Source organism: Ochrobactrum sp. BTU1, from assembly GCA_018798825.1.
GTDB lineage: Bacteria > Pseudomonadota > Alphaproteobacteria > Rhizobiales > Rhizobiaceae > Brucella.
The window spans coordinates 1452843-1510513 of the sequence record CP076355.1; the positions used below are offsets into that span (position 1 = coordinate 1452843).

Consider the following 57671-nt stretch of genomic DNA (forward strand, 5'->3'; position numbering starts at 1 on the left):
ATGGTCGACACTCGTAGTTGCCGCGCCACTAATGGGCCTCGTCGTTGCCGGTATTGACCGGCAAAACCGATTCACGGCTTTTGCATTGCTGATCCCGTTTCTGATTTTCGCTATCTCTCCGGCAAATGCTCAGTTTGAAACGTCTTATCCCGGTCTCGATGGCTTCGGCATTTATAATCGCCAGGCGAACCTGCTGCTTTATGTGCTGCTCGCGGGGCTCGTTTTCATACCAAACGGCAGAAAGCTTGCACTGTTTTGTGCCGCGACGATGCTTTGCTTGTTTCTGACAAAAATCACTGGTTTCCTTGTTGGCGGGCTCTTCGGATTTACAGCCCTTCTTGCCGGGCGGATCTCGATGAGCAATGTGCTAATGGCCATTGTTGCAGCCCTCGTGGTGCTCGCCGGACTGGAACTTAACGGCCACATGATATCAGCCTATCTTGCAGATATCGTCCAATTGCTCGTGCTAAACCAAGCAGTATTGCTGCCACGTTTTCTCACCGTCATATCCGGTAAGCTCGATGTTATTCTGCCAGCAGGCATTCTGGTTCTTGTGTTGTTCTGGCTCGAAACACGCGGCAAAATCACCCCAGCCCGCTTTTTCGATCGCGGCTCAGTTTGGCTCGCAATCACGCTTGCCGGTGGGATCTTTGTCGAAACACAAAACACCGGCAGCCAGGAATTCATTTTTCTGTGGCCAGTTTTGCTCATCATCTGGCAACGCATCAAGCCGTTGAGCGACAATAAAATCAAAATGACTGTGGTGATCCTGACGGGATTCATCGCAGTCCCCACGCTCAGCAACATTGGACATAAAGTATTGCGCGCAATTGCTGTCGCCCCGACATATGTTCAGCCGCCCGTTACCGAGGTGAAAAACATGGCTCAGGTTTCCGCCAGAGCCGACATGATGGAGCGGGCTAAACTCTTGCCGCAGCATTATGAGGATTATTCCGCGCCCTATGAAGCACTGGCGCAGCAAGGGCAGCTGCCGAGCTGGCGGCTTTATTCCGAGCTCGACTTTCAGATTTACTGGCTTATCTCGGTCGACAAAGCAGTCAAGGCGCTCAAAAAATTCGAAGCAGAAAACAGCATCCGGTTAAAAACGCTGATGACCCTCGACTTCACCGATCCCTTTCCGTGGCTCCTCAACCGAGAAGCCACCAGGAAAATCCAGATCGGTGCCGACCCTTTCCGCACTGTCGGAGCAATGACACCAGAGACAAAAGCGGCAGTTGAAGCAACCGATGGCATATTGCGACCTAAGTGTCCGATGACGACATCCCGCCTGGCCTTGCAGCAAATCTATGCCAACGCACTCAAAGATCGCGATGTTATCGCAATCGACCCTTGCTGGGATTTACTGCTACGCCCCGGCATTCTCAAATAATATAAAAGCCGGGTTCGCCCGGCTTTTTTTTCTTACTTGATCTGCGCCTTTACGAAATCCTTGACGATGCCAACAATGCCTCGTCCAAGAATTTCATCAAGCGCTGCTATGAATTCATCAACATGCACGCGGCCACAAATCAGTGGCGGCTCAAGGCGGATAACGTTGCGATTATACTCGGTGAAAGCCACCAGTACGCCGTGATCACGCAGCAGATGACTACCGATAAAGCCTGGCAACGAACCCTTCAGCTTTTCATCAAGCATAGCCAGTACAGGGCGCAACACCATTGGCATTGCGTTGGAGAAGTCATGGAACTCCAGCCCAACCATCATGCCCTTGCCGCGCACTTCTTTGATGAGTTTAGGATAACGCGTGTGCAGGTCGTTCAGACGCTCCAGCAGATAATCGCCAATCTCTGCCGAGTTATCGATCAGATGCTCGTCGTAAAGCACGTTAATCGTTTCAATGGAGGTTATGCAAGCTTCGCCGATGCCGCCGAAAGTCGCCATGGCGTGGATCATCGCCGTCTTGGGCGTGCCATAGGCTTTCATATAGACGTCGCGCTTGGCAATCATCGCAGCCATAGCCGTTTTGCCACCACCCAGCGACTTGGCCAAGGCAGTAACATCCGGAATAACACCGTAATGTTCAAAGGCATAGAACTTTCCGGTACGGCCAAAGCCGCATTGCACTTCGTCCGCGACCCAAATAACACCATACTGATCACAGAGCTGTCGCAGCTTCTGCCAAAATGCGGTATCGGCCTGAATGATACCTCCGCCACCCTGAACGGTTTCAAGCACAATAACGCCAATTTCAGGGTCCGCGCGAAACGCGTTTTCAATGGCATCAATATCGCCGAACGGTACGCGTACCGTATTGTCGATGAGCCTGAACTCGCCACGATAAAGTCCACCATCGGTGATCGACAGCACCCCCTTGGTTTTGCCGTGGAAAGAATTTTCGGCATAGACGATCTTCGGCTTCTTCGGTCCTGCGGCACGTTCTGCAACCTTGATTGCAGCCTCCATCGCTTCCGAGCCGGACGAGCCTAAGAATACCATATCAAGATCGCCCGGCGAGCAGGCTGCAATGTCATAGGCCAGTGCCGCCGCATATTGCGACATGAAAGCGATGGCGATTTCGTGCCGCATTTCATCCTGAAACTTGCGGCGTGCTTCGAGAATACGCGGGTGATTGTGCCCCAGCGCCAGCGAACCAAAACCACCAAAGAAATCGAGAATCCTGCGGCCATTCTGGTCATAATAATACATGCCTTCGGCACGCTCGATTTTCACCTTTTGAAACCCGAGCAACTTCATAAAATGCAGCTGTCCCGGATTAAGGTGTCCTGTGAAAAGCTCTGTCATGCGTGGCAGGTCAAGCGCCTTGGCGTCTTCAACCGTCAGAAGCTTCGGCTTAGGCGTGGTATTCGTTATAACTTGATTGGTCATGATCAGTCCTCACGCTGCCTTCGATGCAAGCTTTTTGTGATATTCGCTATAGGCTGCGATCAGCATCTCTTCATCGCGATATTGCGGCACCCAGCCGAGCTCCCGCTCGCCTTTCGAGACATCGAGAATGCACATTTCATCGGCAATCAGATATTGCTCCGGATCCATCAAAGGCTTGTTGACCCAGTCGAGGAAATCCAGCGTGCGCTTGACCGCCCAGGCTGGTGTCGGAACCAGAATGGACTTGGAGCCCGCGTGCTTGACCAGATCGCCGAGCAGTTTGCGCACCGGCGGCGGATTGAGCGAGCCGAGATTATAAACCTCGTTCGGCACCCCTGCCTTGAAGGCCGCATAGCAGGCAGACGCACAGTCGAACACGGAAATGAACTGATAAGGATTTTTGCCAGAGCCGATCATCGGCACCGGCAGATTGTTATCAATCAGCTTGAACAGCTTTTCCAGAATGCCAAGGCGTCCCGGCCCTATTATTAGCCGTGGACGAAACAGCGAAATATTCATGCCGCGCTTACGCCATTCTGCGGCCAGCTCCTCGGTCTTTAGCTTCGACAACCCATATTCGCCAAGCGGATTGCATGGGTGATCTTCCTTCTGCGGCCAGACATAAGTATGGCCATAAACCATGTCAGTGGTGAAATGCACGAGGCGATTTGCACCTGCTTCGTGCATCGCCTTGATGATGTTTTCCGTGCCGTAATAGTTAACCGGAAAAAAGAAATCGTGACGTTTGGCCCGCACCTGAAGCGGTGACAGCATTTTGGCCGAGAGATTATAAACCATATCGTCGGCGCGAAGCCCAAGCTTGCGGATTGCGTCCAGGTCGGTCACATCCGTGTGCACGAAAGTTACCTGTGCATAATGCGCAAGATCGCTTTTCACGATGTCTGCGACAATCACTTCATGGCCGTCGGCGAGAAGCAAGGGAGCCAAATAACGCCCTACAAAGCCATCCCCACCAAAAATAATATGTCTCATAACTCTGCCCCAACCTTAAATTTATGATGCTGAACTGTCGTGAACCGCCGCGTTCTGTTCGGCATTCGGCGTCTTGCCGCTCTGCGCAATCAGCACTGTTCCAATGCAGATGAAAGCGATGCCCGCAATCTTGTAGGCGCCGAGTTCTTCCTTAAACAAAAGCCACGCGAAAACCGCCACGGCGACATAGGCAAGGCTCAGGAAAGGATAGGCAAAAGACAAATCGACTTTTGAGAGCACATACATATGCGATGCCATGGAAATCACGAACATAGTCAATCCAGCGAAAACCCACGGATTAAAGACAATCTGAAAGATCCGGTAAATCAGCGTATCCGCTGTATAGCTGGCACTACTGAACGTCATCATGCCGTATTTGAGCAGCAGCTGTGCTGCCGCATTGGTCATGACCGTGAAGAGAATGAATGGAATATATTTCATCGTCTGTCCCGTGGTTTAATTCTTTAATGCGGTACGCCGCCAGAAATCGGAGCAGAACCGCGCGTCGCGCATGTCTTCAAGCTGCTGCCATTCTGGAAATCCCGCTTTGAATGTTTCAGCGCTCATGCGCTGATCCTTGTATGGATTAACGCGCCCGCCTGCCTCGACGGTCATTTTGTCAAGCTGGTCCAGCAGATCAAGCGTTTTGCGCCCGCGATTGGGGAAATCCATCGTAAGCGTATATCCGGGCCTTGGAAATGACAGCAACGCGGGAGAATGAAGATCGCCGAAGCGCTTGAGCACTGTCAGGAAGGAGGACTGTCCGGCATCACGACTTGATGTGAGCATTGCGGGGATAGTCTTCTCTGCCGTATCAAAAGGTATGGCGCTCTGATGCTGATATAGCCCGGTTGGACCATAAAAGCGGTTCCAATTGTGCAAGCCATCCAGCGGATAGAAGAAGCCTGCTGAGTCCGTCAGATGCGGCTCCTGCTTGCGGCGCTTTGCATGAAAATAGATACTGTTGAAGGCCGTCAGGCTCAACTTATTGAGAACAGAAAATGGCAAATCGAACGGTACACCCAGCCACGCTTCACGACTGTTCACGCTACGGTTGCCATTGATCGCGTGATGTCCGGTTATCAAGACACCGCGCCCTTCCGAGCTGCCAGTTGCCAGTTGATCCACCCAGGCCACCGCATATTCATTGTGGCGGTCGGCTTCTTCTGCAATCGCGAAATACTCAGACAAGCTTTTAAACGGCGTGATGCGTTCTTCGACGTCCAACGATCCAACCGGCATGAGACGGATACAAGCATTGAGAATAATCCCTGTCAGACCCATACCACCAATCGTTGCAGCGAAGAGCTCAGCATTTTCAGCGCTTGAGCAGATGTAGTGTACGCCGTCAGATCGAAGCAGCTCCAGACTCTCGACGTGGCTGCCGAACGTTCCGCGCAAATGGTGGTTCTTACCGTGCACGTCATTGGCAATTGCTCCGCCAAGCGTCACAAACCGCGTACCGGGCGTGACCGGCAGAAAATAGCCGTATTTTGCAACCGCCTGTATAATTTCGCTCAACAGCACACCGGATTCCGCTTCCAAAATTCCGGTGTGCGGATCAAAACTCACAATGCGATTGTGTGTCCGCATCGGCACAAGCAAACCCGTGTCATTATGGCAGCTGTCGCCATAAGACCGCCCATTGCCAAAAGCCAGCAGAGTTTCTGGGCCTTCCAGCTTGGAGAACACATCGTCAAACGCAATCGCGTTGCGCTTGCCGCGGTCGATGCGCCCAAAGCTGTCGAAAGACTGTTTCATTACCGCATCCCGGCCACAAACAGCAGGACTGTGCCAATTGCGATCACCACCTGACTGCGCCAGTCATTGGCCAGAAACACAACAGGATCGTCGTCCATTTCCTTGCGATGCGCCAGAATCCAAACACGGATAATGATGTAGAGTACGATCGGGACAAGCGGCCAGATAAGCCATGGATAGGTATATAGCTGCTGGACTGCGGCACTGTTGATATAAAGCGCCAATACCACGACGGCTGTAAAGCCGGAGGCCACGCCGCTTTGCCCGACAATATCAATATCCTCAGGGCGATAACCGCGGCCTGCAATGCGGTCTTTTTCCGTAACCGTCGAACTCTGTAGCTCGACGTAACGTTTCACCAGTGCGAGCGACAGAAAGAAGAACATAGCGAACGCCATCAGCCAGAATGACTGCGGAATTTCTGTCGCTGTTGTCCCCCCCAATAGTCGCAGGGTGTAAAGCGCAGCAAGGCAGATTACGTCGACCAGCAACATCCGCTTGAGCGCTAACGAGTAAGCAGTCGTTGCGATCAGATAAAGGCCTATGACCAGCGCAAACGCAGGCGGCAAGAAAATGCACGTCGCAGCTGCTATCAGCAGAAGCGAAGCTGAAACTTTAAGCCCGAAGGGGATGCTAAGCGTCCCGCTCGCAAACGGGCGCAATTTTTTGCGAGAGTGTTGGCGGTCAAGCGGCAGGTCAATAATGTCATTGAGAATATAGATCGCAGATGCCGCTGCAGAAAAAGCAACAAAAGCCAGGACCGAGGACAACAACACATCTGGGTAAAAGATGCTGTGAGCTAGGATTGCAGGCACAAACACCAGCAGGTTCTTCAGCCACTGATGAACACGCAACATTTTCAGATAAGGTTTGATACCCTTGGGACTGTTTTCGAACAGCCGGCTGCGATTGGCTTTCTGAAAGCGTGACGCAGCACGGTCGGGAGCCACGATAACCGCCTCGCGCGCCGCCGCAAAGACTGGGATATCAGCACGGTCATTGCCCGCATAGTCAAAGCCATTCGGACCATACCGCTCAGTCAAAGCTTGCGCCTTGCGGTGCGATGAAAGGTTGGTCTTCCCGCTCGTCGCAAGCACTGCTTCGAAAATACCAAGTTGCGCCGCCACCGCCCGCGCCAGAGGTTCTGCTGCAGCTGTAGCCAGCACGAGCCTGCGGCCAGCCATATGCTCCCGACGGAGAAACTCAAGAAAATCCTGGCGATAAGGCAGCAAACCCGCGTCCATGGAAATGCGACGCGCAATCTGCTGCTTTAAATTGGCTTTGCCGGACCACAACCAGACTGGAAACAAAAACAGGAGCAAAGGGTTTCGCTTCAGAAGAATGAAAGCGCTTTCCCAAAGAAGATCTGTCGCAACAAGCGTTCCGTCGAGGTCTACGGCCAAAGGCACTTCCTGGCTTTTTAGCCGCTCATCCATTTTTAGTCATTACCCTCAAACCCGCCCCGACAACTCTCGTCAACCAAGCCCCCTTGGCAACGAACAAAACGAGAGCACAAATGAACAATAATTGGCCTTCGATACAATCGATAATTGTTATTGATGGGCTTGTCTCTACCAAACTGCCCTTTAAGCAATCGCTACGAGTTTTGGTTAATAAACACGTCATCCTACATAATTGCTGGTCTTACTTGTCATCGCGTAATATAAGGCATCGATTATTCTCCCGTTTGATCTGCGCTCATTGCACGGACGCCTCAGGTTTAGAGTCGACAATGAATATTGAATCTGCCTTTATTGACGGTGCCAGTGTCTTTGAGTTGGCGCCAATTTCCCTGTGGCTTGAGGACTATAGCGGGTTGCGAGCGCAGTTCGAGCAATGGCGTAAACTCGGCGTTACAGATTTCAGAGCTTTTCTTCACGAAGACACGACCCGGTTGCGCATCTGCACAAGTCTCATCCGAGTTCTAAAGGTCAATCGCAAAACCCTGTCGCTTTACGAAGCACGCGACGTTAATCACCTGATCGAAAATCTGGAGCGTGTTTTCCGCGACGATATGCTTGATCCGCACATTGAAGAAATGGTTCAGCTCTGGAACGGCGGCAATGCCTTCAACAGCGATACCGTGAATTATTCACTCAGCGGAAAACGTCTCGACATCCAGCTTAAAGGCGTGGTTCTGCCAGGCCATGAAGATAGCTGGGATCGGGTTCTGCTTTCTATAGAAGATGTGACGGCACGCGAAGAAGCACGACGCGAGCAGTATAAGCATAAGCAACACGCGGAAGGGCTGTTCGAACATTCCCCCGTCTCGCTCTGGGTTGAGGATTTCAGCCGCATAAAGCAATTGATGAACGATATACGCGAGCGTGGCATTGTCGATTTCCGCGTTTTCACTGATGTTCATCCCGAGTTCGTGCGTCAATGCATGAGCGAAATCCGCGTTCTGGATATCAATAGAGAAACGCTCGATTTGTTTCTTGCACCTGACAAACAGACCCTGCTCAAAAACCTTCCAAACGTTTTCAAAGACGATATGGAAACTAATTTCCGCGAGCAGCTGATTGATCTCTGGAATGGCGTATATTTTCAGCGCCGTGAAGTGGTCAATTATGCGCTTGATGGTACCGAACGGCACCTCTTGCTGCAGTTCTCGGTGCTCCCCGGCCACGAAGACGATTGGTCGCTGGTTCAGGTCGCACTTGCCGACATAACTGCGCGCAAGAAGGCCGAAGCATATCTCGAATATCTCGGTAAGCATGATGTGCTGACCAAGCTACATAACCGCGCATTCTATGTTGATGAGTTGAATCGGCTCGAGCGCAAGGGCAACACACCGGTTTCTATCATCATTATCGATCTCAACGGTCTGAAAGCCGCCAATGACCAGCTGGGCCATGCCAGCGGCGATGGCTTGCTGCGGCGCATCGGTGAAGTGCTAAATGAAGCTGTTAAGCTGCCTGGCCATGCGGCCCGTATCGGCGGAGACGAATTTGCGGTCGTGCTGCCCTATGTGGATGAGCGTGGTGCAGACGCCGTCATGGAAGACATCCGCCGTCTAGTTGACATCAACAATCAGTACTACTCGCAGCTCAAAATCGAGCTTTCAATGGGCGCAGCTACCAGTATGCAAGGCGAAAAGCTGGAGACAGTTGCGAAGCGGGCAGACCTGTTGATGTATGAAGACAAGCGCAAGCACTATTCGGCAGAAGCACTCCGGAAGTCACAGCTTTCCTGATCAGTCGTCAAATTTGATGATTGTCTTGCCGCGTGTAAGATCGGTAGCAAGCTGCGCCAGTTCGCCTTGGACTGCGAGCGGCATGGCACCGGTGACTTCCACACCGGTTGCGGTGAAATTTTCATTCGCGATGATCACATGTTCCACAGCTGTGAGGCGGGCTTTCAGCAACGCATGATCGGAAAAGTCACAGGCAAGTGAAAAGCCGATCAACGGGATCACTTCAGTCTTTTCCGCCTGACGCAGACACATTGCGGCGGTGCCGCCATATGCACGCATCAATCCACCACTTCCCAGCAGAATGCCTCCAAACCAGCGCGTGACCACAACCACGATATTATCAAGCTGCTGCCCGTCTATTGCCTGCAGAATTGGCTTGCCTGCTGTGCCGCTCGGTTCGCCGTCGTCGCTGAAGCGATAGTTCTGCCCAATGCGCCATGCCCAGCAATTGTGATTGGCGGACGGATCGGAATACTGAACCAGGAAATCCTTCGCTGCCTGCTCGTTGGCCACGGGAGCGGCGAAACCCACGAAGCGGCTCTTTTTTATTTCTTGCGTGATCGTTTCGATACGACTGATGGTGAACATGGTTACCCTGAAAGCGATATTTTGGGGACCTAGCATTTTACGTTGCGGATGACGACCCCTAATACCCGCGTGAGCATTGCGCCTATGCAAAGTTGCGTATAAGGCAATGAAAATGAGCCGCACGTCTTGCCTGCCGCCCATCCTGCCCAAAAATATGAAAGGTCCGCCGATGTTCGATTTGATTGTGAGAAACGCCAATCTCCCCGACGGACGTGAAAAGCAGGACATTCTGATCAAAGATGGCAAGATTGCCGATATCGTGCCATCCAAGGGTGAACATCAGGCCGCCAAGGAAATCGACGCATCTGAGCGTCTGGTGACACCGCCTTTCGTTGATCCGCATTTCCATATGGATGCGACCCTGTCACTTGGCCTGCCGCGCCTTAACCGCTCCGGTACGCTCTTGGAAGGCATTGCACTTTGGGGCGAATTAAAGCCGATGCTGACTGTTGAAGCGATGGTCGAGCGCGCTTTACGTTATTGCGATCTGGCGGTAAGCCAGGGCCTGCTTGCCATCCGCAGCCATGTCGATGTCAGCGATCCGCGCCTGCTCACGGCTGAGGCCATGATCGAAGTCCGCGAGAAGGTGAAACCTTATCTCCACCTTCAACTCGTAGCATTCCCGCAGGATGGTTACTTTCGTTCGCCGGGCGCTGTTGATCTCGTCAATCGTTCACTCGATATGGGCCTCGATGTTGTGGGTGGCATCCCGCACTTCGAACGCACCATGTCGGATGGGGCAGCCTCCCTTGAAGAACTCTGCCGCATCGCAGCAGAACGCGGACTGCCAGTTGATATCCATTGCGATGAAACCGACGATCCAATGTCGCGCCATGTTGAGACACTAGCGGCGCAGACGATGCGTTTCGGACTTCAGGGCCGTGTATCCGGCTCGCATCTCACTTCCATGCATTCCATGGACAACTACTATGTCTCCAAGCTCATTCCGCTCATCGCAGAAGCTGAGATGAACGCAATTCCAAACCCGCTCATCAACATCACTCTGCAGGGCCGTGCCGACACCTATCCGAAACGTCGCGGTATGACCCGGGTGCCCGAATTGATGGCAGCTGGTGTCAACGTTGCCTTCGGCCATGACTGCGTTATGGACCCTTGGTATTCGATGGGTTCAGGTGACATGCTCGAAGTCGGCCACATGGCTGTTCATGTTGCACAGATGACCTCGATCGAAGGCAAGAAGCAGGTCTTCAACGCTCTCACTATCAATTCTGCAAAAGCACTCGGCCTTGAAGGCTACGGCCTCGAAAAAGGCTGTAATGCGGACTTCGTCGTGCTGCAGGCACGTGACCCGCTGGAAGCTCTGCGTCTTAAAGCCAACCGTCTGACAGTCGTGAAGCGCGGCAAAATCATCGCTGAAACTCCGCAGCGCGTCAGCGCTCTCAATCTTGAAGGTCGACCGTCGTCCGTTGATGGTGCGGATTATGCACCACAGGGATGATATGTCCACAAAGATACCACGAAAAACCAGTGCCTCAATTTCAATCGTCTGATAAAACCGCTTGAATTAACGGCAGATTCGTCTGAAATACGTGACGTTGCTCATAAGCCTCGAGAAAAGAGGCAGAGCAATCAGTCGCGCATAATTGCACGTCTACACACCACCCAAGAGGGGTCCCCATGACCATAACGTCCAAACTCACACGCCGCAGCGTTCTCGCAATGTCTGCGGCATTCGGCGTAACAGCAATTTCAACCCGCGTTTTTGCAGCAGATGAAAAGCTGAAAGTCGCAGGCATTCACGCGTCGCCAGTTGAAAACGCGTGGAATTCGCGCCTTCATGAAGCACTCAAGCAGGCACATGACGAAGGCGTCATCGAATATGTCTTCTCGGAGGGAGTTTCCGCCAGCGATTATCCCCGCGCAATGCGCGAATATGCCGAACAAGGCATCAAATTGATCGTCGGCGAATCCTATGCAGTCGAACGTGAAGCACGCCAGGTTGCAGGAGACTATCCGCAGACGACATTCATCATGGGCTCCTCCGGCAAGCCACAGGGCGACAATTTCGGCGTCTTCGGGACCTGGAATTTTGAAGCTGCCTATCTCGCAGGCATGCTCGCAGGCGGCATGAGTAAATCCGGCACTTTTGGCTCAGTTGGCGCTGTGCCAATTCCGGAAGTCAACATGCTCATCAATGCTTTCCAGGATGGGGTGAAAGAAACCCGCCCGGATGCGAAGTTCAATGCTTCGTTCATCGGCACATTCTTTGATCCACCAAAGGCCCGTGAAGCTGGTCTTGCCCAGATCGACGCCGGTGCAGACATTCTGTTTGGCGAGCGTATCGGAACCGCAGACGCTGCCAAAGAACGCGGTATCAAGGCAATCGGCTCGTTGATCGATTACACGCCACGCTACCCGGAAACCGTCTTCGCCAATGCTATGTGGTATTTCCGCCCGATCCTCAATGCAGCCATTGCTGACGTTAAGGCCGGAACGCCGACCGGCAAAGATTACACGCCATTCAGCTTGATGCAGGAAGGCGGCAACGACATCGTTTACGTCAAGGGCTCAGCACCAGCTGAAGTCGAAGCCAAGATGGAAGCGCGTCGCGCCGAGATCAAGGCTGGCACTTTCAAGATCGAACCGAACCCCGCTGAACCTAAGTAACCCATTTCAGGACGGCAGACGTGGCACTCGATACGAAGCAACAGGACGCAACGGCGCTCGCCAACGCGATTGCGAAAGGCGTTTTGACCGCAAGAGAGGCTATGGATGCCGCGATTGAAGCCGCACAAAAATGGCGCCCTCTGGGCGCCATTGCATATCTCGACGAAGAACTAGGCCGCAGCAATGCAGCTGCTTTTGATCACAAAGCTGCATTTTCCGGCGTACCTTCTTTATTCAAGGATCTCGGAGGACCGTGTGCTGGCCTGCCCATCCGACTTGGCTCACGCGCCTGTGCCGATGCTTCGCGAGACCTTGACTCAGAGCTCGCTGCGCGTTTACGCAAAGCTGGTCTTAACTTCTTCGGGACGACAACTGTTCCCGAATTCGGCATGGCGCTTGCAAGCGAGCCGATAGACGGCCCTCTCGCTCGTCACCCTTTCGATGAAAGCCTGTCGCCTGCCGGCTCGTCTGGGGGTGCTGCCGCAGCTGTGGCAGCAGGCATTGTCTCCATAGCGCATGCAACCGATGCCGGCGGATCCATCCGCGTTCCGGCAGCAACCTGCGGGCTAATCGGCCTCAAGCCAAGCCGTGGCGCTATGCCAGCTGGCCCGCATTTCGGTAACTATCTCGCGGGGATCGCAAGCGAATTTGCCCTTTGCCGTTCGACCCGCGATGCAAAAACTCTATTCCCACTGATCGCTGGAAAAACCGAAAGCTTCCTTCCCGATGTCGCATTCGCACCAGACACGAAACTTACGAGTTTGCGTATTGGGATCGTTTCGGGTGATTTGGCCAAATACCCGGTAACGGAAGAAAGCCAACAAGTGGTTGCTGATGCTGCTCGCTTTCTTGAAACGCAGGGCCACACAATTTGCACGGTCAATGCAGACGCGCTTTCATCACTTATCGATGCCAGTGCAACGGCGTTTGACCGGATCATTTCAGCCAATCTCGCATCAGCGATTGATGCATTCTCTATTGATGAAGCAAAGCTCGAAAGTCTAACGCGTGCCGTCGCATCACGAGGGCGCAAAATGAGCGCAGTCGAACTCTACGCCGCCATGAATGGTGGCGTTGATACCGCCTATCAGCTCTGGCAGATCTTTCACAATTTCGATGTTATGATTACCCCGATGCTCGCGCGTGGTCCCCAGCCAATTGGTTCATACGCAATGGATCATGACGATGTAGACGGCCATTGGCATAAGATGAATGCCTTTGCCCCTTACGCGGCACTGGCCAATATTTCCGGCTTCCCGGCGCTTTCCATGCCTTTTGGTGAGGACGCAAACGGTATGCCGCTGGCAATTCAGTTGATTGGACGGATGGGAGCGGACAATCTCCTCTTGAACCTTGGCGAGCTGATGGAAGAGGATCATCGCTGGCAGCACAAATTTCCCGTTGCGGGGTTGAACATATGACCACCACAGTTCTTGAACTGCAAAACATCACCAAGCGTTTCGGCGCGCTGACCGCCAATGACAATATTTCATTGAAGCTTGAGCGCGGCGAAATCCTCGCTTTCTTGGGCGAAAACGGTGCTGGCAAAACCACGCTGATGAATATCCTCTTCGGCCACTATGTGCCCGATGAAGGCCGCGTCTTCGTCAAGGGTGGAGAAATCCCGCAGGGCAAGCCCCGTGCCGCAATCGATGCAGGCGTTGGAATGGTGCATCAACATTTCACTCTCGCGCCCAATCTCACGGTTCTGGAAAACATCATCACCGGCACCGAAAGCCTCTGGAGGCTGAAGTCAGCGCATAGTGCTGCCCGCAGCAAGATCGCGGAAATCGCCAAGCGCTTTGGCCTGCAGGTCGATCCCGATGCCCGGCTTGGCGATCTGTCGGTCGGCGAACAGCAACGTGTGGAAATCCTTAAAGCGCTTTACAACGATGCGGATATTCTGATCCTTGATGAGCCGACCGCCGTCCTGACTACCCAGGAGGCCGAGAACCTGTTTGCGACATTGAAAGAAATGGCGCGTCAGGGGTTGTCTCTCATCTTCATTTCGCACAAGCTGCATGAAGTCATGTCAGCCTCAGACCGCGTTGTGGTCCTGCGCGGTGGTAAGCTCGTCGCTGAGCGTAATGCCTCCGAAACATCGAAGGAAGAACTGGCTGAACTTATGGTCGGCCGACGTGTCTCGCGCCCTTCGCGCGCAGCCGCAACTCCCGGCGAGACCTTGCTCGAGGCGAAAAATGTGAGCGTGACAGAGGATGGCGCGACACGCTTGACTGATCTCGACTTTCATCTGCGTGCAGGCGAGACGCTGGGCATCATCGGCGTTTCCGGCAATGGTCAGGCAGCGCTGGGTCGTCTTGTTTCGGGGCTCAGCCAGCCTGCCAACGGCTCCCTCGTCATGTTTGGTCAATTGGTGACCAAATTTGATCCCCGTCAGTTTGTGGCGGACGGCGTTGGTCGTATTCCGGAAGATCGCAATGCAGAAGGCGCAATCGGCGACCTGACGCTGTGGGAGAACGCCGTGCTTGAACGCGTGCGCGATCCGCAGTTTTCCAAGGGCATTCTGATCAATCGAAAGACTGCGCGCGAATTTACGGATCGCATCATCAAGGACTTCGATGTGCGTGGTGGCACACCCGACAGCCGCATTCGCCTGCTCTCTGGCGGCAACATGCAAAAGCTTATTCTGGGCCGCAACCTCGAAACGGCTCCGCGTATTCTGATTGCAGCCCAGCCAACACGCGGCCTCGATGAAGGTGCGGTCGCAGCCATTCATGCCCGCATTCTGGAAGCACGTGCCCAGGGCGCTGCAGTGCTTCTCATCTCGGAAGACCTCGACGAAATCATCGGCCTTGCTGACCGCGTTCAGGCGATCGTCAAGGGAAGGCTCTCACCACCCATTGATGCGAGCGAGGCCAATGCACAAAGACTTGGCCTGATGATGGCTGGCGAATGGAGCAAGGCATGATACCGAAAAGTTTGAAGTGGTTTTCGGATAAGACCGTGCTCAATCAATCGAAGGGGCTCAACTGATGCGTATTGAACGACGCGAAACACGGTCCATGGCTCTGGTTGCAACCGCTCCGATAATCGCTGTTCTTGCTGCCTTTTTGCTCGCCGGTCTGTTGATTGCAGCCGCCGGTGCGCCTGTGCTGGAATCTTTCCGCCAGATCGCTATAGGCGCATTTGGCACAAGGCTTTCGATCACTGAAACATTGACGCGCGCAACCCCTCTAATGCTGACCGGTCTTGCCGCCGCTGTCGCTTTCCGTTCCAAACTCTGGAATATCGGCGCTGAAGGACAGTTTTACATGGGCGCTCTGGCAATTGTTGCCTGCGGCACACAATTGGCGCTCCCTGCCCCGTTGCTTATTCCGCTACTGCTGATCGTTGGCGCGATTGCTGGCATGGTCTTTCTGCTGATCCCACTTGGCCTTCGTTTGCGGTTTGGCGTCGATGAGGTCGTGACTACTCTGCTGCTCAATTTCGTCGCCGTGCTGTTTGTCTCGATGATGATTGAAGGGCCTATGAAAGATCCTCTAGCTTTCGGCTGGCCGCAGTCCGAACCTGTATCCGATGCCGCCGTGCTACCAAAAATCATGGCGGGCATGAGGCTTCATATCGGTATTCTAATTGCCATCGCCCTTGCTTTCATCATCGCATATGTGCAGAAGCGGACCGTCTTTGGCCTTGAAACAAAGGCCGCGGGGCTTAACCCTCGTGCCGCACGTTTCGCAGGTGTTCCCCTTGGCAAAACGCTGGTCAAAGTTGCTTGCATTTCCGGTGGTCTGGCCGGTCTCGCCGGTGCGATACAGGTCATGGGTGTTAAAGGCTATGTTACGACAGACTTGTCGCCGGGCTTTGGCTATTCTGGCATTATCGTTGCAATGCTCGCCAATCTGAATCCCATCGGCGCTATTTTCTCTGCACTCTTTGCGGCCGCGATGTTTGTCGGTGCCGACGGCATGAGCCGTGCCATTGGCATTCCGAGCTTCATCGCTGATGTCACCGTCTCGCTTTCACTGCTCGCCATGCTGGTTGCACTCTTCTTCACCCAATACAGGATCGCCCGATGAACGAGTTGATGGATATCCTGCTTTCCGCAGGCCTCTGGGTCTCGGTCCTGCGCATCGCAACACCGCTGATTTTCGGTACGCTTGGCGCGCTTTATTGCGAACGCGCCGGCGTTCTCAATCTCGGCATTGAAGGCATCATGACCTTTGGTGCGATGATCGGGTGGCTTACAGTCTTTAACGGGGCTGACTTGTGGGTAGGCGTGCTTGCTGCTGCCGCTTCAGGTGCCGTTTTTGGGCTGCTGCATGCAGCACTGACGGTGCCGCTCGGCCTCTCGCAACATGTAGTGGGATTGGGCATAACGCTATTTGCATCGAGCCTCAGTTACTTCCTGTTTCGTCTCCTGGTGCCACTTTCTTCGACCCCACCGACGATCACGCCATTTCAGCCAGTCGATCCGTCGTGGCTGGCGGACATTCCATTTATCGGACAGGTTCTCAGCACCCAGACTGCGCTCACATGGATCGCTATTCCCCTGGCGCTCTTGCTTGGTTACGTACTTTTCCGCACACCACTTGGCCTTGCCATTCGCATGACGGGCGAAAATCCCCATGCTGCCGAGGCGCAAGGCATCAACCCGATCCGCGTTCGTATACTCACGATCATGTTCGGCAGCGCTTTGATGGCCGTAGGCGGTGCGTTCCTTACACTCTCCGCATTCAACTCTTTCTTCCCAACCATGATGCAAGGGCGCGGCTGGGTGTGTATCGCACTCGTCGTATTTGCCTCGTGGAAGCCCGCACGCGCGCTTTTAGGCGCTCTGCTCTTCGCGTTGTTTGACGCGTTCCAGCTGCGCTTACAGACGGCGTATGGCAAGGTCGTTCCGTATCAGGTTTTCCTGATGATCCCTTACATCATGTCGATTGTTGCGCTGATCGTCATGGCGCGCCGCGCACGCGTTCCCCAAGCACTGATGCAGCCCTATCGCCGCGGCGAGCGCTAAATTCACGCAACTAATAAAAGCAAACAAAAACGGCGCCTTTAGGCGCCGTTTCTTTTCATCATATTGTCAGAAGCAATCAGGCAGCGCCCTTGCCGCTCTTTTCAAAGCGCTTACGTTCATTTGGATCGAGATACAGCTTGCGCAGACGGATCGATTTTGGCGTCACTTCAACCAGTTCATCGTCTTGAATCCAGGACAGCGCGCGTTCCAGCGTCATGCGGATAGGAGGCGTAAGCTTCACAGCTTCATCCTTACCGGCGGCGCGGATGTTGGTGAGCTTCTTGCCCTTGAGTACATTGACTTCCAGATCGTTGTCGCGGCTGTGAATGCCGATCAACATGCCCTGATAAACCTTGACGCCAGCGTCAATGATCATCGGACCGCGATCTTCCAGGTTGAAGAGTGCGTAAGCAACAGCTTCACCCTGATCGTTCGAAATCAGAACGCCGTTGTTACGGCCCGAGATTTCGCCCTTGTATGGCTGATAGTCATGGAACAGACGGTTCATGATCGCCGTACCGCGTGTATCGGTCAAAAGTTCCGACTGATAGCCAATCAGACCACGGGTCGGAGCGTAGAACACCATACGGACGCGGTTGCCACCTGAAGGCCGCAGTTCCACCATCTCGGCCTTTCGTTCAGACATCTTCTGAACAACTGTGCCCGAATATTCTTCATCAACGTCGATGACGACTTCTTCAACTGGCTCAAGCTTCTCGCCATTTTCGCCGTCTTTCATAACGACGCGTGGACGCGAGACGCCAAGCTCAAAACCTTCGCGGCGCATGTTTTCAATGAGAACTGCGAGCTGCAATTCGCCACGACCGGAAACGAAGAACGAATCCTTTTCGTTGGATTCTTCAATCTTGAGTGCGACGTTACCTTCAGCTTCTTTCAGCAGACGGTCACGAATAACGCGGCTCGTAACCTTGTCGCCTTCTGTGCCAGCATAAGGGCTGTCATTGACGATGAAGGACATGGTCACGGTTGGCGGATCGATTGGCTGAGCTGCGAGGGGTTCGCTCACTGAAGGATCGCAGAACGTGTCAGCAACTGTGCCCTTGGATAGGCCAGCAATTGCAACGATGTCGCCGGCCTGTGCTTCTTCAATTGGCTGACGCTCGATGCCACGGAATGCAAGAATCTTTGAGATGCGGCCGTTTTCAAGCAGCGAACCATCTTGAGCAAGAACCTTGACGGCCTGGTTAGATTTGATCGAACCCGAATGAATGCGGCCGGTGATGATGCGGCCCAGGAAAGGATCAGCTTCAAGGATCGTACCGATCATGCGGAACGGACCTTCAGCAACCTTTGGCGCTGGAACGTGCTTGAGAACAAGATCAAACAGCGGTGCCAGACCTTCGTCTTGCGGGCCTTCTGGGTTCAGCGCCATCCAACCGTTACGGCCTGAACCGTATAGAACCGGGAAGTCGAGCTGCTCGTCGGTTGCGTCGAGATTGGCGAAGAGGTCGAAAACTTCGTTGATGACTTCTTCGTGACGGCCATCCGGACGATCAATCTTGTTGATCGCCACGATCGGACGCAGGCCAACTTTCAGCGCCTTGCCAACAACGAACTTCGTCTGCGGCATTGGGCCTTCAGCAGCATCAACGAGAACGATAGCGCCGTCCACCATCGAAAGGATACGCTCAACTTCGCCGCCGAAGTCGGCGTGGCCTGGCGTGTCGACGATGTTGATGCGGGTGTTCTTCCAGACAACAGAAGTGGCCTTCGCGAGAATGGTGATCCCGCGTTCCTTTTCGATGTCGTTCGAATCCATCATGCGTTCTGCAACGCGCTGATTGTCGCGGAATGAGCCCGACTGCTTCAGCAGTTCATCGACCAATGTGGTTTTGCCATGATCGACGTGTGCGATAATAGCGATATTACGCAATTCCATATGGAGATCACTTCTATATGAGTTGGGAGCCGCGCCAAGGTGGATGCACGGAAAATCAATGGGGCGCTCTTACAGGTTTTTTTGCGTTTTAGAAAGGGGCAGTGCGAAACTGCCCCTCAATTAACCCGAAAAGCCCGGATTTAAATGCGTTTTTACACTGTATTTCTGACAGTTTTTTGTCGCTGGAGCCTATAAAAGGGTTCCCGACAAAATAACCAGCGCCACGCTGAAATAGATCACAAGCCCCGTCACGTCGACCAATGTGGCAACAAATGGCGCCGAAGCACTCGCCGGATCAAACCCTAGTCGCTTGAGAATAAACGGCAGCATTGACCCTGTCACCGAGCCAAAAGTCACGATGCAGACGAGCGCCATGCCGACAGTAGCTCCCACCAAAATCCAATGCTCGCCATAATCATAAATGCCGAGCTGCTGCCACAAGGCAATGCGCAACATACCTATGAGGCCAAGGAAACTGCCGAGTGCAAGTCCAGTTGGCACTTCGCGTAGGGCAACGCGCCACCAGTCCTTGATTTTGACTTCCTGCAGCGCAAGCGCACGAATAATCAGCGAGGTTGCCTGTGAACCAGAATTACCGCCAGACGACATGATGAGTGGAATGAACAGCGTGAGAACCAGTGCCTTTTCCAACTCGAGTTCAAAATGCTGCATCGCGCTTGCTGTCAGCATTTCGCCCAGAAACAGAATACCAAGCCAGCCAGCGCGCTTCTTCAGCATCTCGCCAAAGCCGATACGCATGTAAGGCTTGTCAAGCGCCTCCATGCCGCCGAAACGATAAGCGTCTTCGCTCGCTTCTTCCGTCATGGCATCCAGCACATCATCGACAGTCACAATGCCGATGATGTGGCGGCTGTCATCAACGACAGGAACGGCCAGAAGATCATGCTTACGGAACAGGCGCGCAACGTCTTCGCGATCTTCATCTGGCGATATAGTGATTGGATCGTCGTCGCGAGCAAGCGAGAGAATCGGCTCATCAAGTTCACGTATGATAAGGCGACGCAGACTAACCACCCCCAGCAGGACACGGGTCTGCGGATCAACCACATAGATCGCATAAACTGTCTCGCGGGTACGCTCGACCTTACGAATATGATCAAGCGTTTGCCCCACGTTCCAATTGGATGGCACCGTGATGAACTCGATCGTCATCAGACTACCGGCCGTGTTCGGCGGATAGCCCATCAGCTTCTTCAGCGCGGCTTTTGTTTCTGGCGCAAGAATGGGGAACAGACGAGCACGATCGGCATCTTCGAGTTCCTGAAAGACATCGGTCGCACGGTCGGCAGACATACCATCAAGCAATTGACTGGCGATGTTCGGGGGAAGGATTGCCAGAAATTCGGTTGTGCGTTCCAGTTCCGGCTGATCAAACAGGCGGATGGCATCGTCGTGCGAAAGCTGGGCGATAACAGAGACGGCGTCATCTGCATCCAGTTCATTGACGATCTCTACCGCGTCGCCCGTTCGAATATCGGCGATGCGGCTAGCAATTGCTGCAGCAGGGAGGTCGGCAACATTGAGTACTTCGGAGGCGAAGTTGTTGTCGGTCATAGGCTTGCCTTTCTGTCGATCCGCCGTCAAAGACAGACCGTGCAAGCTGACCGCAAACGATCAGATCACGAACTGCCTTGACGGCTGAAACAATCGACTGTGACTGTCGCTTGGCATAAGAGAATAAAACTCCGGTTGAAATGCAGCCAAAGAAAATGCGGCTGCGTGGGTCATGTGCGCCCGGCAGGGGCTAAAGTCAACCCCCGGCGGGTGATCGTGGAAGCTTTTTCATACGAGTTTGAAATTGCGGTTTTCAAGTCGACTGAGGCAAACGCCGCCACAGCAAAAAAGCAATAGCCGCAGTAAAGCCAAGCGCCGGGATAAGCGTTGCAAATGCAATCACCGGATCCCCCATCAGCGCCGCAATTGCACCGCCAATCAGCCCACCACCCATCTGAAAGAAACCCATCATGGCCGAGGCAGCACCTGCCATCTTCGGAAATGGTGCCATGCCAGCTGAAGTCATCACCGGCATGACCAGCGACACGCCAAAAGCAAAAAGCCCCATGGGCATCATCACCAACAAGTAAGCGGGCTCGAACACCCGGAGTAGCGTCGCAATCAGTATGCTTGCCACAACCATAGCAACATAACCGGCTGCAGCCAGTTGGCGAGGACGATAAAACTTCATCAGTCGCCTGAACAACAGGCTTCCGACAAAATAGCAACTCGTCTGCAAAAGCAGGCCCACACCGAATTGTGTTGCCGTCATGCCCACCCGCCCCATCAGCACAAAAGGCAAAATAGTGGCCGCTGTATAAAGCCCGCCGGTGGTGCCACCAACACCAACGCTTGCATAAACAAACTGAGGACTCATCAGCAACGTGCAGTAAGAACGCAACAATTGCTTTGGTCGAATGCGGCTAAGATCGCGACTGACGGTTTCCCTGATAATGAAAATTGCCATCAGGACAACTAGAATGCCCAAACAGACCATGACGACGAAAATTGCCTGCCAGCCAAACAGTTCCATCGTCACACCGCCTAGTGTGGGCGCGACAGCAGGTCCAACTGCAATAACGATACCAATGAGGTTCATCACCCGCGCAGATGCGTCATGGGTGAAAAGATCGCGCACGATTGCGCGCGAAATCGTTACCCCGACAGCAGCCCCAACGCCTTGCAGAAATCGCGCAACCAGAAGCATGTCAATCGTGGTGGAAAAAAGGGCGAGAATGCTGGCAATGAGATAAATCACCATGAAGGCGATGGTAATCGGTCTCCGCCCGAAACCATCGGACAGCGGCCCGCAGACAAGCTGTGAAAAGCAGAAGCCCGTGAGATAGACCGATATTGTGAGCTTCACCATGGCTTCTGTCGTGCCAAAGGCACGAACAATCTCAGTCATGGCTGGCGTATAAAGTGCCATCGACATAAGACCCAGTGCGGCGAGAAGACCGCCGATAACGCCGACCCGCAATTCGCTCATTACCGGTTGCGCATCCTGGGCATTACGATGATGTGGCGCGAGCTTCATGGAATGCTACTACCGCTCTCGGCTTGACCACGAAAACCCGCAGTCAGAATGCCTAATTTACAGGGATTTGTAAGTGCCCACATTGCATGGGATCACGGCTGTCTTTCATCCCTATTATCTGCGGGGGATAGGGTCAAGCCACGCTATACGGTCATGCGAAACAGAAGCATAGGCCCTTGCCCGTTAGTCATTGAACTCCTAAATCTGGTGCATACGGAATTCAATTGATGTGGAGTTTTCTGATGTCCGAAAAGCCAGCTTACAATTACGCGCTTACCGAATGGAACGGACCGCTTGGCCTGCCGGATTTCAAAGCATTCAAGGATGGCGATTTCGCTGCCACCTTTGATGCAGCTCTGGCTGATGACCTTGCGGAAGTGGAAACAATCTCTCATGAGACCGCTGAAGCGACGGTTGAAAACACGCTGAAAGCTTTACAGCTGACGGGCAAGTCCCTTGATCGCGTTTCCTCCATTTTCTGGCTTCGCGCAGGTGCTCACACCAACGACACTATTCAGACGCTGGAGCGTGAAATCGCACCCAAAATGTCGCGCCATTATTCGCGCATCATGATGGACCCGAAGCTATTCGCACGCATCGATGCACTTTATGAGAAACGCGACGATCTTGATCTGGATGTCGAAACCAAACGCGTTTTGGAAAAGACCTGGAAAGGCTTTGTTCGCTCCGGTGCAAAACTTGACGAAGCCGGCAAAAAAGAACTCGCAGGCATCAATGAAAAGCTTGCTGGCCTTGGCGCACGCTTCGGGCAGAATGTTCTGAAGGATGAATCGAGCTGGGTTTTGTTCATCACCAATGAGGCCGATCTTGCGGGTCTTCCGGATTTCCTCAAAAATGCCATGCAAAGTGCTGCAGCCGAGCGTGGTCAGCCGGACGCATGGGCGGTGACGCTATCACGCTCGATTGTCGAACCATTCTTGACCTTTTCGGAGAATCGGGAACTGCGCGAACAAGCTTTCAACGCCTGGGGAAAGCGCGGCGAAAATGGTGGCGAGACCGACAACCGCGAAATCGTGCGGGAAATGGTGGAACTACGCGAGCGCAAGGCTCACCTGCTGGGCTATGCCAATTTTGCCGCATACAAGCTCGACGACACCATGGCCAAGACGCCTAAGGCTGTCATGGACCTGCTGGAGCCGGTCTGGGACAAGGCGCGCGCTAAGGCCCATGAAGAAGAAAGCGAACTTGAACGTCTGATCGCAGCCGACGGCCATAACCACAAAGTAGCGCCCTGGGACTGGCGTTTTTATGCTGAAAAGCTTCGTGCCGAACGCTTTGCCTTTGATGAGGCTGAACTCAAGCCATATCTGCAACTCGAAAACATCATCGAAGCGAGCTTCGATGTTGCAAGCCGCCTTTTCGGCATCCGTTTCGAGGAAAAGAAAGGGATCGCCGCATGGCATCCCGATGTAAGGGTGTTTCGGGTATTGAACGCTGACGGCAGCGAACGGGGGCTATTCTTAGGTGACTATTTCGCCCGCACATCTAAGCGCTCTGGTGCATGGATGAGTTCGCTGCAATCGAGCCACAAGCTTAATTCCGGGCAGAAGCCATTCATCTACAACGTGATGAATTTTGCAAAGCCAAAGGCCGGTGAGCCCGCGCTTCTTTCGCTTGATGATGCCCGCACACTGTTCCACGAATTTGGTCATGCGTTGCATGGGCTTTTGTCGGATGTGACATGGCCTGCTGTTTCCGGCACCGCTGTTTCGCGTGACTTTGTTGAACTGCCATCCCAGCTCTACGAGCATTGGCTGACCGTCCCTGCTGTGCTTGAAAAATATGCCGTTCACTACCGCACTGGAGAAGCAATGCCAAAGGCGCTTTTAGAAAAGGTGCTTGCCGCACGTTCTTTCAATGCAGGCTTCAACACAGTGGAATTCACCTCATCCGCGCTTGTCGATATGGCGTTCCATACGGGCACGCAAACAATCAGCGATCCGCTGGCCTTTGAGGCGGAAACACTAAAAAAACTGTCGATGCCCGATGCGATTATCATGCGCCATCGCACGCCACACTTCACCCATGTCTTCTCCGGGGACGGCTACTCCGCCGGCTATTATTCCTACATGTGGTCGGAAGTGCTCGATGCCGATGCATTCTCGGCATTTGAGGAGACGGGAGATGCGTTTAACCCGGAACTGGCAGCGAAGCTAAAGCAATATATCTATTCTGCCGGCGGCAGCCGTGATCCAGAAGAGCTTTACAAAGCCTTCCGCGGTAAGATGCCAACGCCGGATGCAATGATTGAGAAACGTGGGTTAAATTAAGCGCATCTCAATGGATGGGGCCGGGAAACCGGCCTTTTTCAATTCTCATGGCTGAGAATATTTACAAGCCGTCCATAGGGATCACGCACAAAGAAGCGTCGAACACCCCAATCCTCGTCAATGGGCCCATATTCAACTTGAAAGCCAGCGGCAATCATTCGCTCAAGCACCGCATCAGTATCATCGACTTCTATGGAGAGATCGGGCACCTGCGTGCCCGAACCACCTTCAGTAGCAAAGCTGATCTGCACCCTTGCTTGTGCATCTGCGGCATAGGTGACAATCCAGCCATGGTCCATCACCACATCAAGTTCCAGTACATCCGCGTAAAATCGCTTCGCTGCCGAGAGATCATCGGCTGCTATGTTGGATATGATGCGGCGGACAGCCATCAATATTCGCCGAGCTTGATGTCTGGTGTGTAGTCGACGCCGTCGACTTCCTTCACAACAGGCTGACCGCAATGCAGAACGCCAGTTGCCGCATTGAACGCGTAGGTCGGGGAGCCATAAAGCTGCCAACCCTTGTTAAGTGCCGCGGTAACTCGGTGACAGAACGCGGAATCATCCGGGCCGGTGATGAAACGATAGAGCTTCATAGTCATGCTTCCTTGGTTAAGATGTAAAACTGGATTTTGCGAGAACGCGCTCGGCTATTTCGAGATGCAGACGCTCAACCATCTGTCCATTGAGCGACACTACGCCCTTTTGAGCATTCTCGGGCTGCGCAAACACTGAAATCACCGCGCGGGCATGGGCCACATCTTCATCGGACGGTGAGAAGACACGATTTGCTGGCTCAATTTGCGAAGGGTGAATAAGCGTCTTGCCATCAAAGCCCATCAGAGCTGCCTGTAAGCATTCCGCTTCAAAGCCCACACTATCCCGAAAGTCATTGAAAACCCCATCCAGCACATCAATACCGCCAGCGCGGGCGGCCAGAATGATCTGCATCAGCCATGGGATCAGATAAGGCCTCCCGACTTGCGGACGAACACCGGTGGCACGCGCAATATCATTTGGACCCACCACAAAACAGCCGAGCCTTGCCGCCGAACGATGGCCAAGTACAGCAATTTCATCCGCATTGAGGATACCGCGTGGAGTTTCGATCATCGCCCAGACACGCGTATCAGGGTCCGCATCGTGGCGGTCAAGCCGATTGGCGGCGTCAATCACATCCTGCGGCCGCTCGACCTTGGGCAGCAACACCGCGTCCGCCCCCATATTGGCTGCGGCAGCAACGTCGCCTTTACCCCATTGCGTATCGGAAGAATTCACCCGCACCACCCGCTCGAATCCAACCTTTGGATGCTCGGAAAAATATGCGGACAGAGCGTCTCGCGCTGCAATTTTTGTCTCAGGAGCTACGGAATCTTCGAGATCGTAGATCACACAATCCGCTGCAAGCGTCAGCGACTTTTCGAGCGCACGACTATTGGATGCGGGTACGAACAAGACGGAACGACGTGGGCGAGCAATTGTTTTCATGCGCAATTTGTGCACCGTTCTGCATCAGCAGACAAGCGCTCGCCCGACAAAGTTTTTTAAATTCCGCTCGCTTCGTGTTCGAGCGTTCCGGTAAACTCACATGATGCACCGTGGTAATAGGTGCATCCGCCAACCTCTTCGATCTCGAGTTTATATTCACCAACGAAATTCATCTTGATCTCGCAATAGCGCGGGTTCCGCGCAGACTCGGCTTCGTTCGGATCAAAGCCTTCGCTCTGGATTTTGAATATCGCTTTTTTGTCTTTAATAGTAACATCCCCGGAAACGCCGCCACCGCAGCCTGGCTGATTATCGACCATTGGGACGCTTGTAGTTAGAGATACGGCATATTGATCGCCACTTTTGTGCGTCACATCAGCCTTGAGCTCCATGCCTTCATTGCTTGTAAAAACTCCTTCATGCGGATTGAAGCCCGGCTTGTTTTCCGAAGAAGCTGGCAAACTCGTCAGTGCTAATGTCAAGCCAAAGAGAAAAATTCGAAGCATATTCCACCCATCGCTGCTAGTCATAAGACATAAAAACGTTGAACCGACTTTGATTATTTAAGCCCTAAGGTCAAGCACATATAGTATTTTGGTGTTGTTAGCATAATTGATCTGGCCGACGCGGGTGTTGCTAGGGTGAGCGTTGCGGCGCCTTCAATTCTCTAGACTTGAAATCCGCACTAGCTCTGCTTATTTTCAATTCTTCGGTTGGAATGCACCCGCCGCTCGCAGCCTGAAGGCCATGGTAAAGCATTCTAAATACGCGTTCCTGTTCCGGTGAGGGCAGAAACGGCAATGCGGGCACCCGTTTACGAAAATGCCGCTCACATGCAGGAGCAAAACCATGACAACAGCCATCCTTGCTGGGCACAATACATCTGATTTTAAACATCAGGCTCGCCGTTTGCGGCAGGCACTGGGTGAAGAGGGCATTCATATCAGCCACGGAAAGGCGCTGGATCTAGTTGCTCGCCAGTCCGGCACCCGCGACTGGAACACCCTTGCAGCCCATGGCGTGCACGTCGGAACCCTACGCGCCGAAGACAGTGCTGCCCCATACCGTGTCGGCCAACGCGTTTCAGGCATGTTCCATTCAACTGCCTTCAACGCTCGCATCATCGGTGTTGAAGAGACAATCAAACCTGATCTCTGGCGGATCACCCTGCAGTTCGATCCTGCGATTGATGTCGTAGTTTCGCCAAACCTCTCGATGCTGCGCAGACGCTTCACAGTTGTTCTTGGTGCAGACGGGAAATCTCGCAGGTTGACGGGCAGCGAGACCGGCGGCATTGCACTTAATGTGCAATAATTTCGTCTAGCTTCGCTTCGGCGCATGATTGCGAATTTCTGGTGCGAATTTCAGACATATTCATGCGTAAAACACAATAGTCGTTTCCGGCTCGCCTCAAAACAGGCCGGAAGCGCTGCTAATCTGCCGAAAGGGTTGCGACCTATTAGGCAGTTGCGGCCTGAAACATTGACTCTGTGCGGTGCTGATGTAAATCAGACTGCAAATTTAAAATACCCAACCGACAGGTCAGGAACATGGACAAGTTCACCAAGCTCACGGGCGTCGCGGCCCCCCTGCCGATCGTCAATATCGATACGGACATGATTATCCCGAAGGATTATCTGAAGACGATCAAACGCACGGGTCTGAGCAAGGGGCTTTTTGCCGAAATGCGCTTTAATGAAGACGGAACCGAAAATGCGGATTTCGTGCTCAACAAGCCGGGCTATCGCAACGCCCAGATTCTGGTTGCTGGCGACAATTTCGGCTGCGGCTCCTCGCGTGAACACGCACCTTGGGCTCTGCTCGATTTCGGCATTCGTTGCGTAATTTCGACCTCGTTCGCCGATATCTTCTACAACAACTGCTTCAAGAACGGCATTCTGCCGATCAAGGTCAGCCAGGAAGAACTCGACAAGCTGATGGACGATGCATCGCGCGGTGCGAATGCCACGCTCACCATTGATTTGGAAGCCAAGGAAATCCATGGCCCGGATGGCGGCTCAATTTCCTTCGACCTCGATGATTTCAAGCGTCATTGCCTGCTCAATGGTCTCGATGACATCGGCCTGACCATGGAAAAGGTAACAAACATTGACACATTTGAAGCAAAGAACGCCCAACAGCGTCCTTGGGCATAATGGTCATTGCATTAAACGTCTCTGGTCGACGCGTGGTGGCCTGAACAAGTGAATAGGACACGATTGGCTGAAATGGCCCGAGAAGATCAAAGCGGTGATTGGGCGGCACGTTTGTCGCCCTCGCTAGACGAAATTGAATCCATCGCGATCGAAGCTCTTGCGCATCTGCCTCAAGAGTTCAGGACGCTGTGCGGCGATATTATTATCCAGATCTCTGACTTTCCCGAAGAACAGATTGTCGAAGACATGGGATTGGAAACGCCGTTCGACCTGTTAGGCCTATTCGAGGGCACTGGTATTGGTGAACGCTTCAGCCTGCAAACCGGCGAAGGCCCCAATCGCATCACGCTCTTCCGCCGCGCAATTCTGGATTACTGGTCCGAACACGAAGAAACGCTTGGCGACATCATCACTCATGTTCTCATTCATGAAATCGGCCATCATTTTGGCCTTTCGGATGACGATATGGAAGCGCTGGAAGCTCAGGCAGATTAGAATTACGGATTTGCGATGAGCGGCAAACTTTTGCTTTTTCGACCAAAACAGTGACAATTTCGGCAGTTTTCCAGTAGATTTCGATACAATCGCATACAGATATTGCATGCGCAGAATGCTATTGATTACCTCAGTTCAAACTGAGTGACGATCATGAGCCTTTCTCCGGCGGCCTACCAGCTTCTCCTCGTTTACACGACCTATGTTATTGCTGCCGGAAGTCCTGGCCCCAGCAATATGCGCATCATGGGCGTTGCCATGAAGCAAGGCCGAAAAGCGGGATTGATGTTTGCCGCAGGCGTCGTGACAGGCTCCATCTTCTGGGGTCTGATGGCTGCGACCGGTGTTTCAGCGATCCTCACACGTTTTGCTGAGGCGCTGATTGTTCTCAAGATTTTCGGCGGGCTGTACCTCCTGTACCTGGCCTTTAAAGCGGCACGCGCTGCCATGACATCGGACGAAAAGATCGCTGCTCGCGCAACTAGCGGAGATGCTTTCCTATCAGGCGGAGAGCTTTACCGACGTGGCTTGCTGCTGCATCTTTCCAATCCCAAGTCGATCCTGTCATGGATCGCACTGGTAACGCTTGGCCTTGGCACAAACTCGTCTTGGCCACAGCTGACCGCATTCCTAGGCGGCTGTATAACGCTGAGCATCACCATCTTCTGCGGCTACGCCGTTGTATTCTCGACCGCGCCCATGGTGCGCATGTATCGACGCGCTCGCCGCTGGATCGAAGGCGTTCTTTCAGCCGTCTTTGCCGTCGCTGGCATTCGCCTGCTTCTGTCACGCTGAACCTATCTGAGAAACGAGTATCGCAATGAAGATTTTCAAAGGCCTCTCCGCCTTCCCCCTCACCCCAATCGACGCAGCAGGCAATCTTATTGAGGACGCGCTCAACTCTTTTCTCACCCGCGTCCACGACGCAGGCGCGGACTCGGTTGGCCTGTTGGGAAGCACCGGCGGCTACGCCTTCCTCACACGAGAACAACGTCGACATACGGTCAGGACTGCGGTGCAACACATCGGCGGCAAGGTGCCGCTGATCGTAGGCGTCGGCGCATTGCGTACCGACGAAGCGCAAGCGCTTGCCCGTGATGCGGCGGATGCTGGCGCTGATGCGCTTTTGCTCGCGCCCGTCTCCTATACTCCGCTCACACAGGAAGAAGGCTTTGAGCATTTCAAAGCTGTAGCAAGCGCGACCGATCTGCCTTTGTGTATCTACAACAATCCCGGCACCACTCGTTTCATTTTCACCGATGAACTGATTACGCGCCTAGCAGACCTCAAAAACATCAAGGCAATCAAAATGCCTCTGCCTGCCGAGGATGATTATGCGGCAGAGATTGCGAAGTTGCGCGCTACAACGCCCGATGACTTCGCCATTGGCTATAGTGGCGATTGGGGAGCAAAGGACGCTCTGCTCGCAGGCGCTGATGCTTTCTACAGTGTATCTGCGGGTCTTCTACCGAAGCAGTTCGCAGCACTGGTGCGTGCTGCCCAAAGCGGCGCACGGGAAGACGCCGAGCGTATCAACGCTGCATTTGAGCCACTCTGGAACCTGTTTAAAGCCCATGGCAGCTTCCGCGTAATGTACCTGATCGCCGATCTGCTGGGTATTTCAAAGATCGAACCGCCACGGCCGATTCTTCCATTGGGAGGAAAAACGCGTAGCCAGGTTGAGACGGCATTGAAAGCGTTGAATATTCCGCCTCAATGAAAAATGATAAAGGCGCCCGTTTGGGCGCCTTTCGCTGTTTGGCTTATGCCACGCTCAAGCGGACGTCAATATTACCGCGTGTTGCATGTGAATAGGGACAAACAATGTGCGCTGCATTGACCAGCTCTTCTGCTTTGGCTTTTTCAACACCCGGCAGAGCAACTGCCAGAGCCACATCCAGACCAAAACCTGCACCATCTTCACGTAGGCCAATACCAACGGTTGCAGTCACCGTGCTATCAGCGGAAATCGAAACCTTTTCCTTGGCTGCCACGAATTTCAATGCGCCAAGGAAGCAAGCTGCATAACCGGATGCAAAAAGCTGCTCAGGATTGGTGCCTTCGCCACCCGAACCACCGAGTTCCTTCGGGGTGTCGAGAACAACACTTAAACGCCCATCAGCGGTCTTGGCGCTGCCCGTGCGGCCGCCGGTTGCTGTGGACTGGGTCGTGTAAAGAATTGCCATTTTAAAATCTCCGTCGGTGAGTGTTCGCTTATCTCCACAACCAAAATTGCAAAATTTTAAATTGTGCGCAATCTACTTTTGCGAAATGTTTTTACACATATAAGTGATGCGCAATTCAATTGCACCTCATGTAAAGTTCTGCCAAGGAGCTTACGCTATGAAAGAAGACCCAAAGGGATCCCATCTCAATCTTTCGGATATGGTTTGTTTCGCGATCTATTCGACCGCGAATGCGCTGACCCGCGCCTATCAACCGATCCTCAGCAAACTGGAACTCACCTATCCGCAGTTTCTGGTCATGATTGTTTTGTGGGAACAGGATAACCGCACGGTTTCTGAAATCGGCGCGAAACTCAATCTCGATTCCGGCACCCTCACACCGCTCTTGAAAAGACTAGAAGCAGCAGGCCATATTGCGCGTCGCAGAGACCCACAGGATGAGCGGCAAGTCCGTATTACGCTGACCGATGCAGGCCGGGCTTTGCGCATAGAGGCCGAAAGCATTCCTGAGCAGGTCTTCTGCGCGCTCGGTCAGCCCATCAGCAACTTGCAGGATCTTCGAGCACAGCTGCTCGATGTCCGCAACAATCTCAAAGCCAGTATCTCAGGTTAGATCTTCAGTGCGCAGCTCGCCAGAACACCGTCATAATTTTCTGGATGCACTATAAAAAAACGCCGGTTTCCCGGCGCTTTTGTTTTTCAAACTGCAATCTCGATTAAGCAGCTAATGCCTTTGGCGTAATCAGGCCGCGAGCAACAAGCAGTTCTGCGATCTGAATCGTGTTGAGAGCAGCGCCCTTGCGTAGATTGTCGGAAACAACCCAAAGTGCCAGACCGTTTTCAACCGTGATATCTTCACGGATACGGCTGATGTAGGTTGCATCTTCGCCAGCCGATTCATACGGCGTGATGTAGCCGCCGTCTTCGTGCTTATCGACAACCTGACATCCCGGCGCTTCGCGTAGAATTTCGCGCGCTTCTTCAGCCGAAATCGGATTTTCAAACTCAATATTGACCGCTTCCGAGTGACCGATGAACACGGGTACACGAACAGCCGTTGCCGTAAGCTTGATCTTTGGATCAAGCATCTTCTTGGTTTCGGCCACCATCTTCCATTCTTCCTTGGTGTAGCCGTCTTCCATGAAGACATCGATATGCGGGATCACGTTAAACGCAATGCGCTTGGTGAATTTCTGAGCCGTAACTGGATCCGCAACAAAAACTGCGCGCGATTGCTGGAACAGTTCGTCCATGCCTTCCTTGCCGGCGCCCGAAACGGACTGGTAAGTCGAAACGACAACGCGCTTGATCTTGGCTGCATCGTGCAGAGGCTTCAGAGCCACGACAAGCTGCGCAGTCGAGCAGTTCGGGTTGGCAATGATGTTCTTCTTACGGAAGCTTTCAATCGCATCAGGATTCACTTCCGGAACAATGAGGGGCACATTGGCATCATAGCGCCATGCAGACGAATTATCGATTACAACGCAACCCTGCGCACCGATCTTTGGCGACCATTCCTTGGAAATATTGCCACCAGCGGACATGAGGCAAATGTCGGTATCAGAGAAATCGTACTGATCGAGTGCCTTCACCTTCAGCGTCTTGTCGCCATAGGATACTTCGGTGCCCTGGCTGCGGCGTGAAGCCAGCGCTACGACTTCATCAGCCGGAAAGCCACGTTCTTCGAGGATATTGAGCATTTCGCGCCCGACATTACCGGTGGCGCCGACGACTGCAATCTTGAAACCCATTTACCTTCTCCTGTCCTCTCCGCTTCCATAAAAACCCGCGACCAGCGGGCCTTTTCCCTGGGCCGGACCCGGGGAGAGAGGGCGAGCAGGCCAAGGGGTCAGACCGTTTTGGTGGTCGTTTTAATGCAAGTGGCCATGGTAGTTTTGGAAACGGACGCCATAGGGCTGTCAATGGCGATGAGGCCATTCAGTCCACACAGGCTATGTGATGCGCGAGAAGCGTTCACGGGTTTGTCTCCTTTTCCGATTGCGCTTTTAAGCCCTTTGAAAAAAGAGTCAATGTGTTTGCAGCCATGAGCGCAACAAAACTGCTCAAATATGCCGGAACGATGCCGCTTATTACGCCTCGACCACAAAAATGACAAAGGCCCGCGTCCCAAATCCGGCGCAGGCCTTTCAAAAATGATGCTCAAATTAGTAAAGCAGACGCGTCCGAACCGTACCCGGAATTTCACGCATTGCCTGCAATACATCTTCGGCATGCTCTTCCATCGCGTCGCCTTCGATCACCACGTAACCGACTTCACCATCGGTCTGCAGAAACTGACTGACGATGTTGATGTTGTGCGATGAGAAGATATTGACGAGGCTGTTGAGGATACCGGGACGGTTCTCGTGCACATGCATGAAGCGCGTACCGCTTGGACGTGCAGGCAGCTGAACCTGCGGGAAATTGACAGCTCCCAACGTCGAACCGACATCGGAATATTCAACCAGCTTGCGGCTGACTTCCATACCGATGCGCTCCTGCGCTTCTTCGGTCGAACCGCCGATATGCGGCGTTAAGATGACGTTTTCCAATCCCTGCAATGGCGAAACGAACGGATCCTTGTTGGAAGCAGGCTCAACCGGAAACACATCAATTGCCGCGCCGGCAAGATGACCTTCTTTAAGAACCTTCGCCAGCGCCTCCAGGTCAACGACCGAGCCGCGCGCATTATTGATCAAGAAAGCGCCTTTCTTCATCTTACGCAGCTTGGCTTCAGTGATCATCTTGGCTGTCGATTTATTCGATGGCACATGAAGACTGATCACATCGGAGATTTCGAGCAGTTCATCAAGGGTTTCCGTCGGGATGACATTACCATATTGCAGTTTGTCGGTCATATCGAAGTAACGGACGGTCATGCCGAGACTTTCAGCAAGATTTCCGACCTGCGAGCCAATATTGCCGTAGCCTACGATGCCCAGCGTCTTGCCACGGACTTCGCGGCTGCCGGTCGCACTCTTATCCCAGCCACCAACATGAGCTGCATTAGAGCGCGGGAAAATCCGGCGCATCAGCATGATGATCTCGCCAATCACCAGTTCAGCAACAGAACGCGTATTGGAAAACGGTGCATTAAAAACCGGAATACCACGTTTGCGGGCAGCTTTCAGATCAACCTGATTGGTACCTACCGAAAAGCAGCCGACTGCAATCAAGCGCTGCGCTGCTTCAAACACTTCATCAGTAAGCTGCGTGCGCGAACGGATGCCCACGATATGCGCGGAAGAAATTGCCTCAATCAGTTCAGCTTTGTCGAGTGCCTTAGGCAAATGCACGACGTTAGTATAGCCAGACGACTTAAAATAATCGACAGCAGACTGGTTGATGCCTTCGAGAAGAAGAACGTTGATACGCTCGCGCGCGAATGAAAGACGTGCAGTCATGTTTGGGGCTTTCAGGCTCTGGGCTCAATACTCGCTCAGCGACATAAATCAATCTGCAAATGTCGTCACTGCGATATTTTGGGTCGGAATTGATCGCGAGAGCGACTTAGCACCCAATGAATGAGAAAAAAACCAAATTCGATGAGAAAAGCCTTGTTAAGGGGCGATTTGGATAAAGATTCTAATGTTGTGGCATCTGGGCATCCAAGAACGCGCCAAACCCTCCGAGGAGGCTCGTAAAGAACTCTGGCACCACGTAAGCAAATAAGTTTCTCAACCGGCAGAGCGCGCTTCGCTTCTCATACTAAAAGATAATAAACGGATTAAACGATTCAGTTCATCATGCTTGCGTGGAAAAAGTGTGTGGAAGTTGGAGGAGAACGTTCACACACATCAGCAAAAATGCTGTTGGGAGGAATCAATGTCAGTTCAATCGAGCGCCGCTGCCGGCGCGCCTAAAATGACGCGCGAAGAAAAGAAGGTAATTTTCGCTTCTTCGCTCGGTACTGTATTTGAATGGTACGACTTTTATCTCTACGGAACACTCGCAGCCTTTATCGGAGCTGCGTTCTTCAATGAGTATCCCGAAACGACCCGTAATATATTTGTATTGCTGGCTTTCGCGGCGGGCTTTCTTGTACGACCGTTTGGCGCGCTCGTCTTCGGACGTATCGGTGATCTGGTCGGACGTAAATATACATTCCTTGTAACTATCGTCATCATGGGCGCATCGACGTTCCTCGTCGGCATCCTGCCTGGATCGGCGACGCTCGGTATTGTTGCGCCAGCGATTCTAATCATCCTGCGCATGCTGCAGGGTTTGGCGCTTGGTGGCGAATATGGTGGCGCAGCAACCTATGTTGCTGAACACGCGCCGAATGGCCGCCGCGGATTTTACACCTCGTGGATCCAGACGACCGCAACTTTGGGATTGTTCCTTTCGCTCATGGTCATTCTGAGCATTCAAAACGTAATGACGACGGAGTCTTTTGCTGCTTGGGGCTGGCGTATTCCGTTTCTGGTTTCAATTGTTCTTCTGGGTATCTCGGTCTGGATTCGTATGCAGATGAGCGAATCCCCGGCCTTTAAGAAGATGAAGGAAGAAGGAAAAACATCCAAGGCACCGCTGTCTGAAGCTTTCGGTCAGTGGAAAAATGCAAAGATCGCCCTCATCGCTCTCTTCGGGCTCACCATGGGTCAGGCGGTTGTCTGGTATTGCGGTCAGTTCTACGCGCTTTTCTTCTTGCAGAACGTTCTCAAGGTCGAAAATCAGACCGCAAACATCATGGTGGCGGCCGCGCTTCTGATCGGCACCAGCTTCTTCGTAATTTTCGGCTGGCTATCCGATAAAATCGGCCGCAAGCCAATCATCATGGCGGGCCTACTGCTCGCGGCGGTCACATATTTCCCGCTGTTCAAGGCTCTCACCCAGGCCGCAAACCCTGCGCTAGCCCAAGCAGAACAGACGATCCGTGCAACTGTCACCGCTGCTCCTGGTGACTGTAACTTCCAGTTTAACGCGACCGGAACCTCGAAATTCACTAGCTCCTGCGATATTGCAACGAGCTTCCTGTCACGCAGTGCTGTACCATATGACGTCGTGATCGGTCCCGCCGGACAGCCTGCAACGGTCAAGATCGGTGAATCCACTGTAACTTCGTTCGATGCTAATGCAGCCGGTGCAGAAGCAACTGCAAAGCAGGCCGCGCTCACGCATGACATCAACCTGGCCTTGCAAAAGGCTGGTTGGCCGCTCGTTCGTAGCCCAGCAAAAGTCGCGGATTCTAAACTCGATGCATTCATCGCAGCCAATCCGGAACTGGAACTGAGCGCAGAAGCTGTTCGCACGGGTGAGAAGGCTACAATGTCAAGTGCAGATCTTGTGAAGAACAAGATCATCACGCAGGCTGAAGCCGATGCTGCAGCGCAGCCAGAACAGGCTGTCTACACCATCCCGAATGCGGGAGCATTCAAGATGGTCGCCGATCCTTCGCAGATCAACTGGTTTATGACGATCGCCATTCTTACCATTCTCGTCATCTATGTGACGATGGTTTATGGCCCAATCGCCGCGATCCTGGTTGAAATGTTCCCGACCCGCATCCGCTACACCGGCATGTCACTGCCATATCACATTGGTAACGGCTGGTTCGGTGGCCTTCTGCCAGCGACGGTCTTCGCGATGAGTGCTGCAAAGGGTGATATCTACTACGGACTTTGGTATCCGATCGTAATTGCAACAATCACGCTCGTTATTGGTCTCATCTTTGTCAAGGAAACCAAGAATGTCGATCTCAACAAGGTCGAGTAATTGAGCTTAAATTAAATGAAGACGCCGCCTCACCAGGCGGCGTTTTTTTTCGACGCACTCAACGATATTGCGCCTCGATCTCGATAAGCTTCTGCTTGCGCCACAGACCTCCGCCATAACCCGTCAGTGAACCATCCGCACCAATCACCCGATGGCACGGAACAATGATGGCAATCTGGTTGGCACCGTTGGCGCGTGCCACAGCACGCACAGCAAGCGGCTTTTCTACGGCCCTCGCAATCTCGCTATAGCTTCGTGTCTGACCGGCTCCGATATGCTGCAACACTCGCCACACTTCGCGTGTAAATGCGCTCCCATGCATCACCAGAGGAATAGTGAACTTAGCAGATCGCCCTGCGAAAAATGCATCAAGCTCATGTTCGAGCACATCATGCGCCGGATAACGCCCGATGCCAATTGCGCCGTGACTGGCCTTGTATAGCTTTTTTAGCTCTTGCGGTAATGCCTTTCTGTCGGAGAACTCCAGCAGATGGAGTGCAGATTGATCGCACACAGCAATCATCGTACCGAGCGGCGTCTTGATCCAATCTGCCCGCAGCAAACCGTCCTTTTGCAACTGTGCCGGGGCCAGACCGAGGATACGGGCGAAGGCATTGCGGAACGCGTCAGGGGATTCAAAACCCGCATCAATTTGTGCGTCGATGACACGCTCGCCCTGCACAAGTGTTTGGAAACCCTGTCGCAACCGTTCCTGCCTCGCCATTTCAAGGAAGGTGATTCCAAAATGCCTTCTGAAACTGCGCCGCACCGTCGAAGGATCAAAACCCATCTCAGTGACATCGTCTTCGCGCCAGCGCCGTTGAGGCTGTGCTTCCAACGCCCTCAGCAGGCGATCCACTGAAACATCGGCCTCAGCTGCAGGCTGCAACGGGCAACACCTTTTGCATGGCCGGAAACCATCAGCAATACATTCAGGAATCGAAGCAAAAAATCGACAATTCTCTTTCAGAGGCTTTCTTGCAGGGCAGCTCAGCCGACAGAAGATGCCGGTCGAAACTACGCCCACATACACCCTTCCCTCATAAGCGGAATCGCGAGCGATCAAGGCATCATACAACGTGTTCATATCGGGAAGTGTGTTCAACATGACAATCATATTAGCGCTTCGGCTTCAATTTGCAGCCGGAAATCGGGCGTTTATTTTCCAACATTTCGCTGATGCAAACCAACCATACCCCTTTACCATAAAAGAATATTTCTATTCATTCCCAATAACTGGAACGCTATTTATTCGGTATGTACTGGTGACAAACTTAACAATCAGGTGAAAAATTGGCTTCAGGGGTCGAAACAGCCATCAGCGCTGCCGATGCTTTCTCTCATATGAGAATTATCAACGGGATGGGGATCAGTCTGTGCCTGTCACGGCTTCTCATTTTCGCTTCCCGGTTCGTCCAGCATCCCAATAAGCATAAGATTTCCTACATGCATATCGGCTGGATTATTGTAGTTTTTCTCTGGATAATTCAGTTTTGGTGGGATTATCTTTCTGAGAGCAGTACAAAGACATACAATATATATACATATGTTCTTGATCTTCTGTATGTATTTGGATTGTTTTTCATGTGCGTCACTTTAACTCCAGATGACATCACGGAGTATGGTGACTACGAGAGATACTTTCTGTCACGAAAAATCTGGCTCCTGTCACTGCTTATATTCCTCAACCTCGTAGAGCTAATGCGCAGTGCGGGGCCAAGCATTTCCATCAACGGAGAAAAGCTTGAAATCGCTGACTTTGTTGTCTTCGCGATTGAGACGATTGCAATCCTTTTGGCAATGCGCATCAAGCGTAAAGGCTTTCAGTACTTCTTCATATTCTTGCTGATCGGGGCAGTTTTTGCTGACTTCACAATTCAATTCGATTGAATTGTGAAAATAAAAAAGCCGCCATGCATTCACATGGCGGCTTATCTTTCTGGTGCAACAGCGATTAAGCCGAAAGCGCCTTGAATTTTGCAAGAATCGCATCACCCATTTCGGTCGTGCCGACCTTATTGGTACCTTCCGACCAGATGTCGGCGGTGCGCAGACCATCATCGAGGACACCGGCAATCGCCGCCTCCAGACGATCGGCTTCATCGATCAGGTTGAACGAATAACGCAGGCACATAGCAAGCGAAGCGATCATGGCAATCGGATTGGCAATGCCCTGACCAGCAATGTCTGGTGCCGAACCATGCACTGGCTCGTAAAGCGCCTTGCGCTTGCCGGTCTTTGCATCCGCTGCACCGAGCGAGGCGGATGGCAACATGCCGAGCGAACCGGTCAGCATCGCCGCGACGTCGGAAAGCATGTCGCCAAACAGGTTGTCGGTGACAATTACGTCGAACTGCTTCGGCCAACGAACGAGCTGCATACCGCCAGCATCAGCCAGCATATGCTCAAGTTCAACACTCGAATGCTTCTCCTTGTGGCGCGCGGTAACGACCTGATTCCACAAGACGCCCGACTTCATCACATTGCGCTTTTCCATGGAGGTGACCTTGTTGCGGCGGGTGCGCGCGAGTTCAAAGGCCACATCGGCAATGCGTTCGATTTCATAGGTGTCGTAGACTTGCGTATCGATACCACGCTTCTGGCCATTGCCGAGATCGATGATTTCCTTCGGCTCGCCGAAATAAACACCGCCGGTCAGCTCGCGCAGGATCAGGATGTCGAGGCCCTCGATCACTTCCGGCTTCAGCGAGGAAGAGTGCGCCAGTGCCGGATAGCAGATTGCTGGACGCAGGTTCGCATAAAGGGCCAGATCTTTGCGCAGACGCAGAAGGCCTGCTTCTGGACGCACTTCATAAGGCACACTGTCCCACTTCGGGCCGCCAACCGCGCCGAAAAGCACGGCATCAGCAGCAAGCGCCTTTTCCATATCCGCATCGGAAATTGCCTGACCATGCGCATCATATGCCGACCCGCCGACCAGACCTTCGTCGGTTTCAAACGCAAGATTGAGGCCCGAATTGAGGAAAGCGATGATTTTGCGGACCTCAGCCATTGCTTCGGGACCGATGCCATCGCCGGGCAGGAGAAGGAGTTTTCTGGATGCCATAATGCCAAGCCTCTGTTTTTTCTCGCACAATAGCGGCTGGGAAATCAATTTCCCATAACGCGCTTTCAAGTTCCGCGAGGGTTATAGAACCCAGTCGCGCGGCAAGCAACAACCCTCAACGCGAAACTTATGAAAAAGAACAGAGGACATGTAGAAATTATATAACCGGGTTATCGGGCAGATTCGCTCAAACTTCAAATCTGCCCAAGGCTTATATTCTCTATTCCAGAGGACGTGCTTCCGATGGCAGCATGATCGGAATGCCACCGCGGACCGGATAGGCAAGCCTCGCCTTTTGCGAGATCAACTCGTTATGCTCCGCATCATATTGAAGCGGTCCCTTGGTTAGTGGGCAAACCAGCAGCTCAAGCAGTTTCACGTCGAGATTGCCGGTACTTTCATCAATTGCCATTATTGTTTCCCCAGCGGTCATTGCAAACGCGAACCATAATCGTCCTTGGCTTTCGCCAGAACCATTTCAGTAATCGCGATCAAGGTCGCAGCTCGTGTTCTTAAATCTGCAGCTTCCAGAAGCGCCTGCTTTTCAGCAGGGCCGAAAGGCGACATCATTGAAAGCGCATTGACCAGTGTGTCATTTGCAGCCCGCGAAATACTATCCCAGTCGGCTTCTAAATTGTGTACGTCCAGATAATCCTTGAAAGCGCGCAACAGCGCTTCCCGGTCGATCTCGCCCATGTCGCGCGCAGCTTCAAGGTCAGTTAGGAATGGCGCAATCTTGCATTGGCGATAAGGCCTTCGGGAATTGACTTCCTCCAAAACCCGGAACCGGCAGATGCCCTGCAATGTGATAAGCACACGGCCGTCGCCAGTCTCAGAATAAGTGGTGATCCGTCCGAGACATCCAACCCTGCTCAATTGCGGTCGAGCGGTTTCATCGAACGTCTCGCTTTCGTCATCCTCACCTGTATCTTCAATGCGAGGCTGAATGATCGCGATAATTCGCTTATTAGAAATCGCGTCATCGACCATTTCGAGATAGCGTGGCTCAAAAATGTTCAGTGGCAACTGACCACCTGGCAAAAGAAGGGCCCCTTTGAGCGGAAATACCGGAACAAGTTCCGGAATATCCGAAGCTGTCCGATATCGCGCGTTGCCCACCTGCATGACTTTCTCCTTCCGAGCATTTCCAGCAAAGTTGTGAAGCGGCTTCGCATTTGTAAATGCATGAAAACAGCGAGATGAAGTGGCTTCAATCGTTCCCTGTCATGAAGCCTATTAAGAGAATAAGAGCGACGACAGCTTACGCCGCGCACCCAGTGTCGCCGGATCTGTGTTGCCCCATGCCTCGAAGAACTGAAGAAGCTGCTTGCGCGCGCCATCATCGTTCCAGCTGCGATCAGCCTTCATCACGGCCAACAGCTCATCAGCCGCTTCAACACGGCGTCCCTGAGCATTTCGCACCTGCGCAAGATCATAACGCGCCTGAAAATCGTTCGGATCAGCCTGAATACGGCGCTCCAGCTCCACCGGATCACCAATGAGCTTCACCTGATCGGCAAGAGCCAGCCGGGCTTCAAGTGCGCGAACCGGCGCTGCATCCTGCTTGTCAGCAGGCAGGCTTGCCAGAATTTCGCGCGCCTTATCGGCATCACCTGATTCAAGCAGGCAAGTCGCCAGACCAACAACAGCATCGACATTATCAGGGGCCACCTGCAGGATTGACGAGAAAATCTGCGCCGACTGCACAAAGTCACCAGCTTCAACCAGTTCCTTGGCCGCGGTCACTGCTTCGGCAATTGCCGCTTCCTGATCGCTTGGTCCACCAATTTTTGCGATGAATTCCTTCACCTTGGATTCCGGCAAAGCACCCATAAAGCCGTCGGCAGGCTGGCCGTTCACGAAGGCAATCACAGCCGGGATAGACTGGATGCCGAGCTGACCCGCGATCGACGGATGGTCATCGATATTCATCTTAACGAGCTTGACTGCGCCGCCTGCTTCACGAACTGCGTTTTCGATGATTGGCGTGAGCTGTTTGCAAGGGCCGCACCATGGCGCCCAGAAATCAACAAGCACCGGCTGATTGCGCGATTCCGCGATAACATCCGCCTGAAAGGCTGCGGTCGTTGTATCCTTAATAAGATCCTTGCCGCCTAGAGAAGCACCACCGGCAGTCGAAGCCGACGTGCCAAAAGACACATTGCGGGTCATTTGCTCAGCTGAGTTCGAATAGGGATTGTTCTGGCTCGTCATCGGATATTCCTTATGTCTTCCAGCTTGCATATAGTGAAGCAGCAGGCCGGTTTCGATATCTCAGTTTGTATCTGCAGCAACGAATTTCAAGCCACCATGGCCCATCAAGCGTCACTTGCCAGTCTATACCTATGAAAACACCTTCGCATCCTCTGAAACAGCAAGAATGCGTACTTCATGTCCTGTCGCGGCGAGAAAACGCATCAGATCATCCCGCTTGATCGATGTGGTGGCCTCGTTGGTCAGGGGATGCCCATTGATGACGTCGTTTTCCATCAAACTTGCGTCAAGGACGATCTGAACTTTGTGGCCTGTATCGTTTACCGCGCCAAAGACCGTAACGCCACCAGGCACGACACCAAGATACTCCATCAGCTTCTCTGGCTTGCCGAAGGAAACACGGCTCGAAGCACCAATAATCTGATGAATCGACTTGAGATCAACAACAGCTTCTTCATCCACGGTCACCAGAAAGAAATTGTCTTTTTTGTCCTTCAGGAACAGATTCTTGGTGTGACCTCCGGCGATTTCGCCACGCAGGCTTTGTGAATCGGCGACCGTGAACAGAGGTGGGTGTTCCACCGTCTTCACCTCGATATCGAGGTTTTTCAGATATTCATGCAGCTCGGCCGATGTCATGGGCATAAGATTCTGTTCCCTTAATGCATGGTCTTTGCAAAAGACCATTATAGAAGCGTTGCTATAAACTTAATCACGCAGACCAAAGACGCAATAGCCGTATTTTTGCCATCCGTAGAGCGATTGCTTCCCTACAGGCCCGAAGCACCACGGTTTATCGAGAATGACAAAATGCACTCTCAAATACCGCTGATTCACACTGATTTGCCGAGTCGGAATCTCAATTGCCAACGATAAGTATCTTATTCACAACGAGGCAATGAATAATTTTTATCATTAATATCAATATCTTATATCATTTCTGCGATTTCTTTTCAGGAAAGAACATTTTCCCTGTTGCAATATCAAAAGCGTTGGGCCATATAGCGCCTGCCTGACGGAAACGACTGGCGCGAGCGGGTGTAGCTCAGGGGTAGAGCACAACCTTGCCAAGGTTGGGGTCGAGGGTTCGAATCCCTTCGCCCGCTCCAGTTTTCCGTTAAGTAAAGGCAACAAAATCCCGGCTTCGTCCGGGATTTTTGCTTTTTTACGCCAGAAACCTTCAAAGCCGAACAGCTCAAAAGTGCGTCTCCACGTCTGTGTTAGAACAGTTTTCGCAATGCGCTCTAAAGCGTACGACGATTGCTTGCTAGCAGCCACAAGAGATAGACACCGCCAAGCAGGCCCGTCGTCAAGCCAATCGGCATTTTCACATTGAGCGGAAAATGCTGGCTGACGAGATCAGCCCCTATGAGCAATGTCGCGCCCATAAGCGCGCTCGAAACAAGCGGCACGCCCGATCCACGCGTCAGCCGACGTACCAGTTGCGGGGCGGCAAGTGCGATAAAGGCTATCGGTCCAGCCGCAGCTGTTGCAATTGAAGTTAGTCCAACAGCTGCCAAAACCATGACAAGCCGCGTCGATTCAGTTGCGACACCCAGCTGGCGTGCGGCATCGTCCCCCATTTCGATCAGATCGATCCGCTGGGCATGATAAATTGCAACCGGCAGTATCGCCACAAAGCCGATGATGGCAGGCACCGCATGAGACCAGGTTCGCGTGTTCAACGAGCCGGCAAGCCAGAGCTGTGCCGATGCCGCCTGATCAAGGTCCCCTGCGACAAGCATCACCGTATTTAAACCTGACAGAACAGCACCCACACCAATCCCCACCAGGATGAGCCGGTAGCCACCCGTCGTCCGACCCTTCATTGCGAGCAGAAATACGATCAGGGCCGTGCCAATGCCGGATAAAACCGCCGCCAGTGCAGTTTCAAATGGCCCGGAATTGAAAAGAATTATTTCTACGATAGCGCCCGTAGCAGCCCCGGTTGTAAATCCTATGATGTCGGGCGATCCAAGCGCATTGCGGGAGATGGATTGGAAAATTGATCCCGCCATACCCAATGAAGCACCGACGAAAAGTGCGGTTATCAAACGAGGAAGACGCACTCGGAAAACTATCCGGTCGGCCGTTGGGTTAAGTCCATGGCCCGTGATGCTTTTGAGAATATCATTGGAGGTAAAACTCATGCTGCCTGTACCCAGATGCATGACACCCATAGCGCAGGCAAGCACAATCAGCACAATACAAACGACCAATGTTCTCATTCGCCATTGAATGGAAAATGAACCAAAGCGCAGGACGGATCGAGGTTGAGCATTCATAGTTTCGACAACCGGAATCTGCGAACAACGAAAATGAAAAATGGTCCGCCAAGCAACATCGAAATGATGCCTGCCGCAACCTCTGAAGGCGCTGCGATCACGCGCCCGATAATGTCTGCGCCGAGCAATAGAATTGCCGCGAACAGCGCTGAATACGGCAAAATCCAGCGATAGTTTGGCCCCACCACAATCCGTGCAAGATGCGGAGCCACCAGCCCCACAAATCCTATCGGTCCAGCACCCGCTGTTGCAGCACCAGCAAGAAGCATAACAGAGAGGCAGGACAGGAACCAGGTTCGATAGACGTCCACGCCCAGTGCGGCACCCAGTTCTTTGCCCAGAGCAAGCGCATTCAAGCGTCCGGCAATCGAGAACGCTGCAATCAATCCGGCAGCGATCGAAACAGCAAGCACCACAATGACATCGTATCCCCTCCCCTCGACGGAGCCCGCCGACCAGTGACGAAACTGATCCAAAACAGATGTTGGCGCATTGATGATGAGAATGCCGGTAACAGAAGCCAGAACGACGGATATTCCAGCCCCAGCCAGCACCAGACGAACGGGGTTCGTCCCCGCGCGCCTTTCCTGCCCCAGCAGGAAAACTGCTACCCCGGCAAGGCCAGCGCCAACAAAGGCAAACCAGACATATTGTGAGACACTTGTCAGGTTGAATGCCACGATCCCAAGGATGACGGAAACAGCAGCCCCTGCATTGATACCCAGCAATCCCGGCTCGGCCAGTGGATTGCGGGTCACAGCCTGCATCACGGCACCTGCAACGCCTAGCGCCAGCCCGACCAGAATGGCAATAATGGTGCGCGGAACCCGCAATTCGCGGATGATCAGATGCTCATTATTTTGAAGATCCGGCAGCCAGAGCGCCTGCACGGTATCGGCAAGCGAGATCGAACGCGAACCGAGCACGAGGCTTGCGAAGACGGCAAGTAGCAGCACCACAAGTCCCGCAATCAGCCCCCAAAAGCGGCGTTGCCTCTCCGAGATGGAAGAGAACCCACGACTTCTCGTTTGTTGAAACAAGCTGGAGATCATTTGCGGAAATGCGGAACGACCATATCGATCATCTGAATGCCAGAATAATAGTCGATGCGGAAGGATGTCGGCCCAAGCGAATAGACCCGACTGCCTTTCACGGCATCAAGATTAGCAAGTACCGGGTCGCTTAAAAATGAGCGTACATCGCCATCAAGGCCACGCAGGAGAAACACACTCTTGCCGGTTACCGCAGCAGAAAGATTCTCATGCGAAATGAAATCGAAATCGGAGCTGCGTGTGACTTGTTTTGTAAGAGCATCCGGCAAACCAGCGACTTTAAACCCAAGCGCTTCCAGCAATTGTGCTTGTGCACTCGTTTGTTTGCCGATCGAGTAGCTGTTTCCAATATTATAACCGACAATCGTCACCGGATCGACAGGCACTTTGATCTCCGCTGCAGCCTTCGCAGCATAATCATCAAAGCGTGCAACGCTTGCGACGACATCATTCTCAAGGCCTGCGGCCTTACCGAGTTGCTTCGCAATATCCTGCCAGCTCTGATTGGAGTAATTGACCACCATGGTCGGGATGCCTTGCGCGACAAGCTCTGCATACTGGGGCAGAACGCTGTCCGCACCCGTCGCTGAAACAACAACAAGATCAGGCTCGGCTGCGATAATTGCCTCAATATCGAATTCCAGATTGGAGTAGAGAACCTCTACGCCTCGCTCATCCGCCACCTTGGCCCATTGCGAGAAGAAGCCCTTTTCATCGGTCAAAGGGCTCGGCGTGGTTGCCGCACTGGCGACCAACGGCGCATTGATAGCCAACAGAATACCGGTCAGGCTCGGTGCAGTCGAAACAATCCGCACGGGCTTGGATTTCAGCGTCAGCGCGCCCGAATGATGTTCGATGGTGCGGGGCCATCCTAAATCTTGCGCAAGCGCGAATTCGAACGTCAAAACCAGCAACGCGAGCATTACCAGAAACTTGAGAACATTCTTACTAAGTGCCATAGCTGATACTTCGTTGCCGCGTGATGCAATTGGATGGAGAAGACGCTTCATAAAACATGATCGCGCTACTCCATATTGCAGAACGCATTCTACAATGCAATACGGGACGACAATCCTACCCTGCTGAAGCCCCACCGAGGAGCCACAATGACACACCGCCTTCACGCTGAAGCCGTGACCCTGAAATACGACGAGAGAACGGTTGCAACCGATCTATCGGTATCTATTCCAGATGCGTCATTCACCGTGATTGTGGGCCCGAATGCCTGTGGGAAATCCACTCTTCTCAGAGCATTGTCGCGATTGCTCAAGCCCAGTCAGGGGAAGATTATTCTCGACGGCGGCGATATTTCAAGCTTGCCTGCAAAAGAGACCGCCCGACGACTGGGGTTGCTGCCACAAAGTTCGACTGCACCGGAAGGCATCACCGTTGCAGACTTGGTGGCGCGCGGCCGTTACCCGCATCAGTCATTCTTAAGGCAATGGTCGGAAGCTGATGAGCTGGCTGTGGCGCAGGCAATGGAAGCGACCCGCGTCACCCCATTAGCAGGAAGACTTGTCGATGAACTCTCCGGCGGCCAGCGTCAGCGCGTATGGATAGCGCTTGTCCTGGCACAGGAAACACCAATCCTGCTCTTGGATGAGCCGACAACCTATCTCGACATCGCACACCAGATTGAACTGCTTGATCTGCTAGCGCAGCTTAACCGACAGGGACGAACAATCGTCGCTGTGCTCCATGAACTGAACCACGCCTGTCGTTATGCGACCAACATGATTGCCATGCGCGAGGGCGCGATCATAGCGCAGGGCAAGCCTTCTGACATCGTCACCGAACAACTGGTCAAAGATGCATTCGGGCTCTCTTCGCTTATCATTCCAGACCCGATATCGGGGACGCCGCTGATCGTCCCAAAGAGCAGCACTGCCCATATAGAGCCTGCAAAATAGAACAACGGAAGCATGACGCATCATACCCGGTTTCCGAAACGCTTTAGCTCTTCGGCATTTCCAACTTGGTATCAACGATGAGGCCACCTGTTGATTCATTGACAATGCATGCTTCATAAAAAAGCGCACGACGCTCTTCATCCGTGCGCAACTGGCCAAGATCGGCAACAGTTGTCATCACGCAGACAATCTCGCCTTGAGCATCGAGCACAGGCGAAGCCTGACCCGTCACATTTGACAAGAGATGGCTGGTCATCTCAGACCAACGATCTTTTCGTACCTTTTCAAGCAGGGCTTTAGATGGCGGCGTTCCGCGAAAATGTGCAGGTTGTACCTTGCGCGCCCGATCGACAGTGGCCGTTGGAAGATAGGACTGAAAAATATGACCGCAGGCTGTATTGTCGATCGGCAATGTATCGCCAAGCGCTAGCGGGTTAACGGAGAAATAGGCGCTGCGATACCAGCGAACCAGCGTCGGCCCTCTGTCAGTCCAGATCGCCACACCACCACTCATCGCATGAGTTTGCGATAAAGCTTTCATGTGTTGTGCAGCGATCTCCACCGCATCAACCCGCCGAAGCGCGCCGATGCCGATGCTCAGTGCCGTTGGACCAAGGTCATAAAAACCACTGACCGGATCCTGCTTCGCAAGACCTTCCTTTACAAGGCTTTGCAGATAGCGATGCGCTGTCGAGCCGCCGGTTCCAGCACGTTTCGCCACCTCTCCCAGAGGCAGTTCATTCTCGGCATTGGCGAGAATCTTCAGAAATCGGGCAGCAATTGAAACAGACTGTATCGTGCCAGACCGTTTGTCGCTAACGACCTCCATCTCCTCACCCGCGGATTGACCCTGATCTTCCAAATGTCCTGCCTCCCGATAGATTCACCACTTTCTTTAGCCCGATGGGCACATAAAGTCATGCCTTTCCAGATAGCTAAGCCGACGAAGGCTACACTCAAAATCTGGCGTTGTCCGTCCAACTGCAGAACCTGTTGCGATTTGGCAACAGGCTGAACATGCTTGCAATCATACTGGATTGCGGTATGCATTCCTTATTGCGGAATCTATTTTGGAAGCATAACAGAACATGACTTACTCACTCATGTTTTGAGGCGACTCATGATTACCCGCTCCTCCCGCAACTTTTTTTATGGCGTCAGCGCGTTGACGTTGGCAGCGATCTCAAGCTCATCAACCTTTGCACAAGATGCTGAGGCATCTGGAGGCTCCAAAGGACTGGTGCTCGACACGCTCGTCATCACCGGCGAAAAAGTAGCGCGTGATATCAAGAACACTGCCTCATCCGTGACCGTGATTACCGCAAAGGAAATCAGTAAGGAAAAGACGGGCGACACCTCTGTATCGGAAGCGGTCCGCGGAACACCCAACGTTGTCTATACCGACACCGTGGGCGCACCCGTTATTCGCGGTCAGGACACGCAGGGCCCAAACAATGGCGCGACAGCCTTCTTCTCCGGCACAGTCCCCCGCGCAACAATCAATCTTGACGGCCACTATCTGAATTATAACGAGTTTATCTTCGGCTCCACTTCCATCTGGGATCTCGACAGCATCGAAGTCTTCCGCGGGCCGCAGACCACATCTCAGGGCGCGAATGCGATTGCCGGTGCGATTGTGGTCAATACCAAAGACCCGACATTTGAGCAGGAAGGCGCATATCAGGTCGAGATCGGCAGCTATAAATCCAAGCGCACCTCGATTATGCTGAACAGCCCGCTCTACAAAGACGAGCTCGCAGGCCGTTTGGCTATCGATTACTCGGGGCGCGACACTTTCATTGATTATGTCAATCCGGGCTTCTACTCTTCTGGAACCGATCAGGATTTCCAGTCGCTGAACATTCGTTCGAAGTTGCTCTGGCAGCCTGCTGAAATCCCAGGCCTAGAGGCAAAGCTCACCTACTCGTTCAACAAGAGCAATCGCCCGACCTATGAAGCGGCGACACCGCTTTACTATGATCTCGACTACAGTGGCGCAACTTTACCCTCTTGGGATCAGCGTACCAATACTGGCATCTTGGATGTCAGTTATGAATTTGAGAATGGCTTCAAGCTCCACAACCAGACACAGTTCTCAGACTCTTCGGTCAAGCGCAGAGTGGGGGTCGCACATAATGGTGACGCCAATATCGACCAGACAAATATCTCGAATGAGACACGCCTCACCTTTGGAGATCAGGAGGACGTCCTGAGCGGTGTCGCTGGTGTTTATTTTGCACATACAAAAACCGACGAGCTTCTCGATCTGGTGAATGCTGCCAATAAGGTCGCTGTAAACAATTATATCTCTGAGTTCGACGACAAGAAAACAAATGTTGGCCTGTTTGGCGAACTAAGCTGGCGTATGAATGAGCAATGGACATTGACTGGAGGCGCGCGCTTCCAGTACGACAAAATTCAGCGCGATGGTGTTTCAGTCTATGCACTGGACGCGATTGATTTTGATGAATCCTTCTCTGCTTTCCTGCCTAAAGTATCGCTGGCCTATGCCATCACCCCTGAGCTTACCGTCGGTGGCCTTATAAGCCGCGGCTACAATCCGGGCGGTGTTTCGCTTTATATGAACACATCCAACCCTGCGACGAGCAAATGGAACAAGTTCGACGAGGAAACACTATGGAACTACGAACTGTTCACCCGCGCCGCATTCTTGGACAATAAGCTCGTTATAAACGGCAACGTGTTCTACATGGACTTCAAGAATGCCCAGTACAATATTCCTGTTGTCATTTCTCCCGGGATAACACAGTCATATACCATCAACGCGGAGAAGGCACATGCCTATGGACTTGAACTCGGCGCTGATTACCAGATCCTCGACAATCTGACCCTCAAGGCAGGCGCAGGTATCATGCGCACGAAAATTGATGAGATTTCGAGCAATCCCGATTATGCGGATAATGAGTTTGCAAAATCGCCGGGCTACATGCTGAACTTCGGAGCAAGCTGGAATGTAACCGAAAAATTCAATGTTTCTGGTGATGTGCGCTATATCGACAGCTACTATTCCGATGTCGCGAACACCTCATCCTACTGGATCGACGCTTACACAATCGCCAATGCCCGCGTAAGCTACGACTTTAACGAAAAATTCCAGCTCTACGGATTTGTGAAGAATATCTTCAACGAACGTGTACCGACCGCCAAGCAAGCAACGCGTGGCCTAAGCGGAGCAACGACACAGGCCAGCATGACAATGCCACGCACTTTCGGCATCGGCATCAAGGGCAGCTTCTGACCACTTGCGTCAATCAATCAAACCGCGAGCTTTCGGCTCGCGGTTTTCTGCTGAAACACTGACTGGATTTCTTTATGACATCTCGCAAAACGCTCCACATTGGCATGTCGCTTGCTCCCACCTGGCTCAGCAATGATGGCTGGCGGCATGACAACAGCGATATTGAAGGTGTTTTCGGCTCAGACTTTTACGTCGACATTGCGCAACGCGCGGAGGCTGCAAAGCTCGACTTTGTGTTTCGTCCCGATAATCTATTTCTCAACAGCCAGATCATGGAAACCACGCCCGGATTCGCTAGTCTGGATGCCACATTGCTGATGGCAACGCTTGCGCGCGAAACTTCCAAAATCGGTCTACTCACCACGATTTCTACCACCTTCATGCCACCCTATGCCGTCGCACGGCAGGTTCTGTCATTGCATCATCTAAGCAACGGGCGTGCAGGATGGAACATCGTGACCGCCCTTGATGGCAATGTGAATTTCGGTCTTGATGAAATGCCGACATCCGACGAGCGCTATGCGCGAGCAGCAGAGTTTACCGATGTCGTGCAAGCGCTCTGGCAAAGCTTCCCTGGTGACGCTCTCAAGCGTGACCGGACTAGCGGCAACTATGCTGACACGGCACGTATCAAACCAATTAATCATGCGGGTGCTTTGTTTAAAGTCAAAGGCCCCCTCAATGTTCCTTCGCTGGAGAATGTCCCGATCCCACTGGTTCAGGCGGGCGCTTCACCAGCCGGACGCAGTTTCGCAGCATCTGTCGCCGATGCGATTTTCTCGGCAACACCAGATATTGATGCAGCGATTAGTCTGCGTAATGACCTGCGCTCTCTGGCGCAATCTCACGGCCGGAATTCCGACGATGTGCGCCTGCTTCCGGGCCTCAGCCTCTATCTTGCACCAACGCGTAAAGAGGCGGAAGAGCTTTTCTCCTATACCCACGCGCGCGGCGAGCGCACGCGCAAGATTGCCTATATTCGGGATATGACCGGCCTTGATCTAACCGATTGGCCAGAAGATCGCCTGATCCGCCCGTCGGACATGCCTCCACCACCAGAAAAAGTACGCAGCAAAACCCACGCGGGATTGCTGCAGCGCCTTTTGCACAAAGAAACACTCAGCCTTCAAGACCTGCTACGCAGGCCGGAAGTGATCAGCGCCGCCCATTGGCAGATCATTGGCACGGTCGATGACGCCGTAGAAGCAATTCAAAAATGGTCTGATGCAAGTGCTATTGATGGTTTCATCACCGCCCCCGGCGGTTCAACCTCATCCATGCGTCTCACCCTTGACGAGTTGATGCCAAGGTTGAGCGAAGCAGGCCTTCTCCGCACCGACTATACCGGTGACACATTCGCTCATCACTTGAGCGAATAGGCTTTGCCGCTTACGCGAAGCTGAAATCGAGACCTATATCGAGGTTGGGCGCACTATGCGTGGTCCAGCCTATTGAGATCAGATCGACACCGCTAGCAGCAACGGCAGCGACAGTTTCAGGCGTAATCCCACCTGAAGCCTCGGCAATCGCCCGGCCATCGATAATGCTCACTGCCTCGCGCAATTGCGCGGGTGACATATTATCGAGCAATACCGCATCCACACCCATCGCCATTGCCTCAAGCAACTGCTCCAGTGTGTCGACTTCCACTTCAATCTTGACCATATGACCGGCATTGATCTTGGCGCGGGAGATTGCTTCGCCAACACCACCTGCAACTGCGATATGATTATCCTTGATGAGCACTGCATCATAAAGCGCAAAGCGGTGGTTCATGCCGCCTCCTGCCCGCACTGCATATTTTTGGAAAGCACGCAGCCCGGGCATGGTCTTGCGGGTACAAACGATTGCAGCTTTCGTCCCCGAAACAGCTTTGACCAGATTGGCTGTTGCTGTCGCTACACCTGAAAGATGGCCCAGAAAATTGAGCGCCGTGCGTTCGGCGGCAAGGATACTGCGCGAAGAACCTGAAACGCGAGCGACCTCTGTGCCAGGCTGGTGCGAAGTCCCATCGCTGCTCAACCGATCAAAAACAATTGCAGGGTCAACCAATCGAAAAGCAGTTTCAGCCACGTCCAATCCAGCGATCACGCCCGGCTGCCGGAGGCTGAAGACCATTGTCGAGCGATGATCGGCAGGCACGACTGCATTGCTCGTGATATCACCTGCCAATCCAAGGTCTTCAAGAAGGGTCGCGCGTACCAAAGGTTCGACAATCAAAGGCGAAAGGCGCGGGAGGTCCATCATGCGATCCTCGATAATGGTTGGGATGTTGCAATTTCGCGTGCGAGCGCAAAAGCCTGTTCGAAGGTGTGAAAGCTGCGCTGAGCCCGCTCATGCTTGCTGTGGTAATCCGTGCGTGCATGACTACCGCGAGACTCCTTGCGCTCGAATGCAGCAACACTCATCACCAACGCCACAGCCGCCGCATCATTTGTGTTCGCAAGCCTAAGCAACGGGGCAATCGCCGTGCGCAGTTCATGTCCGCTGCGTAACAGACCAAGTGCACGCGAGACAATTGGGCGAACGGCGGAAGCATCGCTTGATAGCGGTGCTGTCGTTGATGCAAGCAATGGTACTGACACTTTCGGCTCTTTAGCGATGGCACGACCCACCCGCAAACCCATGACAGCCGCTTCTAGAAGCGAATTGCTTGCGAGGCGGTTTGCACCGTGAAGTCCGGTACAAGCGGCTTCCCCCACGGCCCACAACCCCGGCAGACTGGTGCGACCATCAGGGTCGGACGCCACCCCGCCCATATGATAATGGGCGGCAGGCTTCACCGGAATAAGATCGCAAGATGGATCAATACCATGCCGCCTCAAGAGCGCATCAATAGCCGGAAACCGCGATGCAAAGCGATTGCCCAGAGAAGCTCTTGCATCAAGAAAAACGTTCCTGCCATGTGCAAGCTGTTCTCCAATCGCACGCGCAACAACGTCGCGTGGAGCAAGCTCTTGTCCATGCACGTTCTGCATAAAACGGTGACCGCGATCATCGATGAGGATTGCACCCTCACCGCGTACCGCCTCGCTGATCAGAGACAATCGCTGCGATGGAACAGCCAACGCGGTCGGATGAAACTGCACGAATTCCATATCTGCCAAAATAGCACCCGCACGACCGGCAAGAGCCGCCCCTTGCCCAAGATTATCAGGCGGCGTGGTCGTTGCCTCATACAAACCGCCCGCGCCACCTGTGGCCAATACAACCGCACAGCCTGCGACTGGCCCCTCTCCTTCGAGCTCCACTCCGCAGATCCGCTGTTCATGCGTGATAAGACGCTGCGCCTTTTTATTCTCTCGCACGGTGATCGATGGCGTGGCGAGAATTCTGGCAATGAGTGCGCGCATGATACCTGCACCTGTCGCATCCCCATCGACATGGACAATGCGATGCCTTCCATGGGCAGCCTCCAACCCCAGAGAATAAGCCCCATCTGACCTGCGGTCGAAAAATACGCCGTAGCGTTCAAGCGACGCAATCGCTTGGGGCGCCGCCTCAATAATGTGCGTTGCCACGCGCGTATCGCAAAGACCGTCGCCTGCCGCCAGCGTATCGGCAATATGCAGAGCTGCGCTATCATCTTCACCAAGGGCCACTGCAATACCACCCTGCGCCAACGGGCTGGACCCAGCCAAGCCAAGGGGTCCCGCAGTCACCAGCAACACCGGGTAAGGCGCAAGTGAAAGCGCGGTCATCAGGCCTGCAAGGCCGCTGCCGATCACGATTACAGGAGCGATACTCATACCGCTAGCATCCGCTCGACAGCGCGGCGTGCAGGTTCAGCAATCGTGGGATCAATCGTGACTTCATGGCGATTGTTTTCCAGCGCATCACGTATATTGCCGAGCGTGATCCGCTTCATATGAGGACAGAGATTGCAGGGCCGGATAAATTCAACATCTGGATGGTCGACAGCCACATTGTCACTCATGGAGCATTCGGTCAGAAGCACTACGCGTTGCGGCTTTTTTTCACCGACAAAGTCCGACATTACAGCCGTCGAACCAGCAAAATCAGCAGCCTCGACCACCTCAGGTGGGCATTCCGGATGTGCCAACACCATCACGCCGGGATGGCTTTCACGCAGTTCTCGGATATCGTCTGGCGTGAAGCGTTCATGCACCTCACAATGGCCATGCCAAGCTAGAATTTCAACATTGGTTTCACGCGCAATATTCTGTGCAAGATACTCATCAGGGATCATTAGCACGCGCGGCACGCCAAGCGACTCGACGATCTTTTTTGCATTCCCCGACGTGCAGCAGATATCGGATGCAGCCTTAACAGCTGCTGATGTGTTGACATAGGTGATGATTGGCACCCCTGGATGTGCCTCACGTAAAAGCGCAACATCCTCCGGTGTAATGGAATCTGCCAGTGAGCATCCAGCACCCATATCCGGGATCAGAACAGTCTTTTTGGGATTGAGCAGCTTGGCTGTCTCCGCCATGAAATGCACGCCTGCCAGCACGATCACATCGGCTTCAACATCAATCGCCTTGCGGGCAAGAGCCAGACTATCGCCGACAATATCGGCCACGCAATGGAAGATTTCCGGCGTCTGATAATTATGCGCGAGAATAACGGCATTGCGTTTGCGCTTAAGTTCAAGGATGGCCGCAACATCTTCTTCAAAACGCATCCATTCGACCCTGGGCAGGACCGACGCGACGCGATCATAAAGTTTTGAAACAGAAACAAACTCGTTCATGGCGGCCTCCCGAGCAGCGCATAAGCTCCAACACAGCGGAACTATCTGTTATACTCAATGTGAGTATTTTATAGATCCGAAGTTATACTCGATTCGAGTATATTGTCAATCACGCGAGAGAGGGAGCTTAGTTCCTGCAACATGGCGCTCAGAAAGTGCACGTTCCTCGACAATCGAATAGCGGAAACGGAAGAGTTTGGCCGGGCGACCTCCAGTCTCGCTATCGCTTTCGCCAGTCTCTTCGACAAGGTCCTGCTGTTCGATCAGGCGACGGAAATTCTGTTTATGCAGTCGCAATCCGGCGAGAGCTTCCACAGTACGCTGAAGCTGCAGAAGCGTGAAATTATCGGGCATAAGTTCGAATACGACAGGGCGATATTTGATCTTGGCACGCAACCGCGCGATAGCGGTTGCAAGAATCCGCCTGTGATCAGCGAACATATGCCTTCCGTTTTCCTCATCGCCTTTTTCAGCTTCGCTGACGAGGCCCGCTTCATACAGAAGCTCATAGCGCTGAAGCACCAGATCTTCGTTCCAGCGCTCGCCATTAAGCCCGAAAGAAAAACCTATTCGCCGCAAGCGCTGTGCCGTCAGTTCCGCAGAAGCAGCCAGATGCGCCCAGACGCGAAGACCATTGCTCAGATGCCCGACTATCTCAGGCACACCCTGCCGATGGTCCTCCCATGGCAGATAATCATACCAGCCTCGCCAGCTGGCCTGATGAGACGTCGCATCACCTTCACGCACCAGCCCAAGATAACTGATTGAAATTGTCCGCTCGCCAAGCTTGTGACGGTCACGATCAGCAAAAGTATAAAGCTGCTCAAGATAGCCCACCGGGTGAGCGGTTTCCGCTTGCACCCAGGCACGCAGGCCTGACTGCAACGAACGATGCTCAGTCTCAAATGGCCCGGACGGCAGAGCCTGCCCTTGACGCACCGTCATAACGCGTGGCTGCTCACCCGTGACGGCACTTAAAACGGCGATCAACTCGGTATGGGCAATATCGTCCGTCAACGCAGCAGCTTCTTTCTCAACTCAACGCCCGACGGCGTACAAATCCATATGAAACGGTTGTGCGTTGGATAATACATAAAATCAATTCAAAAACTTGCCGTGCACCAAGGCTTCCCGCCAGAAAAGCGCCGCCCGGCTCCCGATACGAAAAGTCAGGTGTATCGATCGAAATCGCGGGTCGCAAAAGTCGCTCTTAGAGACCACCGCACTCGAAATGCGGCGTGGGGGTAACTCCACCGTGGGTTCGAATCCCACGACTATCTCAACAAAAAACTTAAAATCTGATGTTCGTCATTTGGAAAGGCATGTTTGCCCACCTTATAGACGGGATTATTCTCTCAAATTGATACAGCCATAGTTGTACTTTTGGGTGAAAATAATTGTTTGATTTTATATATTTAGATTTCGATATTTAATTTCGAATCAACGCCAATGTAAATAGAAAGAAATAATAATGAAGAAGACTAAAGTCCCAATCAAGGGACTATACTGTAGGAATGGTATTTTTTATTATCGTAAGGTTGTTCCTTTAAGACTAAGAAAACCTGGTTTTCCTTCAGAAATCATACTATCGTTGAATACACGTGACGAATCTATAGCTCTGTCTCAGTATACGAGGGCGAAAGCAGCAGCTGAAGATGATTTGAAAGCCATGAAAGACGAAGATTATGTTCCTTCGGATACGAACACATTTTCCCAGTCTCAAATACGCGCCAAAGCACAAGGTCGTGAACTTCGAGATATCGAAGAACTTGTCAATAATCGAATTGCAGTGAGAGAAGCAGCGCGCGCGCTAAAGTCAAAAAAATATGTAAACAAAGGGATCGTAAAAAGCTTTCTATGTAGAAATGATGATGAAACAAGAATTTTAGACCTTCCTAGGATTTACGCACACGCTCACCGGCATGAATTGAAATCAGATAACACTCGCGAATATAGTAGGGTTATTGATCCTCTTAATAATGCATGTAAAAAAATTACAGAGTACTTGGGTGAAAATAAAAAAGTAAAAGATTTGAATAAAAAAGATGCAAAATCATTTCATGAGCACCTAAAAGATAAAATATTAAATGGACAAACAACCCCGAATACCGCTTCAAAATATATGAAACATCTTCGCGTTTTATTAAATGAATATTACTTGGAAAAGGATTTGGATGTAAAATGCGTATTTTCAAAATTAAGCTTCAAGAAAGAGGACAAAAAAAGATTAGCAATGAATATAGATTACATAGATAGCGAGTGGATTGGGAAAAAAGCGCTCGATAAAATGAATGGTGATATAAGAAACATTCTATACGCAATGATTGACACTGGGTGCAACTTCAAAGAGCTGTGTGGATTAGACCCCAATACAGATATTCGTCTGAATCACGAAACCCCTCATATTATTCTACGAGATAACAAATATCGCAAACTAAAGACTCCTTATCGAGAGCGAAGAATTCCGCTCGTGGGTCTTGCACTTGAAGCTTTCAAGAATTGCCCGATGGGGTTTGCCCGTTATCGTACGGCAAACGGCCCAACCAATGCATCTGCTGCGATCAACAAGTTTCTTAAAGAGAATAATCTCTTTGAGTATGACGGACAAACTGCTTACAGCATCCGCCACTGTTTTAAGGATCGCATGAGAGAGCATAGCGTACCGGGGGAAATTCAGGACTATATCATGGGACACAAATCCCCGGGCATGGGCACGAACTACGGTAATGGGTACACGTTGAAAAAGCTGCGTGAAACGCTTGAGCCATTAACTGAGGATATTAGAACCTGATTGAGTGTGAAGTGCGAAATGTTTGAGCGCAAACCCTAATTAATAATCTTACTGGTTCAAATCAGAAGTCTGCCTTCTTATCCAAGTCAGACTTCGAATT

Annotated in this window: 51 protein-coding genes and 1 tRNA gene (1 of these 52 only partly in view); 22 read left to right on the forward strand and 30 right to left on the reverse strand. The window is 52.7% G+C overall.

The genetic code is table 11. From position 1 onward, the window contains the following. A protein-coding gene (locus tag KMS41_18050; GenBank protein QWK80305.1) for a hypothetical protein crosses the window boundary here: on the forward strand, nucleotides 1–1390 show its 3' portion. It extends 188 nt beyond the left edge of the window; the window shows 1390 of its 1578 coding nt (coding positions 189–1578); its start codon lies off the left edge, out of view; it ends in the stop codon at nucleotides 1388–1390. Between the two features lie 32 nt (nucleotides 1391–1422). On the opposite strand, the gene KMS41_18055 is transcribed toward KMS41_18050, so the two are convergent. The 5 genes from KMS41_18055 to KMS41_18075 are packed head-to-tail and all read right to left on the reverse strand — an operon-like array spanning nucleotide 1423 to nucleotide 7037. Next, a complete protein-coding gene (locus KMS41_18055) occupies nucleotides 1423–2847 on the reverse strand; it encodes an aspartate aminotransferase family protein (protein ID QWK79376.1) in 1425 nt (474 codons plus the stop codon). A 9-nt stretch (nucleotides 2848–2856) separates the two neighbouring features. After that, complete coding sequence (locus KMS41_18060) at nucleotides 2857–3840, reverse strand: NAD(P)-dependent oxidoreductase (protein ID QWK79377.1); 984 nt, start codon at nucleotides 3838–3840, stop codon at nucleotides 2857–2859. Nucleotides 3841–3861: 21 nt separating this feature from the next. After that, nucleotides 3862–4281 carry an EamA family transporter gene (locus KMS41_18065; GenBank protein ID QWK79378.1) on the reverse strand — a complete coding sequence of 140 codons (420 nt, stop codon included), beginning with the start codon at nucleotides 4279–4281 and terminating at the stop codon, nucleotides 3862–3864. 15 nt (nucleotides 4282–4296) lie between these two features. After that, on the reverse strand, nucleotides 4297–5601 hold the full coding sequence (locus tag KMS41_18070) for an FAD-binding oxidoreductase (protein QWK79379.1): 1305 nt from the start codon (nucleotides 5599–5601) through the stop codon (nucleotides 4297–4299). Further along, the gene (locus KMS41_18075) at nucleotides 5601–7037 is read right to left on the reverse strand and encodes a UbiA family prenyltransferase (protein QWK79380.1); all 1437 of its coding nucleotides are present in this window, start codon (nucleotides 7035–7037) and stop codon (nucleotides 5601–5603) included. Before KMS41_18075 ends, KMS41_18070 begins: the two co-directional genes overlap by 1 nt. A 296-nt stretch (nucleotides 7038–7333) precedes the next feature. On the opposite strand from KMS41_18075, the gene KMS41_18080 reads away from it, so the two are divergent. Then, complete coding sequence (locus KMS41_18080) at nucleotides 7334–8797, forward strand: GGDEF domain-containing protein (protein ID QWK79381.1); 1464 nt, start codon at nucleotides 7334–7336, stop codon at nucleotides 8795–8797. On the opposite strand, the gene KMS41_18085 is transcribed toward KMS41_18080, so the two are convergent. Next, nucleotides 8798–9385, reverse strand: coding sequence for an IMPACT family protein (locus tag KMS41_18085; protein QWK79382.1), 588 nt, complete (start codon nucleotides 9383–9385; stop codon nucleotides 8798–8800). A 169-nt stretch (nucleotides 9386–9554) separates the two neighbouring features. On the opposite strand from KMS41_18085, the gene KMS41_18090 reads away from it, so the two are divergent. The 6 genes from KMS41_18090 to KMS41_18115 all read left to right on the forward strand — a co-directional run bounded on the left by KMS41_18090 (nucleotide 9555) and on the right by KMS41_18115 (nucleotide 16991). Next, complete coding sequence (locus tag KMS41_18090; GenBank protein ID QWK80306.1) at nucleotides 9555–10844, forward strand: amidohydrolase family protein; 1290 nt, start codon at nucleotides 9555–9557, stop codon at nucleotides 10842–10844. Nucleotides 10845–11023: 179 nt separating this feature from the next. After that, nucleotides 11024–12013, forward strand: coding sequence for a BMP family protein (locus KMS41_18095; GenBank protein QWK79383.1), 990 nt, complete (start codon nucleotides 11024–11026; stop codon nucleotides 12011–12013). 20 nt (nucleotides 12014–12033) lie between these two features. Further along, the gene (locus tag KMS41_18100; GenBank protein ID QWK79384.1) at nucleotides 12034–13434 is read left to right on the forward strand and encodes an amidase; all 1401 of its coding nucleotides are present in this window, start codon (nucleotides 12034–12036) and stop codon (nucleotides 13432–13434) included. Beyond that, complete coding sequence (locus tag KMS41_18105) at nucleotides 13431–14942, forward strand: ABC transporter ATP-binding protein (protein ID QWK79385.1); 1512 nt, start codon at nucleotides 13431–13433, stop codon at nucleotides 14940–14942. Before KMS41_18100 ends, KMS41_18105 begins: the two co-directional genes overlap by 4 nt. Nucleotides 14943–15006: 64 nt before the next feature. Further along, a complete protein-coding gene (locus KMS41_18110) occupies nucleotides 15007–16050 on the forward strand; it encodes an ABC transporter permease (GenBank protein QWK79386.1) in 1044 nt (347 codons plus the stop codon). Then, nucleotides 16047–16991: an ABC transporter permease gene (locus tag KMS41_18115; protein QWK79387.1), complete on the forward strand. Its 945-nt coding sequence runs from the start codon at nucleotides 16047–16049 to the stop codon at nucleotides 16989–16991. The genes KMS41_18110 and KMS41_18115 overlap by 4 nt, the downstream gene beginning before the upstream one ends. A gap of 76 nt (nucleotides 16992–17067) precedes the next feature. Here the strand turns inward: KMS41_18115 and typA are convergent, their stop codons facing one another. From typA to KMS41_18130, 3 genes are all read right to left on the reverse strand, one after another. Next, a complete protein-coding gene (gene typA / locus KMS41_18120; GenBank protein ID QWK79388.1) occupies nucleotides 17068–18891 on the reverse strand; it encodes a translational GTPase TypA in 1824 nt (607 codons plus the stop codon). A gap of 189 nt (nucleotides 18892–19080) precedes the next feature. Continuing rightward, nucleotides 19081–20466, reverse strand: a complete 1386-nt coding sequence (gene mgtE / locus KMS41_18125; GenBank protein QWK79389.1) for a magnesium transporter — start codon at nucleotides 20464–20466, stop codon at nucleotides 19081–19083. A 253-nt stretch (nucleotides 20467–20719) separates the two neighbouring features. After that, entirely contained in the window at nucleotides 20720–21943 is a 1224-nt protein-coding gene (locus tag KMS41_18130) for a multidrug effflux MFS transporter (protein QWK79390.1), read from the reverse strand. A gap of 242 nt (nucleotides 21944–22185) precedes the next feature. On the opposite strand from KMS41_18130, the gene KMS41_18135 reads away from it, so the two are divergent. After that, on the forward strand, nucleotides 22186–24234 hold the full coding sequence (locus KMS41_18135) for a M3 family metallopeptidase (GenBank protein QWK79391.1): 2049 nt from the start codon (nucleotides 22186–22188) through the stop codon (nucleotides 24232–24234). Between the two features lie 38 nt (nucleotides 24235–24272). On the opposite strand, the gene KMS41_18140 is transcribed toward KMS41_18135, so the two are convergent. From KMS41_18140 to KMS41_18155, 4 genes are read right to left on the reverse strand one after another with little or no spacing between them, the layout of a single operon-like run. Then, nucleotides 24273–24626 (reverse strand): VOC family protein, encoded by a 354-nt coding sequence (locus KMS41_18140; protein QWK79392.1) that lies wholly within the window; start codon nucleotides 24624–24626, stop codon nucleotides 24273–24275. After that, on the reverse strand, nucleotides 24626–24832 hold the full coding sequence (locus tag KMS41_18145; GenBank protein QWK79393.1) for a DUF1737 domain-containing protein: 207 nt from the start codon (nucleotides 24830–24832) through the stop codon (nucleotides 24626–24628). Before KMS41_18145 ends, KMS41_18140 begins: the two co-directional genes overlap by 1 nt. A 16-nt stretch (nucleotides 24833–24848) precedes the next feature. After that, a complete protein-coding gene (locus KMS41_18150) occupies nucleotides 24849–25724 on the reverse strand; it encodes a CoA ester lyase (protein QWK79394.1) in 876 nt (291 codons plus the stop codon). A gap of 56 nt (nucleotides 25725–25780) precedes the next feature. After that, nucleotides 25781–26230 (reverse strand): hypothetical protein, encoded by a 450-nt coding sequence (locus tag KMS41_18155; protein QWK79395.1) that lies wholly within the window; start codon nucleotides 26228–26230, stop codon nucleotides 25781–25783. 343 nt (nucleotides 26231–26573) lie between these two features. Here KMS41_18155 and KMS41_18160 point away from each other — a divergent pair, with 343 nt between their 5' ends. The 5 genes from KMS41_18160 to KMS41_18180 all read left to right on the forward strand — a co-directional run bounded on the left by KMS41_18160 (nucleotide 26574) and on the right by KMS41_18180 (nucleotide 30095). Beyond that, on the forward strand, nucleotides 26574–27038 hold the full coding sequence (locus tag KMS41_18160; GenBank protein ID QWK79396.1) for a hypothetical protein: 465 nt from the start codon (nucleotides 26574–26576) through the stop codon (nucleotides 27036–27038). 236 nt (nucleotides 27039–27274) lie between these two features. Next, nucleotides 27275–27880 (forward strand): 3-isopropylmalate dehydratase small subunit, encoded by a 606-nt coding sequence (leuD, locus tag KMS41_18165; GenBank protein QWK79397.1) that lies wholly within the window; start codon nucleotides 27275–27277, stop codon nucleotides 27878–27880. A 72-nt stretch (nucleotides 27881–27952) separates the two neighbouring features. Beyond that, nucleotides 27953–28375: a metallopeptidase family protein gene (locus KMS41_18170; protein QWK79398.1), complete on the forward strand. Its 423-nt coding sequence runs from the start codon at nucleotides 27953–27955 to the stop codon at nucleotides 28373–28375. A gap of 153 nt (nucleotides 28376–28528) precedes the next feature. Beyond that, nucleotides 28529–29170 carry a LysE family translocator gene (locus tag KMS41_18175; GenBank protein ID QWK79399.1) on the forward strand — a complete coding sequence of 214 codons (642 nt, stop codon included), beginning with the start codon at nucleotides 28529–28531 and terminating at the stop codon, nucleotides 29168–29170. Nucleotides 29171–29195: 25 nt separating this feature from the next. Then, entirely contained in the window at nucleotides 29196–30095 is a 900-nt protein-coding gene (locus tag KMS41_18180; protein ID QWK79400.1) for a dihydrodipicolinate synthase family protein, read from the forward strand. A 43-nt stretch (nucleotides 30096–30138) separates the two neighbouring features. On the opposite strand, the gene KMS41_18185 is transcribed toward KMS41_18180, so the two are convergent. Beyond that, a complete protein-coding gene (locus KMS41_18185) occupies nucleotides 30139–30561 on the reverse strand; it encodes an organic hydroperoxide resistance protein (GenBank protein QWK79401.1) in 423 nt (140 codons plus the stop codon). Between the two features lie 157 nt (nucleotides 30562–30718). On the opposite strand from KMS41_18185, the gene KMS41_18190 reads away from it, so the two are divergent. Then, the gene (locus KMS41_18190) at nucleotides 30719–31174 is read left to right on the forward strand and encodes a MarR family transcriptional regulator (GenBank protein ID QWK79402.1); all 456 of its coding nucleotides are present in this window, start codon (nucleotides 30719–30721) and stop codon (nucleotides 31172–31174) included. A gap of 103 nt (nucleotides 31175–31277) precedes the next feature. Here KMS41_18190 and KMS41_18195 read toward each other — a convergent pair whose 3' ends face one another. Further along, entirely contained in the window at nucleotides 31278–32312 is a 1035-nt protein-coding gene (locus KMS41_18195; GenBank protein QWK79403.1) for an aspartate-semialdehyde dehydrogenase, read from the reverse strand. A gap of 414 nt (nucleotides 32313–32726) precedes the next feature. After that, entirely contained in the window at nucleotides 32727–33965 is a 1239-nt protein-coding gene (gene serA / locus KMS41_18200) for a phosphoglycerate dehydrogenase (protein ID QWK79404.1), read from the reverse strand. A 421-nt stretch (nucleotides 33966–34386) separates the two neighbouring features. Here serA and KMS41_18205 point away from each other — a divergent pair, with 421 nt between their 5' ends. Further along, nucleotides 34387–36276: an MFS transporter gene (locus KMS41_18205; GenBank protein ID QWK79405.1), complete on the forward strand. Its 1890-nt coding sequence runs from the start codon at nucleotides 34387–34389 to the stop codon at nucleotides 36274–36276. Nucleotides 36277–36334: 58 nt separating this feature from the next. Here KMS41_18205 and KMS41_18210 read toward each other — a convergent pair whose 3' ends face one another. Continuing rightward, entirely contained in the window at nucleotides 36335–37384 is a 1050-nt protein-coding gene (locus KMS41_18210) for a trifunctional transcriptional activator/DNA repair protein Ada/methylated-DNA--[protein]-cysteine S-methyltransferase (GenBank protein ID QWK80307.1), read from the reverse strand. A 476-nt stretch (nucleotides 37385–37860) separates the two neighbouring features. Between KMS41_18210 and KMS41_18215 the strand changes: the two genes are divergently transcribed. Then, a complete protein-coding gene (locus tag KMS41_18215; protein ID QWK79406.1) occupies nucleotides 37861–38166 on the forward strand; it encodes a hypothetical protein in 306 nt (101 codons plus the stop codon). Nucleotides 38167–38230: 64 nt separating this feature from the next. On the opposite strand, the gene leuB is transcribed toward KMS41_18215, so the two are convergent. The 5 genes from leuB to KMS41_18240 form a co-directional block, all read right to left on the reverse strand. Then, nucleotides 38231–39343: a 3-isopropylmalate dehydrogenase gene (gene leuB, locus KMS41_18220; protein ID QWK79407.1), complete on the reverse strand. Its 1113-nt coding sequence runs from the start codon at nucleotides 39341–39343 to the stop codon at nucleotides 38231–38233. Between the two features lie 220 nt (nucleotides 39344–39563). Continuing rightward, nucleotides 39564–39755, reverse strand: coding sequence for a Trm112 family protein (locus KMS41_18225; protein QWK79408.1), 192 nt, complete (start codon nucleotides 39753–39755; stop codon nucleotides 39564–39566). A 17-nt stretch (nucleotides 39756–39772) separates the two neighbouring features. Then, complete coding sequence (locus tag KMS41_18230) at nucleotides 39773–40468, reverse strand: LON peptidase substrate-binding domain-containing protein (GenBank protein ID QWK79409.1); 696 nt, start codon at nucleotides 40466–40468, stop codon at nucleotides 39773–39775. 111 nt (nucleotides 40469–40579) lie between these two features. Beyond that, nucleotides 40580–41557 (reverse strand): thioredoxin, encoded by a 978-nt coding sequence (gene trxA, locus KMS41_18235; protein QWK79410.1) that lies wholly within the window; start codon nucleotides 41555–41557, stop codon nucleotides 40580–40582. A gap of 129 nt (nucleotides 41558–41686) precedes the next feature. Next, nucleotides 41687–42202: a prolyl-tRNA synthetase associated domain-containing protein gene (locus KMS41_18240; GenBank protein QWK79411.1), complete on the reverse strand. Its 516-nt coding sequence runs from the start codon at nucleotides 42200–42202 to the stop codon at nucleotides 41687–41689. 389 nt (nucleotides 42203–42591) lie between these two features. Between KMS41_18240 and KMS41_18245 the strand changes: the two genes are divergently transcribed. Continuing rightward, nucleotides 42592–42666 (forward strand) — tRNA-Gly (locus tag KMS41_18245). 135 nt (nucleotides 42667–42801) lie between these two features. On the opposite strand, the gene KMS41_18250 is transcribed toward KMS41_18245, so the two are convergent. The 3 genes from KMS41_18250 to fepB all read right to left on the reverse strand — a co-directional run bounded on the left by KMS41_18250 (nucleotide 42802) and on the right by fepB (nucleotide 45853). After that, the gene (locus KMS41_18250) at nucleotides 42802–43785 is read right to left on the reverse strand and encodes an iron chelate uptake ABC transporter family permease subunit (GenBank protein ID QWK80308.1); all 984 of its coding nucleotides are present in this window, start codon (nucleotides 43783–43785) and stop codon (nucleotides 42802–42804) included. 53 nt (nucleotides 43786–43838) lie between these two features. Next, the gene (locus tag KMS41_18255) at nucleotides 43839–44801 is read right to left on the reverse strand and encodes an iron ABC transporter permease (protein ID QWK80309.1); all 963 of its coding nucleotides are present in this window, start codon (nucleotides 44799–44801) and stop codon (nucleotides 43839–43841) included. A gap of 89 nt (nucleotides 44802–44890) precedes the next feature. After that, nucleotides 44891–45853 (reverse strand): Fe2+-enterobactin ABC transporter substrate-binding protein, encoded by a 963-nt coding sequence (gene fepB, locus KMS41_18260; protein QWK80310.1) that lies wholly within the window; start codon nucleotides 45851–45853, stop codon nucleotides 44891–44893. Nucleotides 45854–46000: 147 nt separating this feature from the next. Between fepB and KMS41_18265 the strand changes: the two genes are divergently transcribed. Next, nucleotides 46001–46804: an ABC transporter ATP-binding protein gene (locus KMS41_18265; GenBank protein ID QWK79412.1), complete on the forward strand. Its 804-nt coding sequence runs from the start codon at nucleotides 46001–46003 to the stop codon at nucleotides 46802–46804. Nucleotides 46805–46847: 43 nt separating this feature from the next. Here the strand turns inward: KMS41_18265 and KMS41_18270 are convergent, their stop codons facing one another. After that, nucleotides 46848–47633: an IclR family transcriptional regulator gene (locus KMS41_18270; protein ID QWK80311.1), complete on the reverse strand. Its 786-nt coding sequence runs from the start codon at nucleotides 47631–47633 to the stop codon at nucleotides 46848–46850. Nucleotides 47634–47924: 291 nt separating this feature from the next. Here KMS41_18270 and KMS41_18275 point away from each other — a divergent pair, with 291 nt between their 5' ends. Beyond that, complete coding sequence (locus KMS41_18275) at nucleotides 47925–50063, forward strand: TonB-dependent receptor (protein ID QWK79413.1); 2139 nt, start codon at nucleotides 47925–47927, stop codon at nucleotides 50061–50063. A gap of 74 nt (nucleotides 50064–50137) precedes the next feature. Next, complete coding sequence (locus KMS41_18280) at nucleotides 50138–51442, forward strand: NtaA/DmoA family FMN-dependent monooxygenase (GenBank protein ID QWK79414.1); 1305 nt, start codon at nucleotides 50138–50140, stop codon at nucleotides 51440–51442. A 10-nt stretch (nucleotides 51443–51452) separates the two neighbouring features. Here KMS41_18280 and KMS41_18285 read toward each other — a convergent pair whose 3' ends face one another. From KMS41_18285 to KMS41_18300, 4 genes are all read right to left on the reverse strand, one after another. After that, nucleotides 51453–52307, reverse strand: a complete 855-nt coding sequence (locus KMS41_18285; protein ID QWK80312.1) for a carboxylating nicotinate-nucleotide diphosphorylase — start codon at nucleotides 52305–52307, stop codon at nucleotides 51453–51455. Next, the gene (locus tag KMS41_18290) at nucleotides 52307–53812 is read right to left on the reverse strand and encodes an L-aspartate oxidase (protein QWK79415.1); all 1506 of its coding nucleotides are present in this window, start codon (nucleotides 53810–53812) and stop codon (nucleotides 52307–52309) included. The genes KMS41_18285 and KMS41_18290 overlap by 1 nt, the downstream gene beginning before the upstream one ends. Further along, complete coding sequence (gene nadA / locus KMS41_18295) at nucleotides 53809–54780, reverse strand: quinolinate synthase NadA (GenBank protein QWK79416.1); 972 nt, start codon at nucleotides 54778–54780, stop codon at nucleotides 53809–53811. The genes KMS41_18290 and nadA overlap by 4 nt, the downstream gene beginning before the upstream one ends. Nucleotides 54781–54885: 105 nt before the next feature. Then, on the reverse strand, nucleotides 54886–55797 hold the full coding sequence (locus KMS41_18300; GenBank protein ID QWK79417.1) for a hypothetical protein: 912 nt from the start codon (nucleotides 55795–55797) through the stop codon (nucleotides 54886–54888). Between the two features lie 454 nt (nucleotides 55798–56251). Between KMS41_18300 and KMS41_18305 the strand changes: the two genes are divergently transcribed. Further along, nucleotides 56252–57571, forward strand: a complete 1320-nt coding sequence (locus KMS41_18305) for a phage integrase SAM-like domain-containing protein (GenBank protein QWK79418.1) — start codon at nucleotides 56252–56254, stop codon at nucleotides 57569–57571. Nucleotides 57572–57671 lie beyond the last annotated feature (100 nt).

Coding starts and splice junctions, on each gene's coding strand:
- KMS41_18055 (QWK79376.1), bottom strand. CDS start 2,847: ATGACCAATCAAGTTATAACGAATACCACGCCTAAGCCGAAGCTTCTG.
- KMS41_18060 (QWK79377.1), bottom strand. CDS start 3,840: ATGAGACATATTATTTTTGGTGGGGATGGCTTTGTAGGGCGTTATTTG.
- KMS41_18065 (QWK79378.1), bottom strand. CDS start 4,281: ATGAAATATATTCCATTCATTCTCTTCACGGTCATGACCAATGCGGCA.
- KMS41_18070 (QWK79379.1), bottom strand. CDS start 5,601: ATGAAACAGTCTTTCGACAGCTTTGGGCGCATCGACCGCGGCAAGCGC.
- KMS41_18075 (QWK79380.1), bottom strand. CDS start 7,037: ATGGATGAGCGGCTAAAAAGCCAGGAAGTGCCTTTGGCCGTAGACCTC.
- KMS41_18080 (QWK79381.1), top strand. CDS start 7,334: ATGAATATTGAATCTGCCTTTATTGACGGTGCCAGTGTCTTTGAGTTG.
- KMS41_18085 (QWK79382.1), bottom strand. CDS start 9,385: ATGTTCACCATCAGTCGTATCGAAACGATCACGCAAGAAATAAAAAAG.
- KMS41_18090 (QWK80306.1), top strand. CDS start 9,555: ATGTTCGATTTGATTGTGAGAAACGCCAATCTCCCCGACGGACGTGAA.
- KMS41_18095 (QWK79383.1), top strand. CDS start 11,024: ATGACCATAACGTCCAAACTCACACGCCGCAGCGTTCTCGCAATGTCT.
- KMS41_18105 (QWK79385.1), top strand. CDS start 13,431: ATGACCACCACAGTTCTTGAACTGCAAAACATCACCAAGCGTTTCGGC.
- KMS41_18110 (QWK79386.1), top strand. CDS start 15,007: ATGCGTATTGAACGACGCGAAACACGGTCCATGGCTCTGGTTGCAACC.
- KMS41_18115 (QWK79387.1), top strand. CDS start 16,047: ATGAACGAGTTGATGGATATCCTGCTTTCCGCAGGCCTCTGGGTCTCG.
- typA (QWK79388.1), bottom strand. CDS start 18,891: ATGGAATTGCGTAATATCGCTATTATCGCACACGTCGATCATGGCAAA.
- mgtE (QWK79389.1), bottom strand. CDS start 20,466: ATGACCGACAACAACTTCGCCTCCGAAGTACTCAATGTTGCCGACCTC.
- KMS41_18130 (QWK79390.1), bottom strand. CDS start 21,943: ATGAAGCTCGCGCCACATCATCGTAATGCCCAGGATGCGCAACCGGTA.
- KMS41_18135 (QWK79391.1), top strand. CDS start 22,186: ATGTCCGAAAAGCCAGCTTACAATTACGCGCTTACCGAATGGAACGGA.
- KMS41_18140 (QWK79392.1), bottom strand. CDS start 24,626: ATGGCTGTCCGCCGCATCATATCCAACATAGCAGCCGATGATCTCTCG.
- KMS41_18145 (QWK79393.1), bottom strand. CDS start 24,832: ATGAAGCTCTATCGTTTCATCACCGGCCCGGATGATTCCGCGTTCTGT.
- KMS41_18150 (QWK79394.1), bottom strand. CDS start 25,724: ATGAAAACAATTGCTCGCCCACGTCGTTCCGTCTTGTTCGTACCCGCA.
- KMS41_18155 (QWK79395.1), bottom strand. CDS start 26,230: ATGCTTCGAATTTTTCTCTTTGGCTTGACATTAGCACTGACGAGTTTG.
- KMS41_18160 (QWK79396.1), top strand. CDS start 26,574: ATGACAACAGCCATCCTTGCTGGGCACAATACATCTGATTTTAAACAT.
- leuD (QWK79397.1), top strand. CDS start 27,275: ATGGACAAGTTCACCAAGCTCACGGGCGTCGCGGCCCCCCTGCCGATC.
- KMS41_18170 (QWK79398.1), top strand. CDS start 27,953: ATGGCCCGAGAAGATCAAAGCGGTGATTGGGCGGCACGTTTGTCGCCC.
- KMS41_18175 (QWK79399.1), top strand. CDS start 28,529: ATGAGCCTTTCTCCGGCGGCCTACCAGCTTCTCCTCGTTTACACGACC.
- KMS41_18180 (QWK79400.1), top strand. CDS start 29,196: ATGAAGATTTTCAAAGGCCTCTCCGCCTTCCCCCTCACCCCAATCGAC.
- KMS41_18185 (QWK79401.1), bottom strand. CDS start 30,561: ATGGCAATTCTTTACACGACCCAGTCCACAGCAACCGGCGGCCGCACG.
- KMS41_18190 (QWK79402.1), top strand. CDS start 30,719: ATGAAAGAAGACCCAAAGGGATCCCATCTCAATCTTTCGGATATGGTT.
- KMS41_18195 (QWK79403.1), bottom strand. CDS start 32,312: ATGGGTTTCAAGATTGCAGTCGTCGGCGCCACCGGTAATGTCGGGCGC.
- serA (QWK79404.1), bottom strand. CDS start 33,965: ATGACTGCACGTCTTTCATTCGCGCGCGAGCGTATCAACGTTCTTCTT.
- KMS41_18205 (QWK79405.1), top strand. CDS start 34,387: ATGTCAGTTCAATCGAGCGCCGCTGCCGGCGCGCCTAAAATGACGCGC.
- KMS41_18210 (QWK80307.1), bottom strand. CDS start 37,384: ATGTTGAACACACTTCCCGATATGAACACGTTGTATGATGCCTTGATC.
- KMS41_18215 (QWK79406.1), top strand. CDS start 37,861: ATGTGCGTCACTTTAACTCCAGATGACATCACGGAGTATGGTGACTAC.
- leuB (QWK79407.1), bottom strand. CDS start 39,343: ATGGCATCCAGAAAACTCCTTCTCCTGCCCGGCGATGGCATCGGTCCC.
- KMS41_18225 (QWK79408.1), bottom strand. CDS start 39,755: ATGGCAATTGATGAAAGTACCGGCAATCTCGACGTGAAACTGCTTGAG.
- KMS41_18230 (QWK79409.1), bottom strand. CDS start 40,468: ATGCAGGTGGGCAACGCGCGATATCGGACAGCTTCGGATATTCCGGAA.
- trxA (QWK79410.1), bottom strand. CDS start 41,557: ATGACGAGCCAGAACAATCCCTATTCGAACTCAGCTGAGCAAATGACC.
- KMS41_18240 (QWK79411.1), bottom strand. CDS start 42,202: ATGCCCATGACATCGGCCGAGCTGCATGAATATCTGAAAAACCTCGAT.
- KMS41_18250 (QWK80308.1), bottom strand. CDS start 43,785: ATGAGAACATTGGTCGTTTGTATTGTGCTGATTGTGCTTGCCTGCGCT.
- fepB (QWK80310.1), bottom strand. CDS start 45,853: ATGGCACTTAGTAAGAATGTTCTCAAGTTTCTGGTAATGCTCGCGTTG.
- KMS41_18265 (QWK79412.1), top strand. CDS start 46,001: ATGACACACCGCCTTCACGCTGAAGCCGTGACCCTGAAATACGACGAG.
- KMS41_18270 (QWK80311.1), bottom strand. CDS start 47,633: ATGGAGGTCGTTAGCGACAAACGGTCTGGCACGATACAGTCTGTTTCA.
- KMS41_18275 (QWK79413.1), top strand. CDS start 47,925: ATGATTACCCGCTCCTCCCGCAACTTTTTTTATGGCGTCAGCGCGTTG.
- KMS41_18280 (QWK79414.1), top strand. CDS start 50,138: ATGACATCTCGCAAAACGCTCCACATTGGCATGTCGCTTGCTCCCACC.
- KMS41_18285 (QWK80312.1), bottom strand. CDS start 52,307: ATGGACCTCCCGCGCCTTTCGCCTTTGATTGTCGAACCTTTGGTACGC.
- KMS41_18290 (QWK79415.1), bottom strand. CDS start 53,812: ATGAGTATCGCTCCTGTAATCGTGATCGGCAGCGGCCTTGCAGGCCTG.
- nadA (QWK79416.1), bottom strand. CDS start 54,780: ATGAACGAGTTTGTTTCTGTTTCAAAACTTTATGATCGCGTCGCGTCG.
- KMS41_18305 (QWK79418.1), top strand. CDS start 56,252: ATGAAGAAGACTAAAGTCCCAATCAAGGGACTATACTGTAGGAATGGT.